At 59.3% G+C, this 57,263-nt stretch carries 54 protein-coding genes and 2 tRNA genes (2 of these 56 cut by a window edge); 30 read left to right on the forward strand and 26 right to left on the reverse strand.

The window, feature by feature from the left end:
• The 3 genes in view from C444_RS02350 to C444_RS02360 are tightly spaced (at most 2 nt apart) and all read left to right on the forward strand, a layout consistent with a single transcriptional unit that may run on beyond the window.
• Positions 1 to 305, forward strand: partial view of a DNA-directed RNA polymerase subunit A' gene (locus tag C444_RS02350; protein WP_004590677.1) — the 3' portion only. 2,605 nt of this gene lie to the left of the window's left edge; 305 of the gene's 2,910 nt are visible here — the last part of the coding sequence; its start codon lies off the left edge, out of view; it ends in the stop codon at positions 303 to 305.
• Between the two features lie 2 nt (positions 306 to 307).
• Positions 308 to 1,495, forward strand: coding sequence for a DNA-directed RNA polymerase subunit A'' (gene rpoA2, locus C444_RS02355; RefSeq protein ID WP_004590678.1), 1,188 nt, complete (start codon positions 308 to 310; stop codon positions 1,493 to 1,495).
• Complete coding sequence (locus tag C444_RS02360) at positions 1,495 to 1,920, forward strand: NusA-like transcription termination signal-binding factor (RefSeq protein ID WP_004590679.1); 426 nt, start codon at positions 1,495 to 1,497, stop codon at positions 1,918 to 1,920. Before rpoA2 ends, C444_RS02360 begins: the two co-directional genes overlap by 1 nt.
• A gap of 57 nt (positions 1,921 to 1,977) precedes the next feature.
• Here C444_RS02360 and C444_RS02365 read toward each other — a convergent pair whose 3' ends face one another.
• A complete protein-coding gene (locus C444_RS02365) occupies positions 1,978 to 4,365 on the reverse strand; it encodes a methyl-accepting chemotaxis protein (protein WP_004590680.1) in 2,388 nt (795 codons plus the stop codon).
• A 142-nt stretch (positions 4,366 to 4,507) separates the two neighbouring features.
• A complete protein-coding gene (locus tag C444_RS02370; RefSeq protein ID WP_004590681.1) occupies positions 4,508 to 6,910 on the reverse strand; it encodes a methyl-accepting chemotaxis protein in 2,403 nt (800 codons plus the stop codon).
• 187 nt (positions 6,911 to 7,097) lie between these two features.
• Between C444_RS02370 and C444_RS02375 the strand changes: the two genes are divergently transcribed.
• The 6 genes from C444_RS02375 to C444_RS02400 all read left to right on the forward strand — a co-directional run bounded on the left by C444_RS02375 (position 7,098) and on the right by C444_RS02400 (position 11,639).
• Complete coding sequence (locus tag C444_RS02375; protein ID WP_004515440.1) at positions 7,098 to 7,526, forward strand: 30S ribosomal protein S12; 429 nt, start codon at positions 7,098 to 7,100, stop codon at positions 7,524 to 7,526.
• A 2-nt stretch (positions 7,527 to 7,528) separates the two neighbouring features.
• The gene (locus C444_RS02380) at positions 7,529 to 8,149 is read left to right on the forward strand and encodes a 30S ribosomal protein S7 (protein WP_004590682.1); all 621 of its coding nucleotides are present in this window, start codon (positions 7,529 to 7,531) and stop codon (positions 8,147 to 8,149) included.
• 49 nt (positions 8,150 to 8,198) lie between these two features.
• A complete protein-coding gene (locus tag C444_RS02385; RefSeq protein ID WP_004590683.1) occupies positions 8,199 to 9,578 on the forward strand; it encodes a PQQ-dependent sugar dehydrogenase in 1,380 nt (459 codons plus the stop codon).
• Positions 9,579 to 9,652: 74 nt separating this feature from the next.
• Positions 9,653 to 10,234: a biotin transporter BioY gene (locus C444_RS02390; protein WP_004590684.1), complete on the forward strand. Its 582-nt coding sequence runs from the start codon at positions 9,653 to 9,655 to the stop codon at positions 10,232 to 10,234.
• Positions 10,231 to 10,935, forward strand: a complete 705-nt coding sequence (locus C444_RS02395; protein WP_004590685.1) for an energy-coupling factor ABC transporter ATP-binding protein — start codon at positions 10,231 to 10,233, stop codon at positions 10,933 to 10,935. Before C444_RS02390 ends, C444_RS02395 begins: the two co-directional genes overlap by 4 nt.
• The gene (locus C444_RS02400; RefSeq protein WP_004590686.1) at positions 10,929 to 11,639 is read left to right on the forward strand and encodes an energy-coupling factor transporter transmembrane component T family protein; all 711 of its coding nucleotides are present in this window, start codon (positions 10,929 to 10,931) and stop codon (positions 11,637 to 11,639) included. The genes C444_RS02395 and C444_RS02400 overlap by 7 nt, the downstream gene beginning before the upstream one ends.
• On the opposite strand, the gene C444_RS02405 is transcribed toward C444_RS02400, so the two are convergent.
• The 4 genes from C444_RS02405 to C444_RS02420 all read right to left on the reverse strand — a co-directional run bounded on the left by C444_RS02405 (position 11,636) and on the right by C444_RS02420 (position 17,869).
• Positions 11,636 to 12,490 (reverse strand): hypothetical protein, encoded by an 855-nt coding sequence (locus C444_RS02405; RefSeq protein WP_152420759.1) that lies wholly within the window; start codon positions 12,488 to 12,490, stop codon positions 11,636 to 11,638. The two genes, C444_RS02400 and C444_RS02405, sit on opposite strands and share 4 nt — an antisense overlap.
• Positions 12,491 to 12,566: 76 nt before the next feature.
• A complete protein-coding gene (locus tag C444_RS02410; RefSeq protein ID WP_004590688.1) occupies positions 12,567 to 15,665 on the reverse strand; it encodes a hybrid sensor histidine kinase/response regulator in 3,099 nt (1,032 codons plus the stop codon).
• Between the two features lie 149 nt (positions 15,666 to 15,814).
• On the reverse strand, positions 15,815 to 16,609 hold the full coding sequence (locus tag C444_RS02415) for a DUF5781 family protein (RefSeq protein ID WP_004590689.1): 795 nt from the start codon (positions 16,607 to 16,609) through the stop codon (positions 15,815 to 15,817).
• A gap of 66 nt (positions 16,610 to 16,675) precedes the next feature.
• Positions 16,676 to 17,869 (reverse strand): trans-sulfuration enzyme family protein, encoded by a 1,194-nt coding sequence (locus tag C444_RS02420; RefSeq protein WP_004590690.1) that lies wholly within the window; start codon positions 17,867 to 17,869, stop codon positions 16,676 to 16,678.
• A 203-nt stretch (positions 17,870 to 18,072) separates the two neighbouring features.
• On the opposite strand from C444_RS02420, the gene C444_RS02425 reads away from it, so the two are divergent.
• Positions 18,073 to 20,259 carry an elongation factor EF-2 gene (locus C444_RS02425; protein ID WP_004590691.1) on the forward strand — a complete coding sequence of 729 codons (2,187 nt, stop codon included), beginning with the start codon at positions 18,073 to 18,075 and terminating at the stop codon, positions 20,257 to 20,259.
• A 184-nt stretch (positions 20,260 to 20,443) separates the two neighbouring features.
• Here the strand turns inward: C444_RS02425 and C444_RS02430 are convergent, their stop codons facing one another.
• Entirely contained in the window at positions 20,444 to 21,541 is a 1,098-nt protein-coding gene (locus C444_RS02430) for a peptidase (RefSeq protein WP_239641252.1), read from the reverse strand.
• A 108-nt stretch (positions 21,542 to 21,649) separates the two neighbouring features.
• Here C444_RS02430 and C444_RS02435 point away from each other — a divergent pair, with 108 nt between their 5' ends.
• The 12 genes from C444_RS02435 to C444_RS02475 all read left to right on the forward strand — a co-directional run bounded on the left by C444_RS02435 (position 21,650) and on the right by C444_RS02475 (position 30,919).
• Positions 21,650 to 21,871: a hypothetical protein gene (locus C444_RS02435; protein ID WP_004590693.1), complete on the forward strand. Its 222-nt coding sequence runs from the start codon at positions 21,650 to 21,652 to the stop codon at positions 21,869 to 21,871.
• Positions 21,872 to 21,950: 79 nt separating this feature from the next.
• A complete protein-coding gene (locus tag C444_RS02440; RefSeq protein WP_004590694.1) occupies positions 21,951 to 22,484 on the forward strand; it encodes a hypothetical protein in 534 nt (177 codons plus the stop codon).
• Positions 22,481 to 23,425 (forward strand): homoserine dehydrogenase, encoded by a 945-nt coding sequence (locus C444_RS02445; RefSeq protein ID WP_004590695.1) that lies wholly within the window; start codon positions 22,481 to 22,483, stop codon positions 23,423 to 23,425. The genes C444_RS02440 and C444_RS02445 overlap by 4 nt, the downstream gene beginning before the upstream one ends.
• Positions 23,426 to 23,700: 275 nt before the next feature.
• The gene (gene tuf / locus C444_RS02450; protein WP_004590696.1) at positions 23,701 to 24,966 is read left to right on the forward strand and encodes a translation elongation factor EF-1 subunit alpha; all 1,266 of its coding nucleotides are present in this window, start codon (positions 23,701 to 23,703) and stop codon (positions 24,964 to 24,966) included.
• A gap of 3 nt (positions 24,967 to 24,969) precedes the next feature.
• Complete coding sequence (gene rpsJ / locus C444_RS02455; RefSeq protein WP_004590697.1) at positions 24,970 to 25,281, forward strand: 30S ribosomal protein S10; 312 nt, start codon at positions 24,970 to 24,972, stop codon at positions 25,279 to 25,281.
• 138 nt (positions 25,282 to 25,419) lie between these two features.
• Positions 25,420 to 25,491, forward strand: a tRNA-Ala gene (locus C444_RS02460).
• 191 nt (positions 25,492 to 25,682) lie between these two features.
• On the forward strand, positions 25,683 to 25,946 hold the full coding sequence (locus tag C444_RS20970) for a DUF7563 family protein (protein ID WP_004590698.1): 264 nt from the start codon (positions 25,683 to 25,685) through the stop codon (positions 25,944 to 25,946).
• Positions 25,943 to 26,140, forward strand: a complete 198-nt coding sequence (locus tag C444_RS20975; RefSeq protein ID WP_004590699.1) for a helix-turn-helix transcriptional regulator — start codon at positions 25,943 to 25,945, stop codon at positions 26,138 to 26,140. Before C444_RS20970 ends, C444_RS20975 begins: the two co-directional genes overlap by 4 nt.
• Complete coding sequence (locus C444_RS22160) at positions 26,137 to 26,295, forward strand: hypothetical protein (protein ID WP_004590700.1); 159 nt, start codon at positions 26,137 to 26,139, stop codon at positions 26,293 to 26,295. Before C444_RS20975 ends, C444_RS22160 begins: the two co-directional genes overlap by 4 nt.
• Complete coding sequence (locus tag C444_RS02465) at positions 26,283 to 27,899, forward strand: DUF7845 domain-containing protein (RefSeq protein ID WP_004590701.1); 1,617 nt, start codon at positions 26,283 to 26,285, stop codon at positions 27,897 to 27,899. The genes C444_RS22160 and C444_RS02465 overlap by 13 nt, the downstream gene beginning before the upstream one ends.
• A 426-nt stretch (positions 27,900 to 28,325) precedes the next feature.
• Complete coding sequence (locus C444_RS02470; RefSeq protein ID WP_004590702.1) at positions 28,326 to 28,706, forward strand: hypothetical protein; 381 nt, start codon at positions 28,326 to 28,328, stop codon at positions 28,704 to 28,706.
• A gap of 377 nt (positions 28,707 to 29,083) precedes the next feature.
• Complete coding sequence (locus C444_RS02475) at positions 29,084 to 30,919, forward strand: HD domain-containing protein (protein WP_152420760.1); 1,836 nt, start codon at positions 29,084 to 29,086, stop codon at positions 30,917 to 30,919.
• A 392-nt stretch (positions 30,920 to 31,311) separates the two neighbouring features.
• Here C444_RS02475 and C444_RS02480 read toward each other — a convergent pair whose 3' ends face one another.
• The 7 genes from C444_RS02480 to C444_RS02510 all read right to left on the reverse strand — a co-directional run bounded on the left by C444_RS02480 (position 31,312) and on the right by C444_RS02510 (position 36,902).
• Positions 31,312 to 31,704 (reverse strand): hypothetical protein, encoded by a 393-nt coding sequence (locus tag C444_RS02480; protein ID WP_004590704.1) that lies wholly within the window; start codon positions 31,702 to 31,704, stop codon positions 31,312 to 31,314.
• A 160-nt stretch (positions 31,705 to 31,864) separates the two neighbouring features.
• Positions 31,865 to 33,037 carry a hypothetical protein gene (locus C444_RS02485; protein WP_004590705.1) on the reverse strand — a complete coding sequence of 391 codons (1,173 nt, stop codon included), beginning with the start codon at positions 33,035 to 33,037 and terminating at the stop codon, positions 31,865 to 31,867.
• Positions 33,030 to 33,821: a hypothetical protein gene (locus C444_RS02490; protein ID WP_004590706.1), complete on the reverse strand. Its 792-nt coding sequence runs from the start codon at positions 33,819 to 33,821 to the stop codon at positions 33,030 to 33,032. The genes C444_RS02485 and C444_RS02490 overlap by 8 nt, the downstream gene beginning before the upstream one ends.
• Complete coding sequence (locus C444_RS02495) at positions 33,821 to 34,372, reverse strand: hypothetical protein (protein ID WP_004590707.1); 552 nt, start codon at positions 34,370 to 34,372, stop codon at positions 33,821 to 33,823. Before C444_RS02495 ends, C444_RS02490 begins: the two co-directional genes overlap by 1 nt.
• Before the next feature lie 6 nt (positions 34,373 to 34,378).
• Positions 34,379 to 36,238 carry a hypothetical protein gene (locus C444_RS22165; protein ID WP_004590708.1) on the reverse strand — a complete coding sequence of 620 codons (1,860 nt, stop codon included), beginning with the start codon at positions 36,236 to 36,238 and terminating at the stop codon, positions 34,379 to 34,381.
• On the reverse strand, positions 36,235 to 36,465 hold the full coding sequence (locus C444_RS02505) for a hypothetical protein (RefSeq protein ID WP_004590709.1): 231 nt from the start codon (positions 36,463 to 36,465) through the stop codon (positions 36,235 to 36,237). The genes C444_RS22165 and C444_RS02505 overlap by 4 nt, the downstream gene beginning before the upstream one ends.
• 5 nt (positions 36,466 to 36,470) lie before the next feature.
• Entirely contained in the window at positions 36,471 to 36,902 is a 432-nt protein-coding gene (locus C444_RS02510; RefSeq protein ID WP_004590710.1) for a hypothetical protein, read from the reverse strand.
• A gap of 122 nt (positions 36,903 to 37,024) precedes the next feature.
• Here C444_RS02510 and C444_RS02515 point away from each other — a divergent pair, with 122 nt between their 5' ends.
• Together C444_RS02515 and C444_RS02520 are read left to right on the forward strand one after the other, a co-directional pair.
• Entirely contained in the window at positions 37,025 to 37,207 is a 183-nt protein-coding gene (locus C444_RS02515; protein WP_004590711.1) for a hypothetical protein, read from the forward strand.
• Between the two features lie 223 nt (positions 37,208 to 37,430).
• Positions 37,431 to 37,688 (forward strand): DUF7386 family protein, encoded by a 258-nt coding sequence (locus C444_RS02520; protein ID WP_004590712.1) that lies wholly within the window; start codon positions 37,431 to 37,433, stop codon positions 37,686 to 37,688.
• A gap of 732 nt (positions 37,689 to 38,420) precedes the next feature.
• Here C444_RS02520 and C444_RS02525 read toward each other — a convergent pair.
• Positions 38,421 to 39,614 carry a hypothetical protein gene (locus tag C444_RS02525; protein ID WP_004590713.1) on the reverse strand — a complete coding sequence of 398 codons (1,194 nt, stop codon included), beginning with the start codon at positions 39,612 to 39,614 and terminating at the stop codon, positions 38,421 to 38,423.
• 449 nt (positions 39,615 to 40,063) lie between these two features.
• Here C444_RS02525 and C444_RS02530 point away from each other — a divergent pair, with 449 nt between their 5' ends.
• Complete coding sequence (locus C444_RS02530) at positions 40,064 to 41,131, forward strand: Cdc6/Cdc18 family protein (protein WP_004590714.1); 1,068 nt, start codon at positions 40,064 to 40,066, stop codon at positions 41,129 to 41,131.
• A gap of 25 nt (positions 41,132 to 41,156) precedes the next feature.
• On the opposite strand, the gene C444_RS20980 is transcribed toward C444_RS02530, so the two are convergent.
• Positions 41,157 to 42,467 carry a pentapeptide repeat-containing protein gene (locus tag C444_RS20980; RefSeq protein WP_004590715.1) on the reverse strand — a complete coding sequence of 437 codons (1,311 nt, stop codon included), beginning with the start codon at positions 42,465 to 42,467 and terminating at the stop codon, positions 41,157 to 41,159.
• A gap of 132 nt (positions 42,468 to 42,599) precedes the next feature.
• Here C444_RS20980 and C444_RS02540 point away from each other — a divergent pair, with 132 nt between their 5' ends.
• Entirely contained in the window at positions 42,600 to 42,836 is a 237-nt protein-coding gene (locus C444_RS02540; RefSeq protein ID WP_004590716.1) for a hypothetical protein, read from the forward strand.
• 7 nt (positions 42,837 to 42,843) lie between these two features.
• On the opposite strand, the gene C444_RS02545 is transcribed toward C444_RS02540, so the two are convergent.
• Positions 42,844 to 43,092 (reverse strand): type IV toxin-antitoxin system AbiEi family antitoxin domain-containing protein, encoded by a 249-nt coding sequence (locus tag C444_RS02545; RefSeq protein ID WP_004590717.1) that lies wholly within the window; start codon positions 43,090 to 43,092, stop codon positions 42,844 to 42,846.
• Between the two features lie 476 nt (positions 43,093 to 43,568).
• Here C444_RS02545 and C444_RS02550 point away from each other — a divergent pair, with 476 nt between their 5' ends.
• The 3 genes from C444_RS02550 to C444_RS21665 all read left to right on the forward strand — a co-directional run bounded on the left by C444_RS02550 (position 43,569) and on the right by C444_RS21665 (position 46,771).
• The gene (locus C444_RS02550) at positions 43,569 to 44,591 is read left to right on the forward strand and encodes a tyrosine-type recombinase/integrase (protein WP_004590718.1); all 1,023 of its coding nucleotides are present in this window, start codon (positions 43,569 to 43,571) and stop codon (positions 44,589 to 44,591) included.
• Positions 44,592 to 45,692: 1,101 nt separating this feature from the next.
• Positions 45,693 to 46,052: a hypothetical protein gene (locus tag C444_RS21660; RefSeq protein ID WP_152420761.1), complete on the forward strand. Its 360-nt coding sequence runs from the start codon at positions 45,693 to 45,695 to the stop codon at positions 46,050 to 46,052.
• Positions 46,053 to 46,060: 8 nt separating this feature from the next.
• Positions 46,061 to 46,771, forward strand: coding sequence for a zinc ribbon domain-containing protein (locus tag C444_RS21665; RefSeq protein ID WP_152420762.1), 711 nt, complete (start codon positions 46,061 to 46,063; stop codon positions 46,769 to 46,771).
• A gap of 502 nt (positions 46,772 to 47,273) precedes the next feature.
• Here C444_RS21665 and C444_RS02555 read toward each other — a convergent pair.
• The 3 genes from C444_RS02555 to gnd all read right to left on the reverse strand — a co-directional run bounded on the left by C444_RS02555 (position 47,274) and on the right by gnd (position 49,005).
• Positions 47,274 to 47,346, reverse strand: a tRNA-Arg gene (locus tag C444_RS02555).
• A gap of 47 nt (positions 47,347 to 47,393) precedes the next feature.
• Entirely contained in the window at positions 47,394 to 47,978 is a 585-nt protein-coding gene (locus tag C444_RS22880) for a 2Fe-2S iron-sulfur cluster-binding protein (RefSeq protein ID WP_004590720.1), read from the reverse strand.
• 127 nt (positions 47,979 to 48,105) lie between these two features.
• Positions 48,106 to 49,005, reverse strand: coding sequence for a phosphogluconate dehydrogenase (NAD(+)-dependent, decarboxylating) (gene gnd, locus C444_RS02565; protein WP_004590721.1), 900 nt, complete (start codon positions 49,003 to 49,005; stop codon positions 48,106 to 48,108).
• Positions 49,006 to 49,262: 257 nt separating this feature from the next.
• On the opposite strand from gnd, the gene C444_RS02570 reads away from it, so the two are divergent.
• On the forward strand, positions 49,263 to 50,360 hold the full coding sequence (locus C444_RS02570) for an aminopeptidase (protein WP_004590722.1): 1,098 nt from the start codon (positions 49,263 to 49,265) through the stop codon (positions 50,358 to 50,360).
• A 334-nt stretch (positions 50,361 to 50,694) separates the two neighbouring features.
• Here C444_RS02570 and flaJ read toward each other — a convergent pair whose 3' ends face one another.
• The 6 genes in view from flaJ to C444_RS02600 are tightly spaced (at most 14 nt apart) and all read right to left on the reverse strand, a layout consistent with a single transcriptional unit that may run on beyond the window.
• On the reverse strand, positions 50,695 to 52,443 hold the full coding sequence (gene flaJ / locus C444_RS02575) for an archaellar assembly protein FlaJ (RefSeq protein ID WP_004590723.1): 1,749 nt from the start codon (positions 52,441 to 52,443) through the stop codon (positions 50,695 to 50,697).
• Positions 52,444 to 52,445: 2 nt separating this feature from the next.
• Complete coding sequence (locus tag C444_RS02580) at positions 52,446 to 54,119, reverse strand: type II/IV secretion system ATPase subunit (RefSeq protein WP_004590724.1); 1,674 nt, start codon at positions 54,117 to 54,119, stop codon at positions 52,446 to 52,448.
• 14 nt (positions 54,120 to 54,133) lie between these two features.
• On the reverse strand, positions 54,134 to 54,895 hold the full coding sequence (locus C444_RS02585) for an ATPase domain-containing protein (protein WP_004515259.1): 762 nt from the start codon (positions 54,893 to 54,895) through the stop codon (positions 54,134 to 54,136).
• Positions 54,892 to 55,344, reverse strand: a complete 453-nt coding sequence (locus C444_RS02590; RefSeq protein ID WP_004590725.1) for a CARDB domain-containing protein — start codon at positions 55,342 to 55,344, stop codon at positions 54,892 to 54,894. The genes C444_RS02585 and C444_RS02590 overlap by 4 nt, the downstream gene beginning before the upstream one ends.
• Position 55,345: 1 nt before the next feature.
• Entirely contained in the window at positions 55,346 to 55,783 is a 438-nt protein-coding gene (locus C444_RS02595; RefSeq protein ID WP_004590726.1) for a flagellar protein F, read from the reverse strand.
• Positions 55,767 to 57,263, reverse strand: the 3' portion of a protein-coding gene (locus C444_RS02600; RefSeq protein ID WP_049909047.1) for a FlaD/FlaE family flagellar protein. The gene runs 159 nt beyond the window's last position; only the last 1,497 of its 1,656 coding nucleotides appear in the window; its start codon lies off the right edge, out of view; the stop codon is at positions 55,767 to 55,769. The genes C444_RS02595 and C444_RS02600 overlap by 17 nt, the downstream gene beginning before the upstream one ends.

Consider the following 57,263-nt stretch of genomic DNA (forward strand, 5'->3'; position numbering starts at 1 on the left):
CCGGGTACCTGCAGCGCCGGCTCATCAACGCCCTCTCGGAACTCGAAACGCAGTACGACGGAACTGTCCGGGACACCTCGGACACCATCGTCCAGTTCGAGTTCGGTGAGGACGGCACGTCACCGGTCGACGTATCCTCGAATCAGGACGGCGACATCGTGGACGTCGACCAGATCGCCGACAGCGTCCTCGACGAGGAGTTCGAGAGCGAGAAGCAGAAAGAGAGCTTCCTCGGGACCCGTACCGAGCGGACCAACCTCTCGGAGCACGCGGACGACTGGTGGATGGCCGAGGGGGACGACTAACAATGACAGCACACGACGTATCAGCAGACATCGAAGCCGTCGTCGAGGACACTGAACTGCCGCGACGGCTGAAAGACGAAGTGTACAGCACTATCGAGGAACGCGGCGTCGGCGTCGACGACGCTGACCGCATCGCCAAGGCCGTCGAGACCCGCTACCTCGACACGCGTGTCGATCCACTGGACCCGGTCGGGACCGTCTCAGCCCAGTCCATCGGCGAACCGGGAACGCAGATGACGATGAACACGTTCCACTATGCGGGGGTCGCCGAGATCGACGTGACGCAGGGCCTGCCACGGCTCATCGAGCTGGTGGACGCTCGGAAGACGCCGGACACGCCGATGATGACGGTCCACCTCGACGAGGAGTACGCGACGGACCGCGAGCGCGCCCACGAGGTCGTCTGGAAGATCGAGGCAACGCGCATCCTCGCGCTCGGTGATATCTCGACGAACGTCGCGGACATGCTCGTTGAGATCGACCTCAACGAGGACACGCTGCTGGAGCGGTGGCCGACGGTCAACGATACAGACGCCATCGCCGAGGAGATCGCCGAGACAATCGAATCGAATCTCGGTGTCTCGGCCCGGCAGGCCGGCACCGTCATCGAGTTCGGCCCTGAGGAACCCAGCTACCGCGACCTGCTGCAGCTGGTCGAGGAGCTGCGAGAGATCGTGTTCAAGGGAATCGAGGAGATCACCCGCGTCGTTATCCGAAAGGAGGAGACCGACAACGGCGAGGAGTTCGTCCTCTACACCGAAGGCTCTGACTTCGGTGAAGTACTCGACATCGAGGGCGTCGACGCCTCCCGGACGACGTGTAACAACATCCACGAAATATACCGGGAACTCGGCGTCGAAGCGGCCCGCGAGACGCTCATCAACGAGACGATGAACACGCTCGAAGAGCAGGGGCTCGACGACGTGAACGTCCGGCACCTGATGCTCGTGGCCGACATCATGACCAACGAGGGGACCATCGAGTCCATCGGCCGCCACGGCATCTCGGGGTCCAAAGACTCTGTGCTCGCCCGTGCCGCGTTCGAGGTGACGGTTAATCACCTGCTCGATGCCGCCATCCACGGCGAGGTCGACGAACTCGACGGCGTCACGGAGAACGTCATTGTCGGGAAGCCGATCAAACTCGGCACCGGCGACGTCAACCTCCGGATGGGAACGACCCAGGACTGATGCGGGTCGAACTCTCGGACGAAGCACGTCGACTGGTCGCCCTCTTCGAGGACGAGGCAGCCGTCACCGTCCGGGATTGCATCGTCGACGAGGACCACGACCAGGTGGTGTATCTGGTCAAACGCGGGCAGATGGCCGACGCTATCGGCCCGGGCGGCCAGACGGTCGAGCGCGTCGAGGAGCGCTTGGGTCGCGAGGTCAAACTCGTCGAAGCCGCAGAGACGGCTGAGGACTTCGTGGCCAACGCGCTCGCGCCGGCCGCGGTGTACAACGTTACCGTCTCGGAGAACGACGACACCGTCGCCTACGTCGAAGTGGCACAGGAGGACCGCGGGGCCGCTATCGGTCGTGAAGGGCAGAATATCGATGCCGCCCGGCAACTGGCGAAGCGGCATTTCGAAATCGACGGCATCGAACTGACCTGAGCGGGGCGGTCCCCCTCGTATCGTCTTTTTCCAAAGCTTACTGGAAAGCGACTGTGCTCAGTCGTCACCCACTGAGACGTCCGACGCGTCGTGTTCGTACACGTCGGTATCGCTGTGTGTGGTTCCGCTATCGACGTCGAACGTCTGCAGGAGTTCGCTGAGGTCGCCGGCCTGGTCCGACAGGGATTCGATGCCGCCGGTGACTTCGTTGATCGTCGCGGTCTGTTCCTCAGCGGCGGCAGCAACGTTCTCGGCGCTGGAAGCAGTTTCCTCGCTGATCGTCCCGACCTCGTCGGTCATTGCCACCACTTCCTCCGTCGTCGTGGCCTGTTCGTCGGTGGCGTCGCTGATGGACTGAATCCCGTTGTTTACCTCCTCAACCCGGTCGACAATGGCCTCAAGCGATTCGATGGCGTCGTCGACGGTATCGATACCGTCAGTGACGGAGTCGCCCATCTGTCTGATGTCGGTTACGGCATCACCGGTCGTGTCCTGCACGTCTTCGATAACCGTCGAGACTTCCTCGGTGGCTTCGGTCGTCTCCTGTGCGAGGCCTTTGATTTCGTCGGCGACGACGGCGAACCCTTCACCCGCTTCACCGGCGCGGGCGGCTTCAATGGAGGCGTTCAGCGCGAGCATATTGGTCTGCTCGGCGATGTCGTCAATGAGGTCGACGATGTCGCCGATCTGTTCCATCTCCTCGTCGAGCGACTCGACGCGGTCGATTGTTTCGTCTGCTTGCGTCTCGATGTCGTTCATCATCTCGATGGCCACTGATGCGCGCTCACTGCCGGTTTCGCCGATCTCGGCGGCCTCGTTCGACGTGGCCGCGACCTCGTCGGCCTGCGCTGCGACCTCCTCGACTGTCGCGGAGAGGCCCGACATCTCGTCGACCGTTTCCTCGATGTTCTCGTACTGGTTCTCCGCGCCGTCGGCGATCTCTTGAACGGATTCGCTGACCTCCTCGCTGGCGCTGCGGACTTCGGTGGCGCTCGCAGTGATTTGGTCGGCGGAGCCGTCGACGTCGTCGGCGAACTCACGGATACGCATGACTGTCTGGCCGAGCTGGGCGAGCATATCGTTGAACGCGGCGGCGATATCGGCCATCGCGTCGTTGTCAGTGTCGGTGTCGAGGCGCTGGGTGAGGTCGCCGTCGGCCGCTTTCCGCATCACAGCCGAGAACTCCTCCGCCTGCTGTTCGAGCGTGCCTGCGATCTCTTCGGCCTCCGACTTGGACTCCTCTGCCTCCTGCTGGGCCTGTTCGAGGTCGCTGATGAACGATTCGAGGTTCCCGTGCATGCTCGATAGTGACGCTCCAAGCTGGCCGGGCACGTCCTCGTCGAGTGCAGGGTCGTCGAACGCCTGCCTGGAGAGCGCGTCGGCCTGTGCGGCGACGGTGTCGAGATAGGTCTTCATCTCGTAGAAGGCGTTCTGGACGTCGCCGACCTCGTCGAGGCGGTCAGACTGTTCGATATCGGTGTCGAAGTTCCCCACCGCGAGGGCTTCTGCCTGTGTCGAAAGCCGTCTGAGTGACTGCATGATGCCGCGACCGACGAGGACGCCGATGAGGGCGAACCCGGCCAGCGAGACGCCGATGATGGCGATGAAGCTCCCCTGAATGCTGTCACGGAGGGCGAAGGCAGCCGACTCGGGGGCCTGCTTGACGACGATCCACGGCGTGTCATCGACAGCCTCCGCGGCGATCAGGTACGACCCGCTCCGGGCCACGCCGCTGTCTTCCGCTGTGAGTGCGGCCAGGTTAGCGGAGACGTTGTACTGCGTGCCGATGGTCGAGGCGTCCTCGGCGAACTGGACCGTCCCGTCCTGTCGGACGATCCGCGTTTCACCGCCCTCGATGGAGTTGCGGAACTGGGCCGTCCGCGCGGTCACGTTGTGGACCACGACGACCAGCTTGTCACTCCGGGCGACTGGGCTCGCGAAGGCGATGTACTTGCCCCCGTCATAGGTGTACACTGTCGACATATCGACCGAGTTCGATCCGGTGACCGAGAGGTTCCCGCCTTCCCACTCGAAGTCGTCTGTCCGGAGCGACGTCTCTCGCCGGTCGCTCAAGGATGATTCCCTGATCTCTAGAGTCTCTTCATTGACGTAGTGGATGGCATACACTGAGTCCGGCTGGTAGAACGCTTGCCGCTGTAACGCGCCACGAATCATCGTTGGACTCCCTTCCTGGACGTCGGACAGCGTCGAGAGGGTTCGAGCAGCGTTGCGCTGGCTCCGGACCCAGTCCGCTGTCGTGGCCGCCGTCTGGACGGTACCGGTCTGCAGTTCGTTCTCGCGCTGTTCTGTCAGTTCGTCTGCAACCGTCCGCTCCGCGGTGGCGCTAACACCTGCAACGAGCAGGGCGATACAGAGAATAATAAGCGCCAGCTTCCGGAGATACGTTTGCCGGACGACATCTGGGAGACGTTGTTCGAGTTTCATAGCTACTACGACAGATCTGTTTGAATAACTCAAGCGCCGGTACTAGAAACCAACTCTCCGGTTATCACGCTTGATTCCACACTGTCAAGCGTATTTTTTAATCATGAAGAACTGCAGCGCCGGGATGTGTGGACTTCGCCACTCAGTCGTCGTCCGCTGCGGTGTCCGGCGCGTCGTGTTCGTACACGTCGGTATCGCTGTGTGATTCCACGTCGAACTGTGCCAGCAGTTCGCTGAGATCACTGGCCTGGTCGGAGAGTGATTCGATGCCGCCGGTGACCTCGTTGATCGTCGCGGTCTGTTCTTCGGCGGCGGCGGCGACGCCCTCTGCCTGGCTGGCCGACTCCTCGCTGATCGTCCCGACCTCGTCGATCATAGCGACAGTCTCCTCCGTCGAGGCGGCCTGCTCGTCGGTGGCGTCGCTGATGGACTGGATGCCGTCGTTGACCTCCTCCACACGGTCGACGATTTGTTCGAGCGATTCGATGGCGTCGTCGACGGTGTCGATGCCGTCTTCCACAGAGTCGCCCATCTGCCTGATATCGGTGACGGCCTCGCCGGTGGTGTCCTGCACATCCTCGATGACAGTCGAGACTTCCTCGGTGGCTTCGGTCGTCTCCTGTGCGAGGCCTTTGATTTCGTCGGCAACGACGGCGAACCCTTCGCCCGCTTCACCGGCGCGGGCGGCCTCGATGGAGGCGTTGAGTGCCAGCATGTTGGTCTGCTCGGCGATGTTATCGATGAGGTCGACGATATCGCCGATCTGTTCCATCTCCTCGTCGAGCGACTCGACGCGGTCGATGGTCTCGTCGGCCCGCGTTTCGATATCGTTCATCACGTCCGCGGCTTCCGCCGCGTGCTCGCTGCCGCTTTCGCCGATTTCGGCGGCCTCGTTCGACGTGGCCGAGACCTCGTCAGCCTGGGCCGCGACTTCCTCGATTGTCGCCGAGAGGCTCGACATCTCGTCAGCGGTCTCCTCGATGTTCTCGTACTGCGTTTCCGCGCCAGTCGCGATTTCCTGGACGGATTCGCTGACCTCCTCGCTGGCGTCGCGGACTTCGGTGGCGCTTGCGGTGATCTGGGCGGCGGAGCCGTCAACGTCATCGGCGAACTCCCGGATTTGGATGACTGTCTGGCCGAGTTCGGCAAGCATGTCGTTGAAGGCAGCGGCGATTTCGGCCATCGCATCGTTGTCCGTGTCGGCGTCGAGGCGCTGGGTGAGATCGCCATCGGCCGCTTCCTGCATCACGGCCGAGAACGCTTCGGCCTGCTGTTCGAGCGAGTCGGCCAGCGCCTCGGCCTCCTGCTGTGCCGTCTCGGCGTCGCGCTTTGCGGTCTCGATGTCGTCGATGAACTGCTGGAGGTCGCCCCGCATCTCTTCCAAGGACTCGCCAAGCCGGCCGGGGACGTCCTCATCAAGCACCTCGGCGTCGAACGCCTGTCTGGAGAGCGCGTCCGCCTGCCCAGCCACGGTACCGAGGTAGCTTTGAATCTCGGTGAAGGCCGTCTGTACCCGTCCGATCTCGTCGAGGCGGTCACTGTGTTCCCTGTGACCGTCCAGTTCGCCGCGGGCGAGGGCCTCTGCGCTCGATGCGACGGCCGTGAGCGAATTACGGATGTCACGGCCGACGAAGGCTCCGAACGCCAGGAAACTGAGCAGTGCCAGACCGATGAGCGCGAAGACGTCCGTCTGGATCGTATCGCGCAGAGCGTAGGCGCTCTCGACCGGTGCACGCTTGACGACGACCCAGTTCATCGCCTCTATCTTGGCGTATCCCCACACTTCGCCGTTCGCCTGCAGCGTGCCGGTCGTCCTGTTGGCTCCATTGTTTATCACCTGCCGTTCGGTCTCGCCGTCGTAGCGGTCGAAGATTCGCGAGGTGTTGTCGGCGAAGATCACTTCGTTGCCGTCGTTATCGTATTCGATGACGTGGGTCTCGCCCCCGTCGATCGAGTTTTCGAAGGACTGGGACCGCTGACTAACGTCGTAGATGAGCATCGTCCGGTAATTCGTCCGCGGGACGTTGCTGATAAACGCCATATAATGTGCCCCGTTCTCTTCGAACACACGCGATTGCGAAACCGCGTCCTCACCGCTCAGCAGCAGCGACCCGCTGCCCGTCCGCCACTTGATGTCTAGGTCGTCGAGCGTCCGGCCTTGGTACGACTCGTTCGTCGACCCTTCGATGGTCTCCGTAGACCTGTCCACGAGCGTAATCGTATGGAGCGAACCGCCGATCCGAGTTTCGGACGTCTGAAATACTCGCATAGCCTGTGTCACTGATGAACTACCTACTTGGTAGTGGTTCGACAGGTATCGGGTGGTCCGTCGTGACTGTTCGATCCAGCCTTCCATCGTGTTCGCCTCTTGCTGGGTCGTCGTCTCCAGTTCGTTCTGTCGCTGCTCGGTCAGGTCGCCACTGATGGCGTCCACTGCCACCAGCCCCGCACTGCTCACGACGAGCGCGATGACGACGACAGCGAGGCCGAACTTCCGGAGGTAACTCTTCCGAATTGCCGCTGGAAGGATTGTGTTGAGCTTCATGTGTCGCTTGGAGTGTCTTGCTCCCCGATTTCTTTACCGCCGCTGTAAACCCACCCCCCGCGTTATCAAAAATAATTCTTTAACATGATTTTCGCCTGCCGTGGCACAGAACGCCACACACGACGGCGCTACTGGCTGAGTCCGAAAGAGGAGTCTTAAGTACCTCCGAAAGGTACCAGTGCCTACTATGGCGAACGGCAAGTACGCCGCGCGCAAGCTCAAGAAGGACCGCCAGAAACACCGGTGGTCCGACACTGACTACGCGCGTCGCGAACGCGGCCTGGGCAAGAAGTCCGACCCGCTCGAGGGTGCGCCCCAGGGACGAGGTATCGTACTGGAGAAAGTCGGAATCGAGGCCAAGCAGCCTAACTCCGCTATCCGGAAGTGTGTCCGCGTCCAGCTCATCAAGAACGGTAAGCAGGTCACCGCATTCTGTCCCGGTGACGGCGCTATCTCTTTCATTGACGAGCACGACGAGGTCACAATCGCGGGTATCGGCGGGGCGAAGGGCCGCGCGATGGGCGACCTCTCCGGTGTCAACTACAAGGTCGAGAAAGTCAACGGCGTCTCTCTCATTGAACTCGTTCGCGGGAACGCGGAGAAACCGGTCCGATAACCATGAGTGCAGAAGACACACCCGAGGATGACGCTGACGCGGCTGAGGAAAGCGAGTCGGAGACGGCTCGCGCGAAGCTGTTCGGCGAGTGGGAGATCACGGACATCGAGTACTCCGACCCCTCGACCGAGCGCTACATCACTGTCACGCCGATCGCCCACACGATGGGGCGTCACGCGGACAAGCAGTTCAAGAAAAGCGAGATCAGCATCGTCGAGCGGCTCATCAACCGCCTGATGCAGACCGACGAGAATACGGGCAAGAAGCAGCTCGCGACGTCCATCGTCACTGAGGCGTTCGAAATCGTTCACGAGCGCACCGACGAGAACCCGATTCAGGTACTTGTCAGTGCTGTCGAGAACAGCGCCCCACGAGAGGAGACCGTCCGCCTGAAATACGGTGGCATCTCGGTCCCGAAGGCTGTCGACGTCGCGCCACAGCGCCGCGTCGACCAGGCCCTGAAGTTCCTCGCAGAGGGCGTCTACGGTAGCTCGTTCAAGACCACCACGAGCGCCGCCGAGGCGCTCGCACAGCAGCTCATCGGCGCTGCTAACGACGACGTCCAGGCCTACGCGGTCAACCAGAAAGAAGAGAAAGAACGCGTCGCGGCTGCCGCTCGCTAACCCGGCTGTCTCCGACATCTTTATTCTTCTTTATCCGTCAGTGAAATCTATGCGAAAACCCAGCCGTGACGCCCGTTCCCGCCGCCAGTATCTCGCCGCGTTCGCCGGTATCGGGGCCACCGGGCTAGCCGGCTGTCGCGGTGAGTCCGGGATACAGAACGAGCCCTCGGACTCGACACCGACAACCACAACGACGGCGGGTCCGGCGCGGGCGCTGGATCGCTACGACGTCTCCCTCAGCCACGAGCGTCGCCAGTCACCCGACACCGACTGGTCGGCCCCAACCACGTCGCCGACGGACACGCCGCTTGCCACCGACCCTCTCATTGAGGACCTGGAGATACCGTGGGACCTCTCGTTTGCCGCGGACGGAACGCTGTTTCTCACCGAACGGGTCGGTCGCGTCCTCTCGTTTACCGACGGCAGCGTCCGAACAGTCACCGAACCGGCAGAAGTCATCGATGCGGAATCGAGCGACGACGGCTGGTGGGTAACGGGTGGCGAGGGGGGCACGCTCGGCATTGCCGCACACCCGACGTACCCCGATCCGCCGGTGGTGTACGTCTACTACACGACGATGACCGACGACGAGCGAGCCAACCGGGTCGTCGCCATGGACGTGTCGGCCGAGGACCCGGCCGCTACGGAGTCCGTCCTCGTCGATAAGATTTCGGGGAGTAAGATACACAACGGCGGTCGGCTCACGTTCGGCCCCGAAAACTACCTCTGGATTACGACGGGAGACGGGGGCGACGGCGAACTGTCCGCCGACACCGACTCGCTGGGCGGGAAGGTCCTCCGCGTGACGCCCGCGGGCGATCCCGCGCCCGGAAACCCGGACCTGGGTGGGGACCCGCGGGTGTTCACCTACGGTCACCGGAACCCACAGGGGCTGGCCTGGCTCCCCGATGGGACGCTCGTCGCCTCTGAACACGGCCCGACCGGCCGGGACGAACTCAACCGCCTCGAAGCGGGGGGTTACTACGGCTGGCCCGACACTCGCGAACACGCGGAGTACCTCGATGCTGGCCCCGAGGTCAGCCGGCCGCTCGCAAACACGGGCAGCACTGGTGGGTGGGCACCCTCCGGGTCACTGTTCTACACCGGTGACGCCGTGCCGTCGCTCCGGAACCGACTGCTCACTGGCGGGCTGAAGGACCAGAAACTCCTCGTGACGACGCTGACACCCGCCGATGAGGACCTGCCACCTGGTGATGACGCCGAGGTGTACGACGCGGACTGGACCGACGACGCCTACACCGCGACGACGCACTCCCTGCTGGCCGACGAGCTCGGTCGGATTCGCCACGTCGAACAGGGGCCAGACAGCGGGCTGTACCTCGTCACGTCAAACCGCGACGGCCGCGCTGGCGACGGATTCCCGCGGGAGCACGACGACGTGCTTGTGCGCGTTACGCCTGCCGAGTGAACGGAGCGGGCGGTCCGCGGAAACGCGCTCTGTGAACCACTGGCTATATTTCGGTTGACGAGAGAGGGAGATCCATGGCAACAGAGCAATCCGTCGACCTCGTCGACGATGAGACCGTGGGCTTGTTCACGAAGGCGGTGCTGCTCGCGGCGCTGACCGCGGGGCTCGCACAGATATCTATCCCACTCCCGGGACCGCTGGTACCGTTCTCGCTGCAGCCGTTCGGGATGTTCTTCGCCGGCCTGCTGCTTGGGCCGCTGTGGGGCGGCGTCGCCCTGCTGTTGTACATCCTTGTCGGTATCGCCGGCGCTCCGGTGTTCTCGAACGCGAACGCGGGCCTTGGCTATGTTATCGCCGGGCAGGGAACCGGCGGCTTCCTCGTCGGCTTCCTCGTCGGTGCGGTCGTCGCCGGCGCTATCGCACACCGGAGCATCGCGCCGAAACCGGTCGCTGACCTCTCCGTTCCGGTGCAGGGCGTCGCGCTCACCGCAGCGGTCGCCGTCGTGTATGCTATCGGCATCCCCTGGATGTCGTTCGTAACTGGCCTCCCACTCAGTCGCGCCGCCGCTCTGATGGCGCCGTACATACCACCAGATCTCCTGAAGCTCGGTATCGCAATCGCCATCGTACAGGGTGGGTATCTCGCCGGTCGATGATCGAGGTCAGCGATCTGCGCTATCGGTACGGCGATGTCGATGTTCTTGATGGGGTCACGCTGTCGATACCTGCTGGCCAGTACTGTCTACTCGTCGGGCCCAACGGGAGCGGCAAGACGACACTCGTCCGGCATCTCAACGCTCTGCTGACGCCCGACGCCGGAACGGTCACCGTCGATGGGACCGACGTGACGGATGACCATGTCGTCGCCCGGACACGTATCGGGATGGTATTTCAGCACCCCCGCGACCAGTTCGTCGCTGCGACTGTGGCGGCTGACGTGGCCTTCGGCCCGGAGAACCTCGGGCTTGACAGGGCCGAGATCGACCGCCGGGTCGAAACAGCGCTCGACGCTGTCGACCTCGGTGATGCCGCTGAGAGCCGTATCGACGCTCTCTCTGGGGGTGAACAGGCCCGCGTCGCCATCGCCGGGGCACTCGCTATGGAGCCGGACTACCTCGTGCTCGACGAACCGCTCGTCGGGCTCGACTGGCCGGCGAGGCAGTCGGTACTCGACCATCTCGACGCGCTGGCCGCCGATGGCACGGGCATCATCGTCGTCACGCACGACCTCCGGGACCTCCACGAGCGGGCTGACCGCCTCGTCGCCCTACACGACGGGCAGGTCGTTCTCGATGCGCCGCCAGCCGAGGCGCTCGATACCCTCCCGGACCTCGGCATCAGAGACCCGCGATGTTGAGCTACCGACCCGGCTCGACGTTCGCGCATCGGCTGGACCCACGGTCGAAGCTGCTGGTCCAGTTCGGGCTCGCTATCGCCGCGGTCGCTCACCCCACGCTCCCGTGGCTCGTCGGAACGACCGCGTTCGCGCTGGCCACGCTCGCGGCGGCGCGGCTCTCGCCGCTTGCGGTCCTGCACTCGTATCGGGTCGTCCTTGCCGTGCTGGCACTGGCCCCCGTCGTTGCCGGCGTGGTCCTCGGTCCGCCGTGGTTTCGGGTCGACCCGGCGCTCCGCTCGGCGCTGCACGTCGGGCGCATCCTCCCGGTGTTACTCGTTAGCGCCGCCTACCTCACGTCGACGCCAGTCCGGGACACGCGGGCGGCGGTCCAGCGGCTGATACCTGGGAAGCCCGGACAGATTCTCGGTACCGGGATGGCGCTCGTCGTCCGGTTGTTCCCGCTGGTGCTCGCTGACGTTCGGGAAGTGCGCGACGCGATACACGCTCGTGGCGGCGAGGCCCGTCCGCTCCGGGACCGCGTTCGGCTGCTCGCTGTCCGGTCTCTGGAACGGACCCTCGACCGCTCGGACCGGCTCTCGGTCGCCCTGCGGGCCCGCTGTTTCGCGTGGAACCCGACGCTGCCGCCGCTTGCCTTCGAGCGTCGTGACTACCCGGTGCTCGCCGTCGGCATCGCGTTGGCGGTGTCGCCGCTCGTCCCGGTTTAGCCGGTCGCCTGCGTGGACTCGGCGTTTGTCTCGTTTTCTCTGGACTGCTGTTTGAGCGCTGTCTCCACCCACGTCGGACGCGTGACTGCTCCCGAATCGGTATCGAACCGAATGGTACTGTTGGCGACGGCCGGCGCACCGTCCCGCGTTCCGGTGTATCGTACCGACGCGCGCGTGAGGAGTCCCGTCCCGGTGACAATCGCTCGGATGCTGCTCGTTTCGACGCGGTCCAGGTCCGCGCTCGTTGCCCACTCCTCGCCCAAGTCCCGTGACTCAAGTACGTACGTCGGCGGGTCGGCGTTGGTATCGCTGGCGACGACGGCCGCGTTCTCGTCTGATAACGTCGTCGCGACGTTGTACGCGGTCCGCCGGTACGGATACCGCTGGTGGGATTCCTCGACCATGTACCGCGTAGTCCCGTTTGCATACTGAAAGCGGAGAACGTGCACCGACTCGTTGGTCCACGACCGTCTGCCGACGATGGTGTCGCCGCCGGCCCGCTCGTGCCCTGCCCGGTGTCGCCACGAGAGGATCACGCCGTCATCACCTACTATCCGGCCCCGCTCCAGCCGCCGCGCCGTCGTCCCGTTGGCGAACTGGACGGTTCGGACGACCGTGACGGTGTAGCTCCTGTTCGTGAGCCGTCGCTCGTGGGCACTGCCGAGTCGCTCGGGGTCGCTGATGCTGTTGGCGGTGACACCTGGCGGCAGACTCGGATCCGGCGTGGGGACCGGGGCGGGCGTCACGGTCCGCTCGCCGCCGCTCGGACCGGCAGTGCTGAAGGCATTACAGCCTCCAAGGACGACGAGCGAAGCCAGAGCGATTCCGACAGCGAGTGAGCGAGGTTGCACGAGCGGGCCTTCGAATGCCTGGTTGAATTGGTCTTCGGCGGCCAACTACGGGCCAGAACGCATACGCGCCGGTCTGTCACTCCACGATATCGACACCGGTAATCTCGAACCGTGCGCCGCCCTCGCTCCCCTCGTCGATAGTCACCGTCCAGTCGTGTGCGTCGGCGATCTCCGCGACGATCCAGAGCCCGAACCCCGTCCCGGCGTCCGATGTCGAGTATCCCGTTTCGAACACGCGCGACCGGTTTTCCCCGTCGATACCCTCGCCGTCGTCCTTGACATAGAAGCCATCGTCAAGCTCCCCGATGGTGACTGTCACGTCGTCACCGCCGTGTCCGACGCTGTTGCTGAACAGGTTCTCGAGCAGTTGTTCCAAGCGGCTCCTGTCGGCACGAACGACGGCGTCCGTCTCAACGGTGAGTTCGGCGTCGCTGGTTTCTACGTTGTGCCAGCACTGTTCAGCTGTGTCCGTGAGCGCAACTACGCCAGCGTCAACCGCCGACTGCTCGTCGCGTGCGGCCGCGAGCAGGTCATCGATGAGGGTCCGCATCCGAGCGAGTGCGTCGCTGGCGCTGTCGAGGTGTTCGCTGTCGTACTCCTGCTGGGCCAGTTCGATGCGCCCTTCGGCGACGGATAGCGGGTTCCTGAGGTCGTGGCTGACGATGCTAGTGAACTCTTCAAGGCGTTCGTTCGTTTCCTCCAGTTCCTGTTCGCGGCGCTTGCGTTCGGTGATGTCACGGTCGATACCGATTGCGCGGTCCGGTGTCCCGTCGCTGTCAGATTCGACGCGGCCCTTCGCTTCCATCCAGCGGACCTCGCCATCGCGGATGATCCGGAACTCGGCTTCGTACGTACCGGTCTCGGTCGCCGATTCGATGCGGGCCGCGACGTCCGGCTGGTCCTCGGGATGGACCAGCGGTAAAAACTCGTCCAGCGACTCGACATCAGTGCCGTACAGCGTCTCGGATCCGGGGTAGTACGACAGGTCGCCGGACTCGAACTTGCGGTCCCAGACGACCGCGTTGGTGGCCTTTAGCGCGAGCTCCATCCGCTCGCGTGCCTCCTCCAGTTCGCGCTCCCGGAGCTTTCGGTCGGTGATGTCCTGGATCGACCCCCGGAGTTTGACAACGTCGCCGTTATCGGTGACCGGTTCACACAGTGCGCGGACCCACCGGTAGTTGTCGTCGTCGCCGATACGCACTTCCATGTCGTACCCCTCGGCCGTTTCTATCGCCCGCTGGAACTCCGTCATGACCGTTCCCCTGTCATCGGGGTGGTACAGGTCGACGATGGATTCGACGCTCAGTTCGTCGTCGGGCGTCAGCCCGTGTAGCCGGTAGAACTCGCTTGTCACCGTCATTTCCGGCGGATCGGTGGTCACCTCTATCTCCCACCCGCCGACGCTTGCGATCCGCTGGGCTTGGTCGAGGAGCTCCTTCGTCCGCGTAAGCTCCTGCTCGCGTGCTTTCCGCTCGGTGATGTCCCGACCGATGCCGGCCAGCATCGGATTCCCATCGGGGTCCTCGACGCGGGTCGCCGTGAACTCGTGCGGAATCAACTCTCCGGATTTCGTAATAAACGGTGCCTCTACGCGGGTGGTGCCACCCTCGAACACCGATTCAATCGCGGCCAGAACGAGGTCATGATGTTCCTCAGGGAAGAACTCGGCCCCGTGGGTCCCGGCCACGTCGGCGGCCGAGTAGCCGGTCACGTTCAGCAGGCTCTCGTTCCAGCGCCGGAAGCGACCGTCGCTGTCGAGGACGTAGAACACGTCGTCGATGGCGTCCAGCATGTCGTCGGTGTACTCCTTGTACCGTTCGAGGCGCTCCTCACGCTGCTGGCGTTCGAGTTCGTAACCCACCCACTGTGCCGCGAGATGGACGAACGTCTTCTCATCCTCGGTGAAAGGGGTCTCACGGGGGGAGCGGTCGACGAAACAGAGCGTCCCCGAATGCGCGTTACGGACACGGACCTCGCTGCTAATGTACGTCTCGTACTCCCATCGGTCGTACGCTGGATCTGAGTCCCATCCCTCTTCGGACGCTTCCGCGATTGCCATGACGCTCCCTACGTCGATCATCTTCCGGCAGTACGACTCCGACAGCGGCGTGACGGTCCCCGGCTTGAGCCGTTCATCGCTCCCGCTTGCATAGCAGACAGTGAACTCGTCACGGTCAGTATCATCCGATGAGAGAAACGCACCAGCGGTCCCCAGCCGCTCCCGGCCCAAGTCCAGGACCGCCTGGATCTTCTCATCGAACGAGGCGTCGGGGTCGGCGCTGATCTCGTAGAGTCGCCGGAGCGTCTGGTTGTGCTCCGCGAGTTGGTTCTTCGTGGCTTCGAGTTCGCGTTCGCGGTTCCGTCGCTCGGTCACGTCGCGGGCGAACCCGGCCACGCGAACCGTCTCGCCAGCATCGTTCGTGATGGGCTCGCCCTGTATCCAGACCCAGCGCTGATACTCTTCTTCGGCGTTAACTCGGCACTCGGCGTCGGCCGATTCGCCGTTCATGAGACACCGCATCGCGTCTTTCATTCGTTCGCGGTCCTCGGGGTGGATGCCGTTCAGGAAGTCATACGGGTTGTCACGGAGCTTGGCAACTGACCGCCCCCAGATGTCCTCGTAGGCGGAGTTAATCACGAGCACTTCGCTCAGGTCGGCTGTGAACTCCCAGATGATATCGTTGGTCGCCTCCGTGAGTTCACGGACACGGCGCTCCGACTCGGCGGCCTGTCGCCTCGCACGGTACTCGGAGACCGCGTTTTCGATGCGATTGGCCAGCAGTTCGTACACCTCGACACCGAACGACTTCTGTAAATAGTCGGTCACCCCCATCGAGATAGCTTCGCTGGCTACCTCCTCGCTACCCTTGCCGGTGAACAAAATGAACGGCAGATCCGGGTTCGTCTCCCGAATCGCATCGAGCAGTTCGATGCCGTTCATTTTCGGCATATCGTAGTCGGAGACGACAGCGTCGAACCCGTTTTCGGCGACCCGGTCGAGTCCGTCCCGCGCGCTGGTCGCGGTTTCGACGGAGATCCGGTCGTCCGCGGCCTCCAGGGAATCCGCCGCGACGGCCACGAAGTCAGGGTCGTCGTCGACGTGTAACACCCGAATCTGTTCGCCGACGACATCGGTCTCCCTGTCGAGGTGTCGGCCACGAAGCGCCTCGCTCATATCGACCGATTCACAAGTCACTGCAAAAACAGTTCTGGCGGTGACTTCGTGGTCGCGTGTGAGCGAAGCCGCCAGCCGATGGGGGCGACGCCGTTACCTACGTGCGATAGCACCGACCGACAGCGATCCGGTCTCCCGGGACACCGGGTTCAGTCTGCCGCGCGGCCGCCGTCGCCGGCGTACGCGCGCGTCACGTCCACGAGCGCCTTCCGGAACTCGGATTCGTCCGGCTCAGGCGAGAGCGCTGCGAAGTGGCGCTTGAACTCAGCGAGATCGACTGATTCGGCGTCCTGGCCCGCGGCGTGTGCGAGGTCGTACAGCCGGTGGTCCGAGCCGACCAGATCGTGGCGCTCACACAGCGCAAGGGCGAACGCCGCGTTGACGGCCGTGATGTCCGGGTCTGCAGCCGGCGTCAGCCGTGCGGCCGGTTCGCTGGGATGGCGCATCCGGGTCGGCGATGTCGAGCGGCCCCCGGTCGGCGGATCGCCGGGCCGGTCGGCGACGGCAGCCGCGAGGCTGGCTTCCAGAAACGGCACCAGTTTGTCGCCGGGCACCACCGGCATCCAGATATCGTCGGCGTAGACGTCTTTCATGTGGTTGGCGATCTGGTAACAGTGCGTGAGCTTTCGCTGTTCGACCGAGCGCCCCGCCAGCGCGAGGTAGATGGCTTCCCGCGTCGACTGCGTGTGTGACGGATGCCCGCGTTCGTGGTGGTGCATGTGAGCGTACTCGTGTAACGCCAATTCGCGGGCCATTGCGCTCGTCGCGGCTTGACGGGAGATTGTCAGCCTGTGGGCGTCGTCGCTGTGGCTGACGCGGGTACGCTCGTCGGGGTCCTCCCGGACCCGGACAGTCACTGGTCGTTTCAGGTCGTGTTCCGTCGAGAAGAGGTCCCTCGCCCCGAGAAACGGTTCGGCCGGCCCACCCTGCACGTGCACGTCCATGTGTCACCATATCATGGGTCGCAGCGCTATTAATGCACGGGTGAGGGCAGCGTTCGCACGCAGCGCTCAGGACTCAAGCGCCGCGAAACCGCGCTCCAGGTCGGCCCGGAGGTCATCGACGTCCTCGATACCGACTGAAAGGCGGATGAGCGTCTCGGAGATACCGAGTTCGTCCCGTGCCGTCGGTGAGAGCGGTTCGTGCGTCATCGCCGCCGGGAGTTCCGCCAGGCTTTCGACGCCGCCGAGGCTGACTGCCAGCGTCACCGTCTCTAACGCTTCGAGAAAGCGCTTGGCGTCGGCCATATCCCCGGCCAGTTCGAACGAGAGCACGCCGCCAAAGCCCTGCATCTGCTCGCAAGCCAGATCGTGCTGTGGGTGGCTCTCTAACCCTGGGTAGTGGACCGTTTCGACGCGTTCGTGATCGTCGAGGTACTGCGCAAGGGCCATGGCGTTGTTCTCGTGGCGAGTCATCCGGACGCCCAGCGTTTTGATGCCTCGCGAGACGAGATAGCTGTCGAACGGGGCGAGCATATTCCCGAGCGCGATCTGCTGGCGGAACTCTACTCGTTCGGCGACCGCGGGGTCGTCGGTAATCAGCGCGCCGCCGACAGCATCGCTGTGGCCGTTGATGTACTTCGTCGTGCTGTGGACCGCGAGGTCCGCACCGAGCGACAGCGGCTGCTGGAAGTACGGACTCGCGAAGGTGTTGTCGACCCCGACCATCGCGCCGTAGTCGGCAGCGACGGCCGCAATCGCGTCGATGTCACACAGTCTGATACCCGGGTTCGTCGGGGTCTCGACCCAGACTAGCTCTGTTGCCGGTGTCATCGCGGCCGCTACAGCGTCGACATCGGTCGCGTCGACGAACTCCACGTCGACACCGAGTTGGTCCCGAAACAGCGTTTCGAACATCCGTCGCGTGCCCGCGTAGAGGTCGTCGAACGCGACGACGTGGTCGCCCGGTTCGACCAGCGAAAGCACCGCTGTTGCGACGGCTGCCGTCCCCGAACTGAAGGCATAGGCCCGTTCTCCGCCTTCGAGCGCGGCCAACTCCTGTTCGAGGCCATGTCGTGTCGGGTTCGACAGCCGCGAGTAGAGGAACTCCCCCTCACCGGGGTCGATGTCCTCTAGAGACAGGTCCGTGTCGAGCCCGGCCAGTTCGTAGGTCGACGAGAGGTGTATCGGGAGCGTGACATCCCCCGCTGCTGACGCCGTCTCGGTATCGACTGCAATCGTGTCGAGGTGTGGACGCCGAGTCATACGCTCCCGTCCGCTGGCTGGCGCTAATACCTTTGCAATCATTACTCATCCGCCTGCAAATAATTATAATCGCTGAGCATACGCCTTTAGCTCTCGACTGGTCGGAATGCCAGACCATGCCACGCGAACGGCCGAATTTCGACCGGTCACGGCCGTAGTGAAACACTATCCTTTTGACCCTGCTGTTGATAGAATGCTGTATAATGGGCCGACGTAAGAAAATCGTCCAAGAATGTGAGACACTGATGGACGATCCGGAGCACATCCGGAACATCGCCATCGCTGCTCACGTCGATCACGGAAAGACGACGCTGACAGACAATCTGCTGGCCGGTGCCGGCATGATTTCCGACGACACTGCCGGCGAACAGCTGGCGATGGACACCGAGGAAGACGAACAGGAACGTGGGATCACCATCGACGCGGCTAACGTTTCGATGACCCACGAGTACGAGGACCAGAACCACCTCATCAACCTTATTGACACCCCTGGCCACGTCGACTTCGGTGGCGACGTGACCCGTGCGATGCGTGCCGTCGACGGCGCGCTGGTGGTCGTCGACGCCGTCGAGGGCGCGATGCCCCAGACCGAGACGGTGCTCCGGCAGGCGCTCCGCGAGGGCGTCAAGCCGACGCTGTTCATCAACAAGGTCGACCGCCTCATCTCCGAGCTCCAGGAGGGGCCCGAGGAGATGCAGAAGCGCCTGCTCGCGGTCATCCAGGACGTCAACGACCTCATCCGCGGCATGACCGAGGAGATGGACGACATCGAAGACTGGACGGTTTCCGTCGAGGAAGGGACCGTCGGCTTCGGCTCCGCGCTGTACAAGTGGGGCGTCTCGATGCCGTCGATGCAGCGGACCGGCATGGACTTCGGCGAAATCATGGAGCTCGAACGCAACGACAACCGCCAGGAACTCCACGAGCGCACGCCGCTGTCCGACGTGGTGCTCGACATGGTGTGTGAGCACTTCCCCAACCCTGTCGACGCCCAGCCGATGCGCGTTCCGCGTATCTGGCGTGGTGACGCCGAATCACAGCTCGCCGACGACATGCGTCTTGTCAACGAGGACGGCGAAGTCGTCCTGATGGTTACCGACATCGGTGTCGACCCCCACGCCGGCGAAATCGCCGCCGGCCGTGTCTTCTCCGGCACGCTGGAGAAGGGTCAGGAGCTGTACGTCTCCGGGACCGCGGGCAAGAACCGCATCCAGAGCGTCGGCATCTACATGGGTGGCGAGCGCGAGGAAGTCGACCGCGTCCCCGCTGGGAACATCGCCGCCGTCACGGGCCTCAAGGACGCCATCGCTGGCTCCACCGTCTCCAGCGAGGAGATGACGCCGTTCGAGTCCATCGAACACATCTCGGAGCCGGTCATCACGAAATCCGTCGAGGCACAGAACATGGACGACCTGCCGAAGCTCATCGAGACGCTCCAGCAGGTCGCCAAGGAAGACCCGACCATTCAGGTCGAAATTAACGAGGACACCGGCGAGCACCTCATCTCCGGCCAGGGTGAACTCCACCTGGAAGTCATCGGCCAGCGTATCGAGCGCAACCAGGGCATCCCGATCAACACCGGTGAGCCGATCGTCGTCTACCGCGAGGCCCCACAGGACAACAGCCGCGAAGTCGAAGGTCGGTCGCCGAACAACCACAACCGCTTCTACATCAGCATCGAGCCGCTCGGCGAGGACATCGTCGAGACGATCAAGATGGGCGAGGCGTCGATGGACATGCCCGAACTGGAGCGCCGTGAAGCGCTGCAGGAAGCCGGCATGGACAAGGACGACTCCCAGAACATCGAGCACATCCACGGGACCAACATCCTGCTTGACGAGACGAAGGGTATCCAGCACCTCAACGAGACGATGGAACTGGTCATCGAGGGTCTCGAAGAAGCCCTCGACGACGGTCCGCTCGCGGCCGAGCCGGTCCAGGGGTCGCTCATCCGTCTCCACGACGCCCGCCTCCACGAGGACGCCATCCACCGCGGTCCGGCCCAGGTTATCCCCGCCGTCCGCGAGGCTGTGCACAACGCACTTATCGATGCCAGTATCAAACTGCTGGAGCCGATCCAGCAGGTCCGTATCGACGTGCCCAACGACCACATGGGCGCTGCGAGCGGTGAGATCCAGGGCCGCCGTGGCCGCGTCGACGACATGTACCAGGAAGGCGACCTGATGGTCGTCGAAGGCGTCGCCCCGGTTGACGAGATGATCGGCTTCTCCTCCGACATCCGCTCCGCAACCGAGGGCCGTGCCTCCTGGAACACCGAGAACGCCGGCTTCCAGGTCCTTGCCGACAACCTCCAGCCCGACAAGATCAGCGAGATCCGCGAGCGCAAGGGCATGAAGCAGGAACTGAACCCGGCGATCGACTACTTCTAGACCACCTTTTTCTGCGTCGGGTTCGGATCGCGCTCTCCGAGCGCGCTCGAACCACTCCTTGAAAAACGTGGGCGAAAAAGGCGCGAATCGATCCGCGATTCGCGGGAAACCGCGCGCCGACGGCGCGCGGTATGCCTGTCCGCTCCGCGCTGTTAGATTTCGCTGCGCTTGGACACGTTTTCCGCTATTCAGCTGCTGCTTGCGCCCGCAACCGGTCGATTCGGTTCCCCAGCGGCGGCGACCGTCCGAACGGGTTCGCGAGTCGTCGTCGGGACGGCTCCATGCCGTGGACGTCGGCGTACCGTTCGAGGGCGTCTGCGACAGTATCCGGGCCAACGCGCTCGGCCGCGTAGTCGTCGGCTGCCCGGACACCGCGGCGAGTGATCCACAGGCTTGTGACGATAAGTCCGAAGCTCACGCCGACAAGAGGCCACAGCGGGCCGATATCGGCCAGGGCTACGAATAGTGGGACCAGCGCGAGGAGCAGGCCGCCGACGACCCTGGCAAGCACCCGTTCGGTCTGGCGGCCGGCCTGGATCGCGAGCAGGGCCGTCGCCGTCTCGTCGTCGAACACGTCGAGGAACGTACTTGTCACGAACAGGCGACGGTAGCCTGGGGCTCCACGGACGGTCACGTCTGCGGTTCCCTCCCGCTCCGTGTCGAGAATACGAACATCACGGACGGTCAGTCCCGCGCGTTCTCGAAGACAGTGCACCGTCTCCGCTGTCGAGTCGGCCGGCATCCGGACTGACCGCACTAGCGGGATAATCCAGGGAGCCGCGACCAGAACAGCGACGATGAGCGCGGGGACGACGGCCAGCAGGACGACCGGCGACAGTCCGGTCTCGAGCGGCGCGGTGATGACCGTCGCAAAGACGGACAGCCCGAGGACGTACCGTCCCATCCGGACGAGCGCCCGGCTGGTCGTGAGTTCGATGTCCCGGACGTTTCGGACGCCACGAACGGTCGGCGCGTAGGCGACCAGTCCCACGACGCCTGCGGCGAGAAGTTCGGTGACCGTCGCCAGCAACGTTTCGACTGCGCCAGTCCCTCCACCGACCACTGCGTAGCCGAGTCCGACCAGCCGAAAGACGGCGTACGACAGGAGGGCGAACGGGAACAGGAGACCGAGGTACAACTGCCGATATCTGGCGACGGGGTTCGAGAGCCGCTGTACGATTGCGCTTCCGAGTGCGCCGAGGACGATTCCGACGATAGCGAGGACTCCGACGAGGAACACCGCCGCACCTATCGATATCGGTGATGATTGGAGGGCGTACACATACGACACGCTTCACCGGTACGAAAAAAACGTAGCGTTTCCCTGTAAGCGATTATCTCGACGGAGGCAGGCCCCACGCTTAGGTCATCCAGCACCGAACAGCACGGTATGAGCGACCGCCTGCATCAGATTGTGGACCTTCTCGTAGCTGCTGTCATCGCCGGCACGTCGACGTTCATCTGGAGTTACGTCTTGCCAACAGGGCTGGCGCTGACGCTTGCGGGAATGTTCGCAGCGATGTACTACTTCTCCCGCAACCCTTGGGGGTCGCCTCGCGGCGAGGCGTACAACGAGTGGATCGACGACCTGTACGACCGGTTTCTGCCCTGAGACCAAACGAACGGTTTCTTATACGTGCCCCTGCTGAGTCATCCACAATGAGCCGAGATACTCAGGAGGTGAGCGGGCGATGAGCGACTCGACCGACGAGGTTCGGTCCTACACAGTTCGGCTGGAACTGGTCGACGAACCGGGCGAACTGCTGCGGGCGCTCGAGCCCATCGCCACGAACGGCGGGAACCTCCTCTCTATCTTCCACGAGCGGGGGAACGTGACCCCACGGGGTCATATCCCTGTGGAGGTCGATCTGGAGGCGACCCCCGAGCGGTTCGACGGGATCGTCGACGCACTCCGGGACGCGGGCATCAACGTCATTCAGGCCGGGGCCGAGCAGTACAGCGAGGCGCTGACGATTATTCTCACCGGCCACCTGGTCAATACCGACCTCTCTGACACGCTCTCGCGGATTCACGAATCGACGGACGCGACCGTGACCGACCTCTCGCTGTCGGCACCGGGGGGAACGGATGATGCTTCCAGCGCGCGCATCCGACTGGCGACCGAAGAAGGGGCGGTCGACGAGGCGATGCGATCCATCCGTACCGTCGCCGACGAGAAGGGACTCCACGTCATCGAACCCCTTGCTGCGGGAGGTGACGCATGAGACTCGCCGTCATCGGAGCCGGCGCCGTCGGCTCCGCCGTCGTCGACCTGGCGAGCGATCACGGCCACTCGGTTACTGCGTTCGTCGATTCGAGCAGCGCCGTCATCGACAGCGCCGGTATCGACACTGACGAAGTGCTCGACCGGAAGCGAGCCGATGGCGTCGTCGGGAGCGACGCACCTGAGGACGCGCTTTCGGCCGAGTACGACGTGCTCGTCGAAGCGACGCCGACGACGCTCGGTGACGCCGAACCGGGCTTTAGCCACGTTCAGGCCGCGCTCGAACGGGACCGCCACGCCGTGCTGGCGAACAAAGGCCCAGTCGCAGAGCGGTACGCGGACGTTCGCGCGCTCGAACGCGAGAGCGAGGGGTCGGTGCTGTTCGAGGCGACCGTCGGCGGCGCGATGCCGATTCTTTCGACTATCGATGACTTCGACCCAAGCCACATCACCGCCGTTCGCGGCGTGCTCAACGGCACTGCGAACTTCATCCTCTCGCGGATGGCGACTGAGGGGCTCGATTACGAGCACGTCCTCGCGGAAGCGCAGGACCTTGGTGTCGCCGAGGCTGACCCGACCTTCGACGTGGACGGGACTGACGCGGCGCTGAAAGGCGTCATCATCGCGAACGTCCTGTCCGACAACGAAACGGAGTATACGCTCGACGACGCCGAAGTCGAGGGGATTCAGGAAATCTCAGGCAGCGCGCTCGAACTCGCGCGGGCGGACGGCCGGACTGTTCGGCTTATCGCCGAGGTCGTCGAGGGCTCCGTCCGCGTCGGCCCGCGGCTCGTGCCGGACAACGCGCCGCTCGCTGTCTCTGGAACCCGGAACATCGCCCAACTGGAGACCGAGCACGCCGGCCAGCTCAACATCTCCGGTCGTGGTGCCGGCGGTCCGGAGACGGCGAGCGCGGTACTCGCTGATATCGGCCGACTATAACAGGGCAGCAGGATTTCTAACGCGGCTCCGTCGTTTCTCGCAGTCGCTGCCTTTCCCAGCCACCAGTCTCGCTTGTCACTCTGAAGGACACAACCTCGGCCGTGACTGCCGGTATCGGTCGTTCCCCTGACCAAGCGATCAGGTGTCACACTACCATGCCATGGCGTGCCGAATCGCAAGAAAGCGACGGCCTGACGCTTACACGCTTTCGAAATCGTTTTATGAACCACCAGCTAATAAACCCGATACAGCGCCTCTGCGCGTGAGAGATAACAATGAGCGACGAACAACACCAGAACCTGGCCATTATCGGCCACGTCGACCACGGGAAGAGCACGCTCGTCGGCCGACTCCTGTACGAGACAGGATCGGTACCGGAGCACGTCATCGAACAGCACAAGGAAGAAGCCGAGGAGAAGGGCAAGGGCGGCTTCGAGTTCGCCTACGTCATGGACAACCTCGCCGAAGAGCGTGAGCGTGGTGTCACCATCGACATCGCCCACCAGGAGTTCAGCACTGACGCCTACGATTTCACCATCGTGGACTGTCCTGGTCACCGCGACTTCGTGAAGAACATGATTACCGGCGCGTCCCAGGCCGACAACGCCGTCCTGGTCGTCGCCGCCGACGACGGTGTCCAGCCGCAGACCCAGGAGCACGTGTTCCTGGCCCGCACCCTGGGCATCGGCGAACTCATCGTTGCCGTCAACAAGATGGACCTCGTCGACTACGGCGAGTCCGAGTACAAGCAGGTCGTTGAAGAGGTCAAGGACCTCCTCACGCAGGTCCGCTTCGACCCCGACAACGCGAAATTCATCCCCGTCTCCGCCTTCGAGGGCGACAACATCGCCAGCGAGTCCGATCACACGGACTGGTACGACGGCGAAATCCTGCTCGAAGCGCTCAACGAACTGCCGGCACCGGAGCCGCCGACGGACGCGCCGCTCCGACTGCCGATCCAGGACGTCTACACAATCTCCGGTATCGGTACGGTCCCGGTTGGCCGTGTCGAGACAGGTATCCTGAACACGGGCGACAATGTCAGCTTCCAGCCGTCTGACGTCTCCGGTGAAGTGAAGACTGTCGAGATGCACCACGAGGAAGTCCCGAAGGCCGAGCCCGGTGACAACGTCGGGTTCAACGTCCGCGGCGTCGGCAAGGACGACATCCGACGCGGTGACGTCTGTGGTCCGGCCGACGACCCGCCGTCCGTCGCCGAGACCTTCCAGGCCCAGATCGTCGTGATGCAACACCCGTCCGTCATCACGGAAGGGTACACGCCGGTCTTCCACGCCCACACGGCACAGGTCGCCTGTACTGTCGAATCCATCGACAAGAAGATCGATCCGTCCTCCGGCGAGGTCGCCGAGGAGAACCCCGACTTCATCCAGAACGGGGACGCTGCCGTCGTGACGGTCCGCCCACAGAAGCCACTCAGCATCGAGCCGTCCTCCGAGATTCCGGAGCTCGGTTCGTTCGCTATCCGCGACATGGGTCAGACCATCGCCGCCGGCAAAGTCCTCAGCGTCAACGAGCGATAACGTATGTCCCAGCAGGCACGCGTTCGGCTCGCGGGCACAAGCCCCGAGGACCTCGACGACATCTGCGCCGACGTGCGGGAGATCGCGAACAAGACCGGTGTCGAACTCTCCGGTCCGGTTCCGCTCCCAACCAAGACGCTGGAGGTTCCCAGCCGCAAGTCCCCCGACGGTGAGGGGACTGCGACGTGGGAACACTGGGAGATGCGCGTCCACAAGCGGCTCATCGATATCGACGCCGACGAACGAGCACTGCGCCAGCTGATGCGCATCCAGGTTCCCAACGACGTCTCCATCGAGATCGTCCTCGAGGACTAATCCCCGAGGGCTGTCGCTTCGCGACAGCGTCGGTGTGCCACCCGTCCGAACCGCTGGCCGGGACAGTGTGAATCGCTATCGAAGGCCGCTCTCACGCGCAGGGTTTTTATAACTCCGCGTTCGAGTGGCAGACCACGCGGGCTCGTAGATCAGTGGCAGATCGCTTCCTTCGCAAGGAAGAGGCCCCGGGTTCAAATCCCGGCGAGTCCATAGCGGTATCTCGTCCTGTCGAACTATCCCGAAAAGCGACTGCTATGCGCTTCTACTGGAATATTACTCGCAGACCCATCTGCGTATAAACTCGAAATCAAATCGAACCACGAACGGTTACGCATCATCCGGGGTGCAGTCTTGCGATTTCACGAAGGAATTGGCCGATTCCCGTGCGGGGGTGATTTCTCTTGAGTAATCGACTTGTCGAGAACGCAACCATCGAGAAGTCGAACTGCCAGCATTGCGGGGCACACGTTTCGCGTGACTTCCGGCGGACGTTCGGCGACGGCGATGATATCGCCCACCGCTGTCCGGCGTGTGACTGTATGCCCCGTATCTCTCGGGGAACTGCAGCTGGGAAAGAGCTCGACTACCCTGACCCGGAAGACCAGCCACAGCGGAATCAGGGCGGTCGAGTGGAAGCCCGGACTGACGGGGGTGAGAGTCTGTGAGTCCACAGTCTTCGCTCTTCGATTACGAACCGGACCTATCGCCACTAACTGATGCCGAGCGAGAGGTGTACGAAGCTGTGGGCATGGGTCAGTATGGGCCGCGTGAGTACGCCCGCAAAACTGGCCGTTCACCCGGTACTGTGGGCAACCTCCTCGGTCGTGCTCGCGAGAAACTGGAGGTGGTTCCGGCGTGACTGCATTCGTCCGCGCCTCAGAACTGTACGACGTAGAGGCGGGTGAACCCCTTCAGTTCGACTGGACGAATCTCCAACCGCTTCCGGAGAGTCAGGCCGAGATCGAGCGAGCGGTGGCCGCTATCAAGACCGACGGGGGGCGATGCGAACGATAGGGCTGGCCCCTCACGAACTCCACGCCAATCTCCTGTTCAATAGCGACGGCCTTGCACCGTTTTTCGCACTGGACAGTGAGGTCAAGGCTGGTGAGGGGTCAAAGAGCGGCGAGTTCCTGCAGGACGGCGAGCAGTGGGTCGTTCGCCTCTCCTATCAGGACAGCAATATCGTTCATCCCGGTGAGCGGACGCCACAGGGAACGGACTGGCAGCTGCAGAATATGCGTGAGTACCGGCTGAAGGTCGCCCGTCATCCCGATGAGGATTCGGTCGGGCAGCAGGATTTCGTGGCCCATGTTGCTCCACGCTGGCCCGGAATGCAGGGTGAGCGTGACGACGGAAGCCGTATCGAGATCCCCGTGCCGGATGGTTTCGGCGAGGGTGTGAACGTCCGCGTGAAAGGCTCGAATATCGATTTCCACCGGTATCCCGAGCTACTGCAGCGAGCGGCCATTGAGGTCGGCGTCACCGGTCGGTACTTCGAGGAGCCACATCCCTACAGCAACGTGCAGGACGCAGAGAAGTACGCCCGGGTTCATCGGGACGCCAGTGGGCCAGTCCATGCTCGCGATGGGCCGATTGCGGCGATGGGTCACCTGTTAGAATCCGACCGCTGCGGCTATCGGAAGATCGTCCAGAACGATGACGATGAACGCGGTCGGAACCTGCCAGGATACTACCACACGGCCACACTCGGCCCGAAGCGGATTCGAGAGGCATTCCCCGACCATCACCTCCCCAAGGAGGTGAAACACTACTACGCCCGTGAGGCGCTGTCTGTACCCGAGGATCACCCGTTATCGCACCCGAAAGTCGGCTCATCTCTGCAAGCATCGCTGCTGGTGGATGATGAGACCGTCCGGTGGCGCGACTTGGAGACGCTGGAACGGGAGTTAGACCAGACTGTGCTGTCGGTACTGGCCGATGCGGGTATCGATATCGCACCGTCGAGTTCCGGCCCATTCGTCGAAGATTCATACTTCGAGCCGGAGGTGAACCACTCCGGCCCCGAGCCGGCCGGGCTGGACCTGACCCGAGTCGAGCAGAAACAGGAGAGTGTCGTCGTGCGCCATCTTTCAGATGGGCTCTCGCCGGTACAGTGGGAAGCCTTGGAGATGTTGGTGGCAGACGGTGGGCAGGTTGCTCCGTCGGATATAGCGGACGAGTACGGCCGTCATGTCGAAAGTGTCCGGCGAGCGCTTCGAGAGATGGAAGACTTGGTGATCTCGGACTATGCCGACGTGTCGCTCCGGTCGGAATACGTCGCGGAGATGGTTCACGCAGCTGTTGACGAGGCGCGTGAAGCCACCCGCCGCGCTGTTGATACCGCGGCGAAGGCCGCAGAAGCCGCCGAGCGTGGGCTGGAGAATACGATGAGCGCGTTCATCGCATGGGCCGCTCGTCACGGTGTCGATGTGAACGACGCTCGCGAGGCTCAGATGACCCTGCGGTTCGGGGAGATCGAGAAGCACGGGAAGGCGATTCGCGAAGGCTTCCGGGTGTGGAAAGATGCCGGAATGCCCGAAGAGCGCTACCGGCAGGCCCGGGTGCAGCTCGCGGACGGCTCGCGAGGGACGGCCTGGCGCTGGCTCGCCACCGGGTAGCGGCCCGCCTGTTGAGAGGCATCACTGTCCAGCACCCCGAAAACATCGCTGGTTTTGCCGATTTCTCCCTCTGTCCGGCACGGTTGCCGACGTGATCGGGGCTCAACCGCGCCAGTGGCCCGGTCATCGCCTGAACGGAATCAAACCCGGGGGGTTGTGATTCCGTTTAGAGGTGTGGCTAAGGCCACATCGTCAAAATACACAGCACAGTGTTGCTGTCGCGAGCGCGAAACTCACCCTTCTCAAGGGTGCGCAAAGATTTTGAGATGCTAAGCTCTGTTGGATACTTTATCGATGGGTACCTTTGGCGCATGGAAGTCCATGCGGTATGTAGGCTAACAAACACACAAATAAATAATTAATAAATCATGATACAAATCGAAGGTTTTTAGAACTTATCATTCGGACGAACAATTAGGTGATACTATGCCCAACGAACTCGTCCGAGGTGATCGGATATTATTGAACTATCTGTGCCGTGTGGAACAAAAAGAAGGTCATAATGACATACCTGCGGAGAAAGTGTATAAAGACATGAATAATGTGCAAAAAAAGGGGAGTATAACACTATTCGACATTCATGACTCGAATGGAGAATACGACTCAAGAGATATCCGACGTGAGCTGACTCATCTTAATCGGTCCGAGAAGATAGACCTGCACAGAAACGACTCCGGTGATATAGAGATCGAACTGTTGGGATTCGGTAAACTCTCTGGTATGCTAACAGACCCTCCAGAAGAATTGGATGAGCAGTTCAATAAGTTATCCAACGGCCATGATCAAGGGGTTAGTCAGACTGACTAATATTGCTAAAGAAAATCAAGAATTTCATAGGAGTATAAGCGTGGTTTTCGGACTTGCCACGGTGTTTGCTGATATAACTGTTCAGATCCCTGCCGTCGCGCGAGCAGTTCTTGTGATACTAATGTTTTTACCGATACTCTCAGTCATTTTGTTTGAAAATTCTGATTGGCTAAAATCTAGAGCCGCAAAATATTGTTATAATAAAATCTCTTCTAATAGAAATCTCCGAAAACAATTGTACTGGGATTATGGACAGCGAGGATTAACTGAAGAGGACGTTTCTCAATTCGTTGGAGAGGAGTTCCCAACTATGGAGCAAGAACAGATTGTGAGCCGATTAAACGAATTACTAAACAACGAACCACTCCGACCAAACAATGACCAAAGATGAAAAAATTAGTAAACTCGCAGAACAGGTTGATAAAACTGAACAACTTTTCACCGACTATAAGAAAATAGATAGAAATAATCTTGATAAAAATGACATCCTAACAATATTGAGGAAACAAAACGAAGTTTGGAGATCTCATCCACCAGTATATTGGACTGACTCAAACATTGAAGCGCCAAGCTTCGTTCCTGAACTGTTCCCTGAATTCATCCGTGATCAGGTGGCACATCCTTTTTTCAAAAGACAAAATTTTATAAATCAATTAAGTACTACCCACCTGAGGAGGAACTTGGGCGCATCTCACACAAGATTAGCTCACAGTCACGGTACTACCACTATTGCGAAGGCGTTCATTAAGTCGCTCGAAGAAAGTGGTGAAGAAATAACTGACATTGAGAAGCAAGCAGTATACACCTACGCATATATCCATGATGGATTTCATGGTCCTTTTGGACACAGTCTAAGCCACATGAAGAGTTATTTCGGAAATATCTCTTTCAATAACAAAAAATTGGACAAGAATCTTTTGTATCATCAATTAAAAAATGATGACATCTTATCAAGTATATTTGGGGATCGGTTTAGTGAGAGTGAAGAGGAAGAAATTAAGAATCTTCTAGAATTTTTTGTTGATCGGCAAAACCATAGCCTGAGGAAAAAATATAGTGATAAATATTATCTCTCGGAAATAATGGATTCGACTATTGATGCCGACCGACTTGACTACTTATTTAGAGATTCACACAATTTGAAATATGGATTGCCTACCGATGAGACAAACCTCAGAAAATTAATAGGTACGGTCCAGACTAAATCAGTAGAGACAGATGATGGCTTAGAACTCCGAAGATTGTGCTGGCCCGGGAGTAAAAAAAGACAGATTGAAGACTTACTGAAAGAACGGAGAGTCCTGTATACTGATGTATATGAGTCAGATAGTAAGATTGCTGTTGATGAGATGGTGACCCATGGATTGTATCACTTCTTACAATACTACGATATTGACGGCGCCCGGGGTGGAGTGGATGCCGAGATAATGGACGAAATAGCTTTGTTAACTGATACTGACTTACTAAATTTTTTCATGGATGTGGGAGAACCATTCTTTTCTCGTGAATTAATAAAGGATGTCTACCGGGGTTCATTTTTTACACCAATCCATGATTTCGAGATTGAGTATCCTTCAGAAAACGGTTCCCCTAACGAACCGAACCGGCTAGAAGCCGCAAATGAAGAGATTAAGAATATTATTGACCCGAACTCTCCAGTTGATGAAACAACAGCTAGAGAGGTGAGGAAAGTAATTAAAAAGACTGGTGGCGGGTTGGTGTTCAAAGAACTGCTGTTCATATTGGTCTGGGAAATGCTGGACAGATACCATGAGCAAACCAAACTAGAATCGCTGTTTTGGGAAGAACTAATGGATGACTCTCATCTACGCGATATTTATACGCAGTCGTTATTAGAACGGTACGGGATGACTGATGAACTGTCAGAATACACTGACTTAGTGCCAGAGCATTATGATTCAATATACAATATCCCCAGTATTTTCATATCTATACCAACATATGTTACAAGGAAAAGAGCTGAAAATGAAATATGGGAAAAGGAAGACTCTGACACAAGTATCGAGTGGTATGACCCACCTGAGAATGAAGAGCTTGATCTTCCACTAAGGAAACAATTCCAGTCAAAGAGAGTCATCATTTGTGGCCCAGAACCATTCGTTGAGAACGATATCGACGACAAAATTGAAGAGAAATTTAAAACCTTTGTTAAAGATGTTGATAACTGGCTGACCCCTGAAATATTCCGCTGATTTTCAAATAAATAAAGGAGCCATTCAGATAGGTCTCAAAATCTGTGGACAAAAATCTCACTTTTTATGCCACCCTGACCAGAGCTCTTTTTATTATATATCGTAGATACCTGACCGGTTCTACCACACACAACCAACTCTTCACCCAGCTTTCCTGTTTATATCTGGCTGTGTGCGGTCGCCGGCTAAGTCGGTGTACCCCATTATGACCGAGACAAATTTCCTACGCAAAATTATATAATTAGTACGAACAAACATAAATATTTCCTTCTAATACGTGAAATTTGCTGTTTCGTATATGAGCGCTGTATCGTTGCACGCAAGTTTGGCATGGTTTGGATAGACAACTGTTCGAAGCTCTCTCTATGTCACGCTCCGAACTGGTAAATCGGCTATTGAAAATCCTCGAATAGCTGACTAAATTGTATCTTTGCCTGTCGTGCGTCTCTGTGATCACCGCCGCCGTGCCAGTCCAGTTCAGGTAGCCGTGAAGAATGCCTCATCTCCCATTCCAACACGTTTACTCCCAGGCCATATATCCGATACACGCCGAAGACGTACCAGCCGTTCGCACTCCGTAGTTGCTCGTGGTACTGGTCGTAGAGTTTGAATGTCCCCGGCTGGCCGTCAGCATGACGATGCATCGCGGCCTTAATTTCGATAGGCATCCCGTCCAGGCGCTTTGCATCGTGCCAGCTGCACCGATCTAATTCGAGATTGTACCGCTCGGCGGCTTTGCGCTCGACGAGTGTCCCGTAGTGATTTGCCTTGTGGCTTCGGCTCATTTGCGCACCTCGCGTACATCATATATAGATACTCCTCCGTCCTGTTCGCCGCCGCTGCCCATGGCTCGCGCGTGCTCGCACCGCGAGCGCACGCCATGGGCCAATAGAGGGGATACGCCAGGGGGTTGGTTGTTGTTGGGTTGGCCGAATCCCGCCGCAGTCATGCGGTTAGCTCCGTCACCTCACCAACCACGTTTCGGTGCTTTCTGTCGTCCTGATACTCGTTCCAGCGCTGTCGGACCCATTCGGCGCTATAGGGGACGAAATCGGCGATTTCACGATTTGGTCTGTCCGGCTCAGACTCCTTGGCTGTGATGACTGTGTAGATCGCGAGCTTCCGTGAGAGGTCCGCCGGGTCCACCTCGTCACTGTTATCCTCGCCGCTCGACCACGACCACGTAGTCGGCTCCTTATCATCATATCGCCAGTCCGTTTCGGGGATACCCGACACGGAGAAGATCGGGTTGACGCCCTTCCGATTCCGCACGTCTTCGTAGAAGGTCGCTTCTTTCAGGCCCTCCTTGTGAACGCACACACCGAGTTCCCGAACCAACGGGTGAACGTCGCGGCCGTCATGGCCGATGATGATGAGTGACCCGCCGTACTTGCGGATCTTGTACGTGAGCGGCCCGAGTTTCGTCTTCGTTTCGTAGCCGTCTGACCCGCTTCCCCCAGCGTTGCTGCTGGCCTCGTCGAATATGAATAGCTTCGGAACCTGCTCATTGTGCATGGGATCGCCGTCCTGTTTCAGCCACTCGTTCAGCTCGCCGTAGTTGGCAAGCCAGCCGTCCCGGTGGTCGCCGTCTGAGTCGGTCCACTCATCGGTTTCCTCGAGCGTGCGGATATTTGAAGCCACCAGCGCGTCCGAAGGGTGTTGTTCCTTCCAGAGCTGGCCGAGCAAACAGGCGAAGTTCGACTTCCCCGTCCCGGGTTCGGCCCACTCGTAGAACATCGGTGCGGGGCCGGTCATCTGTGCCCGGAGCTGGTCGATAGCCTTGATACCGGATATATCTGCCCGCTGGCCGGCATCACCGGTGAAGTGCTTGAGTGACTGCATATCGCCATTGGCCATGGCTCGCCGTGCCGTTTCGGTTCCCTCGATGCGGACTATCTCCCGAACATGGGAGAGATCCTTAGCCTGTCCCGGCATCTTCTCTGGCCGATCACAATGTCGAGGATCGTAGTGAGTTTCGAGTATCGAGAGATACCGGGATAGCTTCTCGTCGCGAACGATTCCGGCGTGTTGGTGTACCTCGTTGGGATCGCGCTGGCCGTAGCCGTCCTGATACTCGCGGAACTGTGCGGGCGTATATAGGTCACTGTCGTCAGTCATCGTTCAGTCGTGGCTCCTGTGGTTGCTGATCGGCCGGTTCGTCCTGCCCATAGCCCACAGCGGCGTCCGCGGTGGGATCGGGTGCGTCGGTGAGGTCGTGGATCGTGGGTGCGTCTTCGGGATCTTCGCCGTCTTCGATGAGGTCTCCGAAGGTCTCTTTCGCTGCTGTCTTCTGGATCATCTGGCCGCGCTCGTTGGCTTCGGCATCGGCGGTGACGAGCTTCTTTTGCAACTCGACACTGCCACGACTCCACCGGCCGCGAATCGCTGCCAGCTCCTCGGCACGGTCGATGAGCCAGCCATGGATATCCTGCATCTGCTTCTTACTGGTCATGAGCTGGGTATCCTGACAGCCTTCGAGCCAGACACCCTCGACGCGAAGCTGGTCAATATCTTCCAGATACTCGTACTCACGGACAGCCCATGCAGATCCGCCGTTGACGGGGTATGGGTCTGGGCCGTCGATTTCTTTCTCGCGCCAGAGTTCTGGCGGGACGTAGTACTTTTCGGTCGTATCGTCGACAGCGTTGACGTGATGGACTTCGACCCAGTTACGACGACGAAGCCAGCGGGCGATCTTCGCACCGACGAGATAGCAGGGAATCGCCAGAACAAGCCAGCCGACGGCCACCGCGGGAATCCACGTTGGCAGGGTTGGAAGCTGTGGCTGGTAGTAGGCGAACAGTACGACCACGCCGACGAGCATCCCGCTGATGAGTAGCTTGTACTCAGCCAGCAGATAGGTGAGCCGGTCGCGGTTGTCCGCGAAGGTTGGTGCAGGCATCAGGCCACCTCCGGACGGCCGTTCTCGCTACGGATCACGTTGTAGCCGGCGATAATCATCCAGACGAACGCGACACCTGCCCCGGCGAGCCACGCCTGCAACGACGATAGTGCGCGAAGGATATCCAGGCCGCCACCGGAGGGCTGCTGGACGATTTCGGCGTACAGTGGGGTGTTCTCCGTGGAAATAGCGACACCAACGTAGCCGTCCTTCTCGGTGACGGGAATTTCAATAGTGGCGGTGTCGTCCGAGCGCATGGCAACCGTACGGACGGGAATCTTCCCGCCCTCTTGGAAGCGGCCGGCGTCGGAGAGCGTCACGGTTTGGACCGCGCTTGACCGGAGGGTGATGCGGGCGATGTCCTCGTTCGGTAGGTACTCCAAGCCGACGATTTCGGTCTGTCCGTCGATACGGGTGGTGTCGGTGGCGTTGGCTGTGGGCTGTGGGCCAGGCGTTTCAGCGGGGAGGTTGCCCGCGGACTGTGCGGCGGCCGGGGCGCTGACGCAGCCGAGGCTGACCACGAGCAGCGCGGCGAAGAAAAGTGAACGCATGGGTGGTTAGTTCTGCAAGACGACGACGGCCAGCAGCGAGCCGATGATAGCGAGCGCGATGATAGGGCTCACCTTTCCACCGCCAAGGAAGCCGCCGCCGGCGGATGATCGCATGGCCTGTTCGCGAGCCTCGATCTGTGCGCGTTTGTAGGCGAGGTCTTCGTACTGCTGTTTGAGTTCGGTGACGTTGGTCGTTTGATAAGTGGTTTTCTCAATTGTGACGTTTTCGACGCTCTCTCCGTTTGTATCGGTAATATTGCCGATAGTGAACTCTCCGTTTAGCTCGACAATCCGATCAGAGGTAACGACGTACTGAGTACCGCCGAGAGTGCTTGCATCGTAGGTTTGCCCGGCCTCGAACTGCCCGCTGGCAGGGTTCTCCTGCGAGAACAGCACGCCCTCGTACTCTGACCCGTCATTAGAAACCTCAAACCGTCCAATTTGATCGAAGTTCTCCGGCGAGTTAGTGCCAAGAACGGTTAGCTGTGCCGCCGCCCATCCTTGGAAGTCGTCGCCTGCTGACTGCTGGCTTGCCAGCACGTACGGGTCAACAAGGTTGCTACTGTTGATTTCGCCCTTCTGATAGGCGCTATAGGTATTTTCTGCCAGCGTATCCATGTCGTTTCGGACTGTCTGGGCCTGAGAGTCGATAGCGTTGTACCGGTTGGTGTACTTCGTGGAATTTAGCACCTTGATTGGTTCTGCATTGCTGTCGTGGCCTTTGATGGTAATGGCACTAATTTCCTTGAGGTAGCCGGATTCACCGGTCCAGCCACCATATGACGACGCTTGGCCGACAGTCGGCCCGGCAGTGATACCGGTTTTCTCGGTACTGTAGCCACCGTCAGAGTACAGGTACTCATACTGCACCTGTTTCACTTCCACGGTGTCGCCGTTGACGAGCGTGACAGTGTTCGTTTTCCAACCGGAGAACAGCATTTCATACACGTAGCTGCCGCCGTTGCGGGTGTGGATATCAATGGAGTTGATGTAGCCCGGTCCGCCATTGAGCGAGCGGGTTCCGAGGCCGTTGATACCCGACTCATTCGCCGCCACGCTGTTGAGGTATTCCACATTGGCCTGTTCGCGATTCCACTCGGCGAGTAGATTCCGCTGTTTCGCGGCGTAGAACTTATCTACTGCCTCTTTAGCTTCAGTCTTTGCCGTCGCCTTGCTACTGCCGTTGTTCAGCGCTCGGATATAGGCGTTCTTGCCGAGAACCCGCGCCTGAGTCTTACTATTTTGTAGGTTGTTATCGAGCGAAGCACCGTAGTTCTCAGCGGATGCCCTAGTGTTTAGAGCGGACTGGTAGATGTCCAGTTTCGTTTGTGAGGCGTCCGTTCCCGTCGTGTTGACGGTTGTACTCCCCGGTAGACCGGTCCTATCGAGTTGCACGACCTGCGGCATAACCGACTCGCCGATCTGCTCTTTCAGGTCGTAGGTGAATCCGGGGTCTCCACCCGTATCCCCGAGGAATTTGCCATCATCGCCCGGCGTCCATGCGTTCGTGACGCCACCCTTGCTGAACGATACCGGCCCATCAGCGTCTTCAACGCGGATAGTGAACTTCTCATATGCGCCAGCGTTTCGGAAGTGTGCGCTGTTCTGAGAGCCGCTAACGGTCTTTCTCAGAATTGCCGTGTTGTCACCAGCAGGCGACTCGTCGGTAATCACGGTGATGGTTGTTTCTGAGGACACCTCGAACAGGTCAATCTTGACCTTGTGCGGACCTGTCTCGAAGGTCTTGGTCACTGGCCCACTGTCGGTGGTCGTCTCTGTTGACTGTGCCAGTGCGGGACCGGCGGCCCCGAAGACGGCAGAACAGACAATGAGGGCGGTGAGCAGGACCGAGCGGACGCGGGTCACTGTTGAGGCCCTCCATCGGTTTCGACCTGCTCGACACTGGTACGCACCTCTTGGTCGTCAGCGCCAGCTGCGGTGTCTCGCTCTTTGACATGGTGAACCCCGATCACGCCGGCCGCGACGATGGCCGGAACGACGACGGGGAAGGGGTCACCGATGACAGCCGAGGCAATCGTGGAGGCAGAGACGCCGATAGTGGCTACAAGTCCATAGCTGAGAATACGGTCCATCGAATTCACCCCAGATAGCTGATGACGTAGTAGCCGGCGGCCTCAACGGCAACGACGACAAGACCGATAGCAGCCGATCCAACCACGATATCCTGCGCGCCGAGGATGTTCAGCCCGGTGAATAGGACGATGACGAGTGTCCCGAGCGCGAGGTAGGTTTCGACAGTGGCCGACCCTTTGGCGATATCCACGAGATCGGTGTCGAGCTGGTAGTTCTTGTTCCGACTCTCATTGACCCGGTTGGTGGCGTACGCCATCGCCAGAGCAGCGAGTGACAGCAGAAACGCGAGGTCGATGCTCGTGCCCTGGACGGTGAATACGGACGCGTTGAGGTCGTAGCCGAGCATACTGATTGAAGCGATACCGTTGGTGACGAACGCGCTGGCGGTGAAAATCACACCGGCCAGGGCATCTTCGATGTCTATCTTTCCGAACATGGGTTGCACCGGCCGTGAGTACGACCGTATTCCGGCCGTGCAGTCTGCTGGCTAGAAAGCACCGAATCGTGGTATTCCCGGGACTCAGTAAATTTTAGTATCGGGACTGCACCGCCGGTGGCATGGAGATGCGAAAACTCTCTCCGGCAGGTGGCTGTGTGACCGTCTCGATACCAATAGACGATCTCCGCGAGCGCGGTGTCGTCGACGAGGATGGCGAGCTGGTGGGCAGCCACTGGGCGAAGGTTGAGAGCCTTGACCAGGACGATAAGGGTGACTACCGATTAGAGTTGGTCAGCCCATGATGCGAGCCCGACCCCGTGGGGTTCGAGCCAGATGTAACGCTATTCCTCGATGTATGCACCTGTGGGCTGTGGGCCGTGGGCTACGGTGCATAGAATCGATCCGGTCAAACTGGGAGATCAGTTCGACCATGCTGACGGCCCGAACCCCATTTATCAAGAACTACCCTGTCGCTCACTCCAGAACGACGCGAACCAACCCCCGGTACATACACTCACTTAAATAATGACTCGACGCACCAGTCTGAAGATCACCGACGATCGGCAGCGACTACTGGATGAGGCGAGTACGATTGTCGCGAGCGATCAGCACGATGATCCACCGATGTCCGACGTACTCGATGCAGCGCTGACGCATCTTGTCGAGAGCGAGGAGAATATATACAGCGCGCGTGGAGAGTTGGACCCCGAGACGATCCAGCGGTTCAACACGAGCGTACTTGGGTTACGGTATCGGACGAGCGTCGAGAGCAAGTGGCGGTGACGTGTTACGATATTAACTCTCGTATTTTGAATTGGTTCATCGAATGTCGAATGCCTCAACGGTAGAAGAACCTATTTAACCGGTTGAAATTTGGTTAGACAGACGCTCGTCTGACTGATTGTTAATACAAGCTCTGTGTAAGGATGGACCGACGGGTCAAAGAGTAACGAGTTGTGAGGGTAAGATAGCAAGCAATTGGAATAGTGTAAGAAATTCATAACAAATTACTAGGAGTTTCAGAGCAAATAGAAAATATGGCCCAGAGGACATCAGATAAAGCACATGACCCCGGTCGAGGCGAATTTCGGAGTGAGCCTGTAACAGAGTATCCCAGTAAAATGGTAATGCTCCGGGGGGAAAGACATGATAACGTCACGATATCAGAAGTCGTTGACCGAATTAACCACCACCATCATCAACTTCCACAAGAGCTGACTGTAATCCAGAGAACAGACACCTATTACGGTCCAGAGCTGAAATTAAATTCTACATCTAACTCGAATTATCTATTGACAGCGCCGGGACCAGATAGCCATCTCCTCCTTTGGGAAGCAAATACAGGTAATCAAGGCAAAGTCCAGAAGTGGACGAAAGTTGCAGAAGTCAAGGCTGATTTCGCGAACGAACAGCCACAGTACGATATTTGTCCCTACTGCGGGGACCCGCTCAAAACATTAGAGCATGAACGGCAATCAGCGGTCGGACAGTGCGATAGAGCCTGACCGGGTCAGACTAGAACTCAGACAGCCCGGTCTGACCAGCACTGAAATCAAACGACTCTCTGATGTCTTTGATGTTCTTGGTCGTTTCTGGGGTCACGCCTGATTTCGAGGTCAAGTGGCGAAATCCATTGCCACTCGATACTTCTGACTGGAGATTTCTCGTAGCCAGCCCCATCTGTTCCGCATTGACGAGCTTCTGAAGCCGATGGCGCTGTGCATCAGAATTAGCCGCCTTCTTAACTACGTACTCTGGATCGAACGACGAGTCATCCGGGAAGTGATGAGGCAATTCAGCCAACAGGACATCCTTGCGTGCGTACTCGTCTTTATCAAAGAGACGGAATGTTACTTCACCGTCGTCTTCGAACGCTTCAGGAGGCATTGTTGGGGAGATGTGGCTCCCGCCTACGATGTCGAAGCCCATACCGACAGTCGCCATATCAGCAGCTGGTCGCATACCGATACTGGGGTCGTTGGTGCCGGGGCTCATATTGATGCCGTAGAACAGCACGCTTTCGTGAATACGACGGCGTGCAATGCTCTGCATCATCGGGCGAATCATACCGATTTGCCGGGCTGCCGTAGGCTTTCGACGTTTGAAATTTAGGCAGTAGAGCCTAATGTCATGTCGTTCATAGACTCGCATCAGGTCCTGGGTGAAGTCCCACCCAAGCGGGGGAAGCACACCCATAACAGGAGCCTGGGGTGCCCGCTGCTTGATTACGTCTAAGAACCTGACGACGTTCTCCTTGTAGGTTTGATACGCAGAGTCGGTCAGTCCGTCAGAATGGTCGATTGCTTCAACCAAGGCGATCTGAAGTGGTACAGTTACCACATCAGACATTGACCCCAGTAGATCAACCATGTACTCTGCTTCGATCTGTGCGATCGTTTGGGCGTCGTCCCAATTCAGGAAGACGAAGTTGATCTCGTCGTCATTCGATTTTCGTAGACCGGTCTCCAGATCGTCGACAATCGCTGAACTGGTTCCACGGCGAGCCTGGGTGAGCTTGCTCGCGTCGACGTTCTTGTAGAACTCGTTGATGCCGCGACTGGGATCTTTGAGTTCTTCACTACCTCGTTTCTTGCGTGCTGGTACTGCTTTTGCAGGTGTGTCGACGGTTTTACCGCCCACCGTTAACGTTCGCTTGGGAATAAGAGCGTTATCGCTGACTTCGCTGGTTTGAATCTGATAGTTTTTCATTGGATTCTTGTATTAGGGGATTGCGCAATTTCGCCGGTTCCCTCAGTTCTAAGTAAACACACCTTATTTGGCGAGTCAAGAACCTGTGGAGGTTCGAACGTTCGGTGAACTGGCTCAGTCTCTCGTCTGTTGGAGCGGACGAGAGTGACGGTGCATCGTTCACGGTTTTGCATTTCTAAACTCTTTGAAGAATATAAAGTGTACATTAGAAAATAAACCTTCGGCTACCGGAGTGAAAGTAAAAATTACACCTCTTTCTCCGCGCCGTCTGCCGGATTCCAGTAGAAATTATTGGGGGGCGATGGTATTGATACACTCCGGTACAGGGTATATACATAGTCTATGGGTGGATAGCGATAAACTGATAATCAAATTGAACTGGTCGTGATTCTCCTTCCCGGAAATGTCGCACTAATTTTTACCCCCGTCTGCCGTCACTCCGGCGTGAGATGATCACGGACGCCGCTGTCTTCGATGACGAGCAGTTGCCGCGTCGCCTCCTCCACCGCGAAGCCGCCGTTGACCAGCTGTCCCGTGCGTGGGAGCCGGCCCTCCACAGCGATCAGGCCCACGACGTACTAATCTACGGTCCTTCTGGCGTAGGAAAAACGGCCCTCGCCCGCCACACTCTCCAGCGTCTCACCCAGCACGCAGACATCCACTCGGCCCACGTTGAGAGCCTCGGCAAGAGTACGTCTGGCGTCATTCGGTCGATTCTCCACGATATTCCCGGTAGTGATCCACCGACGAACACACCACGGGAAGACCTGTGCATCGAACTTCGTGAGCGCGTCAACCAGCCGACGATCGTCATCCTTGACGAGGCGGATGACCTGCCGGCCACCGACGCATTAGACCGGATGGCCGACGTTGACGCGCTGTCGTTCGTCGCGATCTGCCACGACCGCGAGAAGTGGCTCTCGCAGGTAGACACCCAACTCCGTCGACGGCTATTCCTGAAGGAGCTGGCACTTGACCGCTTCAGCGTGAATGAGCTGGCGGACATTCTTGAAGCGCGGGCGCGGCGCGGACTGCCGTCTGGTATGGTCACACGCGAGCAGATGGAGGCAATTTCCGACGAAGTGGCCGGCGTCGCGCGGAAGGGAATTCAGGCGCTTCGGCAGGCGGCACTGTTGGCCGAGGAGCGAGATCACAGCGAAATCGGGAGCGAAGACGTGGCAGATTCGTTCGAGCGCGCGCAGCGGTACATTCTGGAGCAGAATCTGGGATCGCTGCCGTTCCACCATCAGCTACTCTACGAACTGATTCGTGTGGGCGGTGGGCTGAAAGCTGGGGAGCTGCACGACTGGTACGAGGCGGTGGCCGACGACGTGTACCATGGGCGTGGGCTGACGCCGATTTCGGAGCGGGCGCGACGGCTGAAGCTCTCAAAATTGAGGGATTACAAGCTGATCAAGGTTGAGGGAGAGAATAGGTATCGGAAATATACGGCAACTGATCCAGAAATTAGTTCGTCAATTTCAACGAATTCCAGAAGGTATATTAAAAATGAATGATAGCAAGACTCATCCTAGCTCTAAGCTATCGGGCAATGCGTCGTCCTAACACGTAAACGAACATTGCGAGGATCAGACCACCCATTAATGACTCAAATGCAACCAGAATCTTTGAACCGGTCCCAGTTGGATAGAGATCTCCATACCCGATTGTTGTGAATGTTATCATACTGAAGTAGAAACTGTGCATGACAGTACCTACTGCATGACATAAATCAGCAATAGACGTAGGAAGGACAAAGTTTAGTCGGTACACTTCGCTGGAGCTATCAGCCCTGAAACCACCAATAAATGGATATAATAGTCCAGATAAAATGATCAGAGCGATTCCTGCTTTACTTAGTCGGCCTAAGTTCTCTCCGTGCTCTGTCAGATGGTAATTTATTGTAGCAACCACCCATCGCCCATAACTTCCAGTTCTCCAATGATCCTTCCTTTGGACCTCTTGCTTACGGATATGTGCATTTTTCACGCGCTGGGGGAGAGCAGCAGACTCATACATATCTTCTAACTTCCGATAAGTCCAAGCCGCCGCAAAATACGGATGTTCCTCAAAAGTATCAAGCTCCTTATCGGGGCGTAACTCGTAGCTACAGCGTCCAAAAACCTCGCCCCCTCGGTTAACGAACTGAGTTCCACTATTGATACGAGTATCTCTAAAGAAGGCTTGAAAACACCGTGCACTTCGAAGGTCAGCATTACGCAGATCTGCTCCGCTGAGAATTGCATCTTCCAAATTAGCATACCAAAATGTAGCCTCTTGAAGATCAGCGTTTGTGGTCGTCGCATCTGTAAGGTCTGCATTGATTAAATCGGCGTTTTCGAGACAAGCGCCTTCAAGATCAGCCTTTGAGAGATCTGCTCGGGTTAGATCGGCATATCTGAGAACGGTTTCGCTCAAGTCTGCGTTTTTTAGATCTACTCTCTCCATTTTAGACATTGGAAGCGTAGCATTCGATAAGTTAGCACCTCTTAGGTCTGCTCGAATAAAATCAGTTTTATGTAAATGTACATCTGATATGTCTGCATCCCAAAGCATACAATCAGTAAACACAACCTCTGGTTCCTCTTCTGCTGATTCCCATTTGAGGCCCGGCATTTTCGCTCCACACAACCGCTCTGGCCCGTCTTCCCTCCGTTCTACAACTTCACGAACATTCTTTTCATCTTTGGAGTGCCAAAAGCAATAATCATCATCAGATTTCTTTTCTCGGATACAGAATACATGGCTGTCGCTCCATGTCCAATTAGAATCGTCTACAAACTTCTCATCTGACCATCCGGTGGGCTTTATTCCACGATATCTACAAATATCTTCAGATAATTCTGAATTCACGAACTATTCAATACAACTCCAAATTAAAAAGATAGCGGGATATTATTGAGAAAGCATTCATTCATACTACACATCTGAACTCCCGGAAATCTAGCACCTTTTTAACCCGAATCCACCCCTTGACCCCTCTGTATGCAAGACATCACGGCGGTTTACACTGGTGGAGAGGTGACCGTACAACGTGTTGAAACTCCCTCCAACGGCGGCACACACTTCGATATTACCTCCGAAGACGGCCGGAAGGGGCGCGTCGACTTGACCCGGGATGGTGACACAGAGATCGTGACGAGCTGGTGCGATGGCAAGTTAGCGGATCTCGAATTACCGGAGTGGGCTGGTGACGTGACGGCACGACTCGCGAGGGTCTAAGAGAATGTCAATCGGTGTCTTCGACGGGATCGAGTTCGCTGGCGTCGAGTTCCTCGTCGAGAAACGCACGCCCATCATCGGTCAGTCGGTAGAGACCACGCCCGATCTTCTCGACCAGACCGTATCGGGTAAGCTCAGAGAGTCGATCACGTGCGTAATTGGCAGCGGCTATGTCGAAAGTATCATCGAGAGCTTGGGGAGTCATGTTCCCTTCATCTCGAATCGTTTCCAGAATGGCTTCGTCAGTCTGAGTCATCCAATCAGCACGCTGCCTAGGCACATCAAGCGGTGTGGCTGTGGAACTCATAGGTGTATCGGTGCATTAGACATCTATTTGCAATCACTTGTATCTCAGCGTAGTAGCACAGATTAATCTGTGTAATTCACAGAAAACTATTTCAGTAGAGGCGTTATACAGGTGAAGTGACCCGCCCATCGGACCAGAAAGGTCCGGCGTGCTGGCACACGCCGGGTGGGTCGTTTCCCGTTTGAGGCTTAGACGACCCATGAAGTACGAGAGCAAGCGGGCTATTGAAAGTAGCCCAACGACCAGCGGTAAAGCCAGTCAAATAGCCTGTGGAGACCGGTCCGTCCCATCTGGAGGTGCGCGTGCGTGAGCGACCGCGTCATCGAAGACGTGGACAGGTGCGAGACGGACGGGTGTGAGAACTTCTGCTACCCCGGCCAGTCACACTGTCTGGGTTGTCATCGAAAGCGAAGCCGGGGGCGAGCATGAGCGAGGACCTGATGGATCTCTCGCCGGAGGACGGTATCGAGCGGTTCCTCCGACACCGCGAGCCGTCCGTGCGCGAGAGTACGATGCGGAACGCGAAGACGCGGCTCCGGTTCTTCAGAGAGTGGTGCGAGGAGCGGGATATCGAGAACCTGAACAACCTCACAGGCCGCGACTTAGCTGACTTCGTAGCCTGGCGACGGGGTGACATCGCGGCGCTGACCCTTCAGAAGCAACTCTCGACGATTCGCGAAGCCCTCCGTTACTGGGCCGACATCGAGGGCGTTGACGATGGGCTGGCCGAGAAGGTCCATGCACCCGAGCTGCCCGACGGAGCCGAGAGCCGCGAAGTTCACCTGAGCGCAGACCGGGCACATCGGATACTCGACTACCTTCACGAGTACCGCTACGCGAGCCGGGATCACGTTGTCTTCCTGATTCTGTGGAAGACGGCGATGCGCCGGTCGGCTCTTCGGTCCCTGGACGTTGACGACCTTCGTCCCGACGACTATGCGCTGGTGCTTGAGCATCGAATCGACGAGGGAACGAAACTCAAGAACGGCGAAGACGGCGAGCGGTGGGTCTACCTCGGACCGAGCGATTACCAGGTCGTCGACGATTATCTCGATAACCCCGACCGCTACGAGCGAACAGACGACTACGGCCGCGAGCCCCTCGTCACCTCGATGCACGGCCGACCCGCGGGTGACACGATCTACAAGTGGGTGAACAAGCTCACCCAGCCATGCGTTCTCGGTGGGTGTCCTCACGATGCCGACCCGTCGGACCCGTCGACCTGCGAGGCATTGGGGGCGCGTGCGGCCCACAGCAAATGTCCCTCTTCTCGGTCACCCCACGGACTCCGGCGCGGCAGTATCACCTACCACCTGAACAGCGATGTGTCTCCGGAGATCGTCAGCGAGCGGTGTGACGTATCGCTCGAAGTGCTGTATGAGCACTACGACGTGCGGACGAATCAGGAGAAAATGGCGGTTCGAAAGAAGCAACTGGAGCGAATCTAACATGACCGTTACCAAACACAACCCCCCGTTGTCGTGTAAATTTCAGACTACTACCCGGCGAGTCCATACGGCTGACGCCGTAACCACAATCCGTATCCGGCGTCTGGTTTTTCGCTTTTATTTAAGTACTACAGTGCCGATAACGGCGAACCTGTAGTAACTTCTGCCGGATGCAATTGCACCCGTTGAGGTAGCACCTCGTCAAATGGCTGTCTGGACACAATACTGGACTCCGAAAGGGGGAGTGGATCGACCAAAGATGTCTGATATATGGACTGAACAAGCACTTGATTGAGGCACTTAGCGGACAATTGGGTTTGAACCCACGTTACCAACAGGAAGCGGTGGGTTTGTTCATGAGGCTCAATCTTGTGAAGTTCGGTGTAAATGCATGTATCGTTGCGTATGTGCTGTGGTTGTTCATCGAGCTGAAGACAACGAGCGAGATTGTCACCAATCAGTCAAGGATATGGATTCCGAACTTGAGCGAATTGCAGAGTATGAAGGATACCGACAGAAAGACCTAATCAGCATTTACAACAAGATTGTTCAGGCCAAGGAGAAGTATCAGGGGTGACCCCAACCCCTACATAAAACGTATGTCATTCTACTCTAATGAGTGAACAGAGAGAATGAAGAAGTAGGCGTTCAAGCTGGTCGATAAGAGCGCGGTTCACAGCGGCGGTTAAGCGCGGCGGTCAAGCGCGGCGGTCGCGGTGGCGGTGCGTGGTGGGGAGCGGCGGCCCGCTCCTGACGTGCACAGTGGTATTTGAACTGGTGTATTACAATAAGAAGGCCCCAGTTTTGTCGACCTGTCACCTCCTAAATCCTAAGATACGCTTAAACAGGGCTCTCCACTGATAGCATAGGAGTTATTACTCTGAGTGATTACTGAATAATGCACCTGATTACCGCCTTATCATGGCTATTCAGACTTTCATTGCTAATATTGATACAGTCTCTGCTCCGTCGGTAACACTTCCTATCCACAGTTTGCCCATCAGAGTTGGTTATAAGAATCAAACTTGATATCCGTACACCCAATTATATAAACCCCTACATCAGCAATGAACTGTGAAAAGTTGCCCAAGCTGTGGAGAAGTGGTTGAAGAGACTGAATACTGTGGAGAATGTGGTACGGAGCTTGAGCAGGATGATTCCATAGAGGCAGAATCATTTCTGGAAAAGTACGGTGCAGAGCCACTTCCGCTTGCGAGTGAGCGTGGAGAAATGATCAGTCTTTACGCAAGTCTTCTTGGTAGTATTCCAGTACTCGGTGGAATTATGAAGTTCTTCTCAGGTATCAGTTTCTGGTGCTATTCGGTATGGCTGAAAATATTCACTGTGATAACCATGGGTGCTGATGTTACAGACCGTTTCAATGCCGACTTTAATTATCTCAAAGACAACTTCTATAGCGGTTACGATGGGAGTGAAAGGCCTCCTGAGCCGCCCCAATAGCGCAATTCATGACATCAGAGGAATCAGAGGCAGATGATGAGTCCTACTGTCGTAGTTGTGGTGAATTACTATCCTCGACAGTCAATCATTGTACCGAGTGCGGTGCAGAACAAGCAGTAGACACAGACGCGTCAGTAAATACTGAACCTGCATCTGGTGGGTTTAGCACTTGGGCTATTGGGTTCGTGCCCGGTTCAACGCTGAGAAACATTCTTGTAGCATTTGTGTATTTCATTTTCTATTTCGTTGGAGTTCCATTACTTTTGTATGCTTATTGGAGCAGAGGTGGAAAGTACAAGAAACGGACATATTATATCCTCGGAGCTATCGGCATCAGCTTCGTTGCAATAGTCATCTTAGGCGCAGTTATTGGTGCCGCAGTTGGGCCAGTAGGTGATACAAGTCCCTCGCAAGATGTTGAACCGACACCAACCGTTGAGCCATCTCCCGAGTTTAGTGTGAGAATTAGTTACAGTGGCTCATGGCAAGGTGCCCTAAGCGTAACCGGAGGTAGGTCAGGACAGTCAGAGTCGATTTCGGGTTCAGGAACAGAATCCATTGAAATTACTGGTGACGTGCGCATTATCTCAGTAAATGCACAAAAGCAGGACGATAGTTCTTCAGAGATTATAGTCCAAATTCTCAATAACGGCGAGGTTGTATCTCAAGCCAGCACGTCATCAGCCTACGGTGTTGCACAAACCAGCCAATCTTTCTAACAATATCTATCCGACTTTCATAGGATGGACAGAGAATGTAGCACTTTCAGCTACAGAGCTTCAAGATGCTTCTTTCGCGTTTCCATCTGTTCGTCTTTGGATTGTTTGTTGTAGTTGCTTGTCGAGTATCTCCTTACTCACGTCCATACGGTCGCTGATAACGTCCTCCATGTCGGCTACCTCGCGGGCGTCACACCACTTCTTGAGTATCTTCAGGCCGGGACTGATGCCTCTGTAACGATTTCCTGTTTACCTCGTCCTCACGGCTGGTTAGGTACATTTCTACGGCTTTCTCCGACCAGAGTGAGTCGAGTTTTGTCATGGTTGATCGTTTCGAGTGACCACCAACCAGACGGAACGGGCACCGCGTTAGGCTCCGGACAGTGGCACTGTCCGACCTTCAGTACGCGGTTCCGTCGAGGCGCAGACCGAGGCGGTAGAGGGCCCGGGTTCAGACCGCTCTTGTACTGCTATTCACTCGTTTCTGTTCCTCGTAGAATAGCGGGCGGCGAGGGATTTGAACCCCCGACCATCTGGTCCGGAACCAGGCGTTCTGTCCGCTGAACTAGCCGCCCACAGAAGATGCTATCAGACTGCCCGTCTTAACGATTGTGAACCACAGTCAGGGCGACTCGCCGGTTTCGAGGGTGAAGTCGCTGGTCGGATAGGCGACACAGGTCAGACAGTACCCCTCTTCCATGTCGTCGTCCATCAGCGAGTCGTTGTTGCTGTGGCGGATGTAGTCCTCGGCCGGGCCGTCCTCGATGTGGCCGGCACAGGAGATACACTGGCCCTCGCGGCAGGCGTAGGGGAGGTCCCAGCCCTCCTCTTCGCCGGCGTCGAGGAGCGGCTCGTTGTTGGCAACCTCGATCGTTTCGCCCTCCTTGGCGAATTCGATCTCGTAGTACTCGACATCGTCCTCGGCGATGTCCTCGGGATCGAAGCCTTCGTCCTCCTCTTCAGCCTCCTCGCCTTCGCCGAGTTCGCCTTCGGCCTCACCAGCCGGAATCGCTGTAGCACCGCCACCACCGATAGAGCGGTTGTACGGCTCCGGAAAGTCCGTCTCAGGGACTGTCGCGGCCCGCTGCTCGAGGACTTCCTGGGAGATGTCTTCCGGTGCCTCCCAACCGGTCCCTTTGGCGTAGTGGAGCGCGACCACTATCAGGGTAAGCGTGGCCCCGGCGGCGAGCCCAACGAGTTCTACCATGTGTCCGGCTATGGAATACTGGTTTAATTAGCTGTTGTTTCAGCGCGCGAGCACCGCCGACACCGCTTGACGGAGCAGCCCTCGGCTCCGAACGGCAGGACAGAAGGTAACCGCAATCGGCGACCGGCTACTCGCGGCGCGGGACGTCGTGGCGACCGAAGCCGTATCGGAGTCGGCTGGCAAGGCGGCGCGAGAAGCGCCCGTCGTCGGCCCGCGAGCCGAACCGCTCGGCCAGCGACTGGTAGATAAGCGGCACCGGGACTTCCTGTTCGAGCGCCTCCTGCACGGTCCAGGTGCCGGTCGACCCGCCCTCGACGCGGTCAGCCACATCGCCGAGGTCGTTGCCTTCCTCGCGGAACGCCTCCTCGCAGAGCTCCAGCAGCCACGAGCGGATGACGGCCCCGTTGTTCCAGGTGTTGGCGACCGATTCGAGATCGAGGTCGTACCGGCCGTTGGCGAGCAGTTCGAAGCCCTCGCCGTAGGTCTGCATCAGTGCGTACTCGACGCCGTTGTGGACCATCTTGACGTAGTGGCCGGAGCCCGCCGGTCCCATCCGGTCGTGGCCGTCGGGGCCGGTCGCAACGGCGTCGAAGACGGGGACCAGTTCGTCGTAGGCCCACTGCGGGCCGCCGACCATCAGCGAGAAGCCCAGCTCTGCACCGGCGGGGCCGCCGGACGTACCACAGTCGAGGTAGGCCGCGTCGGTCGACTCGGCGCGGCGAACCGAGTCCTCGAAGTAGGAGTTCCCGCCGTCGACGACGATGTCATCGCCGTCAAGTACCGGGGCCAGTTCGTCCAGCGCGGCATCGACCGGGTCTCCGGCGGGGACCATCAGCCAGATTCGTTTCTCCGGACCGAGTTTCTCCGCGAGGTCGCCGATGGACGATGCCGGTCGAGCCCCGGCGTCAGCCGCGTCGGCGACGCTCTCCTCGTCGATGTCGAAGACGACGACTTCGTGGCCGGCTTCGAGCACGCGGTCGACCACGATGCGGCCCATACGTCCGAGTCCGATGACGCCAAGTTCCATACCGAGGACTCGCCGACCGAACAGGTAGGGATTGCGATTCGACAGAAAAGCGTGGCACGAACACCACCCGTGCCGTCGTCAGTCATGGTACCGTCCTCAGCCGACCGTCTCGGAAGCCAGCAATTGCCGCGAGTCCTGTCCCGTACTGCACTGAACAATCCGGCTCTGGCACGCAAAAAATCCACGGAATACAATCACATCGTCCATTAGAATCCCGGGACCACCGCCGTTTTGTTCCGGCCACTCCTGATAGGAATATGGACGACCGCATACGCGAACACGCCAGGATTCTCGTCGACTGGAGCGCTCGCATCGATGCGGGCGATGACGTGGTTCTGGCCGTCGAGGACGGTGCCCACGACCTCGCAGTCGCTGTGGCCGAACAGCTTGGCGACCGCGGCGCGAACCTCCTATCGACGTACCAGTCCGACGAACTCACACGGGCCTATCTGGGGGCTCACGACGGGTCATTCACCGAGAATCCCGAGTACGAACTGGCGTTGTACGACCGGGCAGACAGCGTGCTGTTCCTGAAAGGATCGCGGAATACCACCGAGACGGCTGACGTGGACAGCGACCAGCGGCAGGCGTACTCGACGGCTCGACAAGAAATCAGGGAGGCCCGCCTGGATACCGACTGGGTGTCGACACAGCATCCGACACGGGCGATGGCCCAGCAGGCCGGGATGGCCTATGCTGACTATCAGGACTTCGTCTACGACGCGACGCTACGGGACTGGGAGGCGCTGGCGGAAGAACAGGCCCGGCTCAAGGAGATCCTCGACGACGGCAAGGAAGTCCGAATAGTCGCCGACAGCACGGACATCACGCTGTTTATCGACGGCCGCATCGCCGTCAACTCCGCCGCCAGCGTGGCCTACGACTCGCACAACCTCCCCTCCGGGGAAGTGTTCACTGCTCCCTACGACACCGCTGGTGTCGTAACCTTCGACGTGCCGATGACGATACAGGGTCGCCGCATCAAAAACGTCGAGCTGACGTTCAAGGACGGCGTCGTCGTCGACTGGTCAGCCGAACAGGGCGAGGCAGTCATCGACGAAATCATCGGGACCGACGGCGGCTCGCGCCAGCTGGGCGAGCTCGGCATCGGGATGAACCGCGGCGTCGACCGCGTCACCGACAACATCCTCTTCGATGAGAAGATGGGCGGGACCGTTCACCTCGCGCTCGGGCGCGCGTACGATGCCTGTCTTCCAGAAGGCGAGTCCGGCAACGACAGCGCCGTCCACGAGGACCTCATCACGACGATGGGCGAGGGGTCGCGGCTCGAAGTCGACGGCGAAGTCATCCAGCAAGACGGCGTGTTCCGCTGGGAAGACGGCTTCGAAGGGTAGCTGTCGCGGGACTGCGGTGCTGTGGGCCGGGAATAGATGTCATGATGCTGGTAGGCCGGGAGTGGCCTCCGTGCCACGACCCGGGGCAGGGCAGGTCTGCTGAGGGCTGTACTGATGCTGTTGTGATGTACCGCGAGCGGAGCGAGCAGTTTCACTCCGAGCGCGGCCTGGCCGCGACTCGGAGGCGTTTTTAGCGTAGATTTTTGCAAGCCGAGCGGGACCGAAGGTCCCGCTGGCCGTGCGAACGGGCGCTTCGCGCCCGTGAGCAGAGAGTGGTGCCCACAGCGCGCTCGAAGAGCGCGCGAGGACACCCGACGCAGTAAAAAGGTACTACTCAGATGGAGAGGAACTGCGACACCAGCCACTTCGTGAACGTCCCGGTAATAGCGCCGATCCAAGACAGAATCACGAAGTGCATGTAGGTGTTGGCGTTGTGGCCGCCGTCGACAGTTCGAATCATCAGCGACGACAGCATCGCGCCGAACATGATGATGATGATGAGTAGGAACTCGATGAGCGGGATGTTGTAGACGCTCGTGTTGATAAGCGAGGCGGCGTCCAGCCGGCTCCCGGTACTCAGGTTGAGCGACATATCGGCGAGGATGTTGACGACCTGCAGCCCGATGAAGAAAGCAAAGGTGGAGGCAGCGGTCATCCCGTAGAGGAGGCCGACGAGCGTCGTCGCCGCCTGCTTTCGCTTCTGGCGGAGTTGCAGTACCTGATTCATGTTCTCGGAGATGAGCTCGCCCAGCTGCTTTGGGGACCCACCCATCTCGCGGCCGATGAGGTACATCTCGGAGAAGGTCTGGATGAGATAGGAGCGACAGTCCGCGGTGAAAAAGCGCCAGGCAGCGGTTGGCTCGATCCGCATATTCAGTCGCTTGTAGAGGTTATCGATGTTCGGAGAGAGCGCGCCGAAGTCCTTCTTGCGGAGGGTTCGAAGCACCGCACCAGTGGTAGACTGCTTTGCGCCCTCGGTCGCACCGAGCGCGCGGATGAAGTTCGGGAACTCCGAGTCCCGGTCCTTGATGCGCTGTTCTTCCTGCCGGAAGACGATGCCGGGGATGAGCATCGGCGTGATCGGCGCGGCGGCATACAGCGGCAGCGGCACTTCGTCAAACATGAAAAAGAGGTCGTTCAGCGTGATCGGTGAGATACCGAGCATCCCGCCCAGTGTGATGAACACGAGCAGCATCGACAGCCCCACGCCGGCGACCATCGATTTATTGAGCTTTGACTCGACCGGCGACGGGTAGTCGACAGGGTGGAACCACACCGGGTCGTAGGGAGCCATCGAACGGATGGCGAGGTAGAAGCCGGTCTGGACGAAGACGAACATTACGATGACGGCGCTGACGGTCATCGTCGGGTTCGTCCCGGTCAGGACCGGGAGAACGACAGCGAACACCAGCGCGAACGTCATCGAGAGAATCATCGACAGGTAGAGGTCCTTCATCACTTCCAGACTGTCGAGCGAGCTCTTGTACACCGTCGAGTAGTGCTGGATGATCTGCTCCTGTTCGGTCAGGAGGTAGTCGTCGAGTCCCTGTCCGGCCCCGAGCGTGTACGCGAGCCGGTCGAAGAAGTCTGAGACGGCGCGGCTCGGGACTTGCTTGGCGCGGCGACGGCAGGCGTCGTCGAGGCTCAGGTTCCAGGTGTCGACCAGCTGGACGATTCGGTGCATCTCCATCGCGAGTTCGCCGTACTCGTCTTCCTCAGCCAGCGTTCGGAACACCTCCATCCGGTCGATCTTCGTCGTCGCCAGCACGGTCATGTGCGTGATAAGCAAGTGAAACCGATTATTGAGTTCGCGTTTGCGCTGGCTCAGCAGGATTTTCGGGTAGAAAACCGCCGACGCCATCACGAGGAAGCCCAGCAGGGGGATCGGTGCTCGGACTGCAATGGGCTGATCCAACAGCAGGGCAACGACCGTCGAGATAATGAAGAAGGCGACGGCTGGCAGCAGGATGAGAAAGAGATACCGCTCCAGCGGGATCGTCATCTGGCGGTAGGATTCAACGAGCGACTGGATCGTCTCGGTGATCGTCAGATCGAGGTCGCTCTCGGCTTCGCCCTGTGCCATCGTTAGTCCGGTCTGGCCATGTTGAACGGGATCCCTTCGACGCCGTCACGCTGGAAGTCCGAGATGAAGTCGTTGACTTCGTGATAGCCGAGAATACCCTCCTGCATGGCCCGTTCGATGAGGTTCGCGCGGAACTCGAGGTCGTCGTAGATGTCACGCGTGTCCTCGTAGCCGAGCAGGGTCGCGATTTGCTCTTCGAGAACGAAAGAGTTGTTCATCCCCTGGAAGATGATCTCGTCCTCGACGGGGTCCCAGTTGAACACCTGCCGGGTGACGACACCGTCCATCTCCTTGGAGTACCCCTCGATTTCCTGAACGCTCGTTACACGGCGCAGGACCTGGTCGCCCTGTTTGACGCGGTTCTGGAACAGCGCCACGTCGGCCACGTCCATGAACGTCTCGGGGACGTTGATCGGCTCACCGGTGAAGCGCTGAATCATCGAAACGATGTCGCTCGCGTGGAACGTCAGCATCACCGGGTGACCGGTCTGGGCAGCCTGGAACGCCATCCGTCCCTCCTCACCACGAACCTCCCCGACGATGATGTAGTCGGGACGGGACCGCAGTGCGGCGGCGACCAGGTCGAACATGTCGATGCTGGTTCCCTCGTCCTCGCCCTCACGAGTCAGGAGTTGCTGCCAGGTGTTGTGCGGGGGGAGCACCTCGGCGGTGTCCTCCGCGGTGTAGATCTTCGCGTCGTCGGGAATGAACGAGGTGATCGCGTTCAGCGTCGTCGTCTTCCCGGACGCCGTCTCCCCGACCACGAACACTGTCTGTTCGTTCTCCAGACAGAGCCAGAGATACGCGGCCAGTTGCGGCGACAGCGTCATCCACTTGGTAATCTGGAAAATCGAGAGCGGAACGTCGTCGCCCTGACGGATGGTGAGCGAAGGCCCTTTGAGGCTCACGTCGTCGGAGTAGATGAGGTTCAGACGCGACCCGTCCGGAAGCGTCGAGTCGACGATGGGGTCCGAGTCCGAAACCGGGTCGCCCATCCGTTCGCCCATATTGCGGAGCCACTGGTCGAAGGCCTCCTCGCTTTGCCATTCGACGGTCGTTTCGAGCATCCCGTAGACCCCGTGGTCGACGTGGCATTCGCTCCGGCCGATAACGTGAATATCCTCGTTGGCTGGGTCGCGCATAACCGGTTCGAGCGGGCCGAGGCCGACGATGTCGCGGTTCAGCCGGTAGAGGATGTTCTCGTAGGTCTCCTGTGTGACCTCGACGCTGCTCACGTCAGTGAGGTTCGACAGGCGCGTGAGAACGCCGCTGTCGCTGTCCTCGTCCCGGACTTTGGTCGTCTCCTGCAGGAGTTCCTCGATGCGGTCGTCGAACTGGGCCTCGTTTTCGGGCGCGGGCTTGTTGACGCTGCGCTGGAGCAGGCGGTTTCGAACCTTCCCGAAGACGGCCCGCTCGTCCTCGTCAAGTTCTGGCTCGATGGCGTAGTACTTCATGTCCTGCCCCACGTCGCCGTAGATATGACAGAAAATGGGGCCACCGACCGGATAGAGTACGTTCGGCCGGTTCGTTTCGTAGTCGTCGTCGGCCTCGTCGATGAGCATCGGGAACTCACCGGTGATCTGTTTGAACTTCTTCAGGTGGTCCCGCAGGTGGGGCCGCCGCGCTGCCATCTGTCGAAGTTCGTCCGACGGTTTCGCACGTCCGTGGTCTGTCATATCTTAGCTCACCTCTAGGCGACGCTGCGTGATTCGATGACGATGCCGGTTCCCGAGCGGACCGAGAACCCGATGGTGTCACCGACCTGTTCACCCATGCCGGCGAATCGGAGGACGTTGATCTGCCGGCGCACGTCGTTGCCGACCTCGATCATCTCCAGTTCGATGAACACGTCGGCGATAGCCCGGAACGGACCGATAGCCTCCTCGTCCAGCGTCGACGGGTCGACAGTAAGCATGATACACTTCCCCTGTGAGATGACGTCCCGGAAGTAGGAGATGACCTCCAGAGCGGCCTGTCGCTCCTCGTTTTGCCGGACGAGGGCCTCGAACTTGGGGTCGTTCCGGAGGATAGCGTCGAAGGTGTCGATGACGACGACATCAGCATCCCACATTACCTCGGCCTCCATCAGTCGCTTGAGGAGTTCCTTCCGGTCTGACTGCTCGTCACCGCCGGTCAGGGCGTTCGATTCGCCGATGTCGGCGTGCAGGAACAGTACGTCCTCGTCGAGGATATGGTCCACCATGTCATACGACAGCGAGTGCATCTGGTCGAGGAAGCTCCCGACGGTCAGCTCCGTCGAGAGGTATGTCACTTCGTGGCCCTCCTCACAGAGGCCGTAGGTGAACCGCTGGCTCATGGCGGATTTGCCGGCCCCGTAGTCCCCTTCGACGAGGATGATGCTGCCGGGTGGGATACCGCCGCCCAGTTCCTTGTTCAGCCGGTCGTGATCGTCCAGTCCGAGCGAGAATAGGTCAGTACTTGCGATACTCATGTGTTAAACTCGAACACCTCCTCGTCGCCGTTGACGATAAGCTTGAGACGGTGGTCGCCGCTGTTGAGGTTATCGTTGATATCGATACGAACCACCTCACCGGGTCGCCAGCTGTTGCCACCATTTGGCTCCAGTGTTACCGTGTAGTCACTGGCGAAGGTCCCGTCAACGAACACATCCACCTGTCCGGGAACCGGAGCTAACGTCTCTGAGCCGGTGTTTTTGACGTGGATCGTGATTGTGCTCGCGTCGCCATCGTAGATGGTGTTACTGCCGCTGTCGGAGATTATTTCCACGTCGGTCCGGACATCGCTGCTCACGTCCAGCCCTTGCTCCGAGACAGCGTTGCTCAGCTCGCCGATACTGCTCGTAAAGACGCCGGCCACGCTCGCGGCGATGGCCATCGACGCGATGAACAGGATCAGATGTGAGACGGAGACGCTCGCCATGTTAGCTCACCACCATCGTTTCGGCGATGCCGTTCTCGGCGATGACTTTCACCCGGTCGGGCTGGCTACTGAGCGAGGAGACGGTGATCTCTAACCGCTCCTGTGACGCCCAGATGTCGGTCGAGGAGTCGGTGTCAACGGTCGTGTCATAGCCGGTGTGGTAGTCGTTGTCGACCAGTAGGTCAGTCGCTTCGACCGACAGTGTCTCCGAGCCGGTGTTGTCGACGGTCACGACGAGATTGTCGTTCCCGCTTTCGTTCCACGTCGCTGACACAAGCGAGATGTCGGTGTTTTGCTGATCGAGGAGCCGGTCGCGCTGGTCCTCGCGGGCGTCATTGACACGCTCGAAGCTGTTCGCGGTCGCGGAGTAGAACATTCCGAAGCCGATGAACGCAGCCACGAAGATGATGGCTGCCGAGCCGCTAACGCTGAATCCCATCGGAACCACCTCCACCGACCAGTTTCGAGAGCGCAACAGCGTCAGCCCCGCTGTCACTGTCAAGCTGCGAGATGTAGTGCAGGCTCTCCGTGTGGTGGTCGATAGACAGCCCATCCCCAGTGTCGTTCACGTCGTTGAAGCCGCGGAGGTACTCCTTGAGCTGGTCCGCGACCGACTCGTCGATCCAGTCGATAGTCTCGTAGTAGTCGATAGCGCGAGCCGTCTCGCGGTAGCCCGAGTGCTGAACCAGGAACTCGAGCCACTCGACGATGATGAGGTCCGCCGCGAAGCCCTCCGGCATCGTCGACAGGTACGGTTTCCCGTCGTCGTCCGCATCTGCGTCCGAGTCGTCGTCTACTACTGCCTCATCGTTACTGTCGGTGGCCGCCGTGTCAGTCTGTGTAGCAGTCGGTTCCGGCTCGGGCTCTGGGTCGGGCTCCGGTTCCGATTCTACAACTGGTTCGGGTTCCGGCTCTGGGTTCGGTTCGGGCTCCGGTTCCGGGTCAGCTTCCGTAGCCGCCCCGGCCTCGTCACTCTCGTCGTCTTCGATGACCTCGTCGAAGAGGTCGTCGTCTTCCAGCCCGCCCATATCGTCGTCCGAATCCTCGCCGAGCAGGTCGTCATCCTCGTCGGCCAGCAGGTCGTCATCGCCTTCACCAAGCAGGTCATCGTCGTTGTCCGTTTCTTCCTCGGGTTCCTCGCCCTCGGCCCACTCAGCGTCGCCGGACTCGTACTCGTCTTTGAGCTCTGCGAACGATTTGCCGCCGTCGCCGTCGTCGCTGTCCTCGTCCATACTCTCCCCGTCGTCCATGCTCATCCCATCGTCCATGCTCATGTCGTCCTCCGTATCGTCGAAGTCGTCGAACTCCTCGTCGAACGACCCGCCGTCGTCCTCGAAGCCGCCCATGTCGTCGCCACCGTCGTCGGGAAACATGTCGTCGACACCGCCGTCGTCCATCGACATGTCGCCGCCAGTGTCCTCTGTCAGGTCTTCGTCGAAAAAGCCCTCTGCGTCGGCGTTGGCGACGTCGTCGTCGATATCCTCTTCGGTATCGTCGCTCCCGTCGTCGTCGAACAGGCCGAAGGAGCCGCCTTCACCCATGCCGCCCATACCGCCGTCGACATCGTCGGCGAAGGGGTTGACGCCACGGGTGACCATCTCGTAGATATCGAGCAGCTTCCGAACGTTCTCCTCGGTTTCTTCGACAGACTCGGAGATACTCTCGTTTTCTGTCCGCACCGTGTTGACCGTCGAGGAAAGGCTGCCGACCTCGTTTTCAAGTTCGTCAAGCCGGTGTTCCAGCTCGTCGGTGTCAGGCCCGCTCGCGTCCTCCATGTCGCCGAACTCGTCGTCACCGAACCCACCCATGTCGTCGCCGCCGTCGTCGAGGCCGCCGAGACCACCGAGATCGTCGCCACCGCCGTCGTCAGCCATCAGACCGCCACCGTCGGCCATCTCGCCACCACCGTCGTCCTCGCT

The organism is Haloarcula japonica DSM 6131 (assembly GCF_000336635.1).
Classification (GTDB): Archaea; Halobacteriota; Halobacteria; order Halobacteriales; family Haloarculaceae; genus Haloarcula; species Haloarcula japonica.

Bases quoted from the DNA above. Each gene is read 5' to 3' on its own strand.
- rpoA2 (WP_004590678.1), top strand. From the start codon at position 308: ATGACAGCACACGACGTATCAGCAGACATCGAAGCCGTCGTCGAGGAC.
- C444_RS02360 (WP_004590679.1), top strand. From the start codon at position 1,495: ATGCGGGTCGAACTCTCGGACGAAGCACGTCGACTGGTCGCCCTCTTC.
- C444_RS02365 (WP_004590680.1), bottom strand. From the start codon at position 4,365: ATGAAACTCGAACAACGTCTCCCAGATGTCGTCCGGCAAACGTATCTC.
- C444_RS02370 (WP_004590681.1), bottom strand. From the start codon at position 6,910: ATGAAGCTCAACACAATCCTTCCAGCGGCAATTCGGAAGAGTTACCTC.
- C444_RS02375 (WP_004515440.1), top strand. From the start codon at position 7,098: ATGGCGAACGGCAAGTACGCCGCGCGCAAGCTCAAGAAGGACCGCCAG.
- C444_RS02380 (WP_004590682.1), top strand. From the start codon at position 7,529: ATGAGTGCAGAAGACACACCCGAGGATGACGCTGACGCGGCTGAGGAA.
- C444_RS02385 (WP_004590683.1), top strand. From the start codon at position 8,199: ATGCGAAAACCCAGCCGTGACGCCCGTTCCCGCCGCCAGTATCTCGCC.
- C444_RS02390 (WP_004590684.1), top strand. From the start codon at position 9,653: ATGGCAACAGAGCAATCCGTCGACCTCGTCGACGATGAGACCGTGGGC.
- C444_RS02395 (WP_004590685.1), top strand. From the start codon at position 10,231: ATGATCGAGGTCAGCGATCTGCGCTATCGGTACGGCGATGTCGATGTT.
- C444_RS02400 (WP_004590686.1), top strand. From the start codon at position 10,929: ATGTTGAGCTACCGACCCGGCTCGACGTTCGCGCATCGGCTGGACCCA.
- C444_RS02410 (WP_004590688.1), bottom strand. From the start codon at position 15,665: ATGAGCGAGGCGCTTCGTGGCCGACACCTCGACAGGGAGACCGATGTC.
- C444_RS02415 (WP_004590689.1), bottom strand. From the start codon at position 16,609: ATGGACGTGCACGTGCAGGGTGGGCCGGCCGAACCGTTTCTCGGGGCG.
- C444_RS02420 (WP_004590690.1), bottom strand. From the start codon at position 17,869: ATGACTCGGCGTCCACACCTCGACACGATTGCAGTCGATACCGAGACG.
- C444_RS02425 (WP_004590691.1), top strand. From the start codon at position 18,073: ATGGGCCGACGTAAGAAAATCGTCCAAGAATGTGAGACACTGATGGAC.
- C444_RS02435 (WP_004590693.1), top strand. From the start codon at position 21,650: ATGAGCGACCGCCTGCATCAGATTGTGGACCTTCTCGTAGCTGCTGTC.
- C444_RS02440 (WP_004590694.1), top strand. From the start codon at position 21,951: ATGAGCGACTCGACCGACGAGGTTCGGTCCTACACAGTTCGGCTGGAA.
- C444_RS02445 (WP_004590695.1), top strand. From the start codon at position 22,481: ATGAGACTCGCCGTCATCGGAGCCGGCGCCGTCGGCTCCGCCGTCGTC.
- tuf (WP_004590696.1), top strand. From the start codon at position 23,701: ATGAGCGACGAACAACACCAGAACCTGGCCATTATCGGCCACGTCGAC.
- rpsJ (WP_004590697.1), top strand. From the start codon at position 24,970: ATGTCCCAGCAGGCACGCGTTCGGCTCGCGGGCACAAGCCCCGAGGAC.
- C444_RS02465 (WP_004590701.1), top strand. From the start codon at position 26,283: ATGCGAACGATAGGGCTGGCCCCTCACGAACTCCACGCCAATCTCCTG.
- C444_RS02470 (WP_004590702.1), top strand. From the start codon at position 28,326: ATGCCCAACGAACTCGTCCGAGGTGATCGGATATTATTGAACTATCTG.
- C444_RS02475 (WP_152420760.1), top strand. From the start codon at position 29,084: ATGACCAAAGATGAAAAAATTAGTAAACTCGCAGAACAGGTTGATAAA.
- C444_RS02480 (WP_004590704.1), bottom strand. From the start codon at position 31,704: ATGAGCCGAAGCCACAAGGCAAATCACTACGGGACACTCGTCGAGCGC.
- C444_RS02485 (WP_004590705.1), bottom strand. From the start codon at position 33,037: ATGACTGACGACAGTGACCTATATACGCCCGCACAGTTCCGCGAGTAT.
- C444_RS02490 (WP_004590706.1), bottom strand. From the start codon at position 33,821: ATGCCTGCACCAACCTTCGCGGACAACCGCGACCGGCTCACCTATCTG.
- C444_RS02495 (WP_004590707.1), bottom strand. From the start codon at position 34,372: ATGCGTTCACTTTTCTTCGCCGCGCTGCTCGTGGTCAGCCTCGGCTGC.
- C444_RS02505 (WP_004590709.1), bottom strand. From the start codon at position 36,465: ATGGACCGTATTCTCAGCTATGGACTTGTAGCCACTATCGGCGTCTCT.
- C444_RS02510 (WP_004590710.1), bottom strand. From the start codon at position 36,902: ATGTTCGGAAAGATAGACATCGAAGATGCCCTGGCCGGTGTGATTTTC.
- C444_RS02515 (WP_004590711.1), top strand. From the start codon at position 37,025: ATGGAGATGCGAAAACTCTCTCCGGCAGGTGGCTGTGTGACCGTCTCG.
- C444_RS02520 (WP_004590712.1), top strand. From the start codon at position 37,431: ATGACTCGACGCACCAGTCTGAAGATCACCGACGATCGGCAGCGACTA.
- C444_RS02525 (WP_004590713.1), bottom strand. From the start codon at position 39,614: ATGAAAAACTATCAGATTCAAACCAGCGAAGTCAGCGATAACGCTCTT.
- C444_RS02530 (WP_004590714.1), top strand. From the start codon at position 40,064: ATGATCACGGACGCCGCTGTCTTCGATGACGAGCAGTTGCCGCGTCGC.
- C444_RS02540 (WP_004590716.1), top strand. From the start codon at position 42,600: ATGCAAGACATCACGGCGGTTTACACTGGTGGAGAGGTGACCGTACAA.
- C444_RS02545 (WP_004590717.1), bottom strand. From the start codon at position 43,092: ATGACTCAGACTGACGAAGCCATTCTGGAAACGATTCGAGATGAAGGG.
- C444_RS02550 (WP_004590718.1), top strand. From the start codon at position 43,569: ATGAGCGAGGACCTGATGGATCTCTCGCCGGAGGACGGTATCGAGCGG.
- C444_RS21665 (WP_152420762.1), top strand. From the start codon at position 46,061: ATGACATCAGAGGAATCAGAGGCAGATGATGAGTCCTACTGTCGTAGT.
- C444_RS22880 (WP_004590720.1), bottom strand. From the start codon at position 47,978: ATGGTAGAACTCGTTGGGCTCGCCGCCGGGGCCACGCTTACCCTGATA.
- gnd (WP_004590721.1), bottom strand. From the start codon at position 49,005: ATGGAACTTGGCGTCATCGGACTCGGACGTATGGGCCGCATCGTGGTC.
- C444_RS02570 (WP_004590722.1), top strand. From the start codon at position 49,263: ATGGACGACCGCATACGCGAACACGCCAGGATTCTCGTCGACTGGAGC.
- flaJ (WP_004590723.1), bottom strand. From the start codon at position 52,443: ATGGCACAGGGCGAAGCCGAGAGCGACCTCGATCTGACGATCACCGAG.
- C444_RS02580 (WP_004590724.1), bottom strand. From the start codon at position 54,119: ATGACAGACCACGGACGTGCGAAACCGTCGGACGAACTTCGACAGATG.
- C444_RS02585 (WP_004515259.1), bottom strand. From the start codon at position 54,895: ATGAGTATCGCAAGTACTGACCTATTCTCGCTCGGACTGGACGATCAC.
- C444_RS02590 (WP_004590725.1), bottom strand. From the start codon at position 55,344: ATGGCGAGCGTCTCCGTCTCACATCTGATCCTGTTCATCGCGTCGATG.
- C444_RS02595 (WP_004590726.1), bottom strand. From the start codon at position 55,783: ATGGGATTCAGCGTTAGCGGCTCGGCAGCCATCATCTTCGTGGCTGCG.